This window comes from Vibrio sp. J2-4, assembly GCF_021728155.1.
GTDB lineage: Bacteria > Pseudomonadota > Gammaproteobacteria > Enterobacterales > Vibrionaceae > Vibrio > Vibrio diabolicus.
Window position 1 is genome coordinate 430,892 of record NZ_JAKKCN010000001.1, and the last position, 57,671, is coordinate 488,562.

At 44.5% G+C, this 57,671-nt stretch carries 47 protein-coding genes, 2 tRNA genes and 1 other RNA gene (1 of these 50 cut by a window edge); 29 read left to right on the forward strand and 21 right to left on the reverse strand.

The window, feature by feature from the left end:
- Nucleotides 1-40: 40 nt before the first annotated feature.
- Together L3V32_RS01985 and L3V32_RS01990 are read right to left on the reverse strand one after the other, a co-directional pair.
- Nucleotides 41-125, reverse strand: a tRNA-Tyr gene (locus L3V32_RS01985).
- 84 nt (nucleotides 126-209) lie between these two features.
- Nucleotides 210-294, reverse strand: a tRNA-Tyr gene (locus L3V32_RS01990).
- 284 nt (nucleotides 295-578) lie between these two features.
- On the opposite strand from L3V32_RS01990, the gene L3V32_RS01995 reads away from it, so the two are divergent.
- The 3 genes from L3V32_RS01995 (at nucleotide 579) to L3V32_RS02005 (ending at nucleotide 5,222) form a co-directional block, all read left to right on the forward strand.
- The gene (locus tag L3V32_RS01995; RefSeq protein WP_134646979.1) at nucleotides 579-1,688 is read left to right on the forward strand and encodes an efflux RND transporter periplasmic adaptor subunit; all 1,110 of its coding nucleotides are present in this window, start codon (nucleotides 579-581) and stop codon (nucleotides 1,686-1,688) included.
- The gene (gene vmeF / locus L3V32_RS02000; protein ID WP_046874696.1) at nucleotides 1,688-4,801 is read left to right on the forward strand and encodes a multidrug efflux RND transporter permease subunit VmeF; all 3,114 of its coding nucleotides are present in this window, start codon (nucleotides 1,688-1,690) and stop codon (nucleotides 4,799-4,801) included. Before L3V32_RS01995 ends, vmeF begins: the two co-directional genes overlap by 1 nt.
- A 223-nt stretch (nucleotides 4,802-5,024) precedes the next feature.
- The gene (locus tag L3V32_RS02005; protein WP_237283727.1) at nucleotides 5,025-5,222 is read left to right on the forward strand and encodes a type II secretion system protein; all 198 of its coding nucleotides are present in this window, start codon (nucleotides 5,025-5,027) and stop codon (nucleotides 5,220-5,222) included.
- A 90-nt stretch (nucleotides 5,223-5,312) separates the two neighbouring features.
- Here the strand turns inward: L3V32_RS02005 and L3V32_RS02010 are convergent, their stop codons facing one another.
- Nucleotides 5,313-5,888, reverse strand: coding sequence for a porin family protein (locus L3V32_RS02010; protein ID WP_237283728.1), 576 nt, complete (start codon nucleotides 5,886-5,888; stop codon nucleotides 5,313-5,315).
- A 213-nt stretch (nucleotides 5,889-6,101) separates the two neighbouring features.
- On the opposite strand from L3V32_RS02010, the gene L3V32_RS02015 reads away from it, so the two are divergent.
- The gene (locus L3V32_RS02015) at nucleotides 6,102-6,419 is read left to right on the forward strand and encodes a DUF1244 domain-containing protein (protein WP_005390574.1); all 318 of its coding nucleotides are present in this window, start codon (nucleotides 6,102-6,104) and stop codon (nucleotides 6,417-6,419) included.
- 64 nt (nucleotides 6,420-6,483) lie between these two features.
- On the opposite strand, the gene L3V32_RS02020 is transcribed toward L3V32_RS02015, so the two are convergent.
- The gene (locus tag L3V32_RS02020) at nucleotides 6,484-7,578 is read right to left on the reverse strand and encodes a PLP-dependent cysteine synthase family protein (RefSeq protein WP_053807137.1); all 1,095 of its coding nucleotides are present in this window, start codon (nucleotides 7,576-7,578) and stop codon (nucleotides 6,484-6,486) included.
- A 138-nt stretch (nucleotides 7,579-7,716) separates the two neighbouring features.
- Here L3V32_RS02020 and L3V32_RS02025 point away from each other — a divergent pair, with 138 nt between their 5' ends.
- Together L3V32_RS02025 and L3V32_RS02030 are read left to right on the forward strand one after the other, a co-directional pair.
- Nucleotides 7,717-8,181 carry an Lrp/AsnC family transcriptional regulator gene (locus L3V32_RS02025; protein WP_053807138.1) on the forward strand — a complete coding sequence of 155 codons (465 nt, stop codon included), beginning with the start codon at nucleotides 7,717-7,719 and terminating at the stop codon, nucleotides 8,179-8,181.
- Nucleotides 8,182-8,642: 461 nt separating this feature from the next.
- Nucleotides 8,643-11,684 (forward strand): cadherin repeat domain-containing protein, encoded by a 3,042-nt coding sequence (locus L3V32_RS02030; RefSeq protein WP_237283729.1) that lies wholly within the window; start codon nucleotides 8,643-8,645, stop codon nucleotides 11,682-11,684.
- A gap of 64 nt (nucleotides 11,685-11,748) precedes the next feature.
- On the opposite strand, the gene tesB is transcribed toward L3V32_RS02030, so the two are convergent.
- Nucleotides 11,749-12,609, reverse strand: coding sequence for an acyl-CoA thioesterase II (tesB, locus tag L3V32_RS02035; RefSeq protein WP_170902307.1), 861 nt, complete (start codon nucleotides 12,607-12,609; stop codon nucleotides 11,749-11,751).
- A 240-nt stretch (nucleotides 12,610-12,849) separates the two neighbouring features.
- Here tesB and L3V32_RS02040 point away from each other — a divergent pair, with 240 nt between their 5' ends.
- On the forward strand, nucleotides 12,850-13,284 hold the full coding sequence (locus tag L3V32_RS02040) for a YbaY family lipoprotein (RefSeq protein ID WP_012842007.1): 435 nt from the start codon (nucleotides 12,850-12,852) through the stop codon (nucleotides 13,282-13,284).
- A 30-nt stretch (nucleotides 13,285-13,314) separates the two neighbouring features.
- Here L3V32_RS02040 and L3V32_RS02045 read toward each other — a convergent pair whose 3' ends face one another.
- Nucleotides 13,315-13,617 carry a DNA base-flipping protein gene (locus L3V32_RS02045; protein ID WP_005390592.1) on the reverse strand — a complete coding sequence of 101 codons (303 nt, stop codon included), beginning with the start codon at nucleotides 13,615-13,617 and terminating at the stop codon, nucleotides 13,315-13,317.
- A 257-nt stretch (nucleotides 13,618-13,874) separates the two neighbouring features.
- Here L3V32_RS02045 and L3V32_RS02050 point away from each other — a divergent pair, with 257 nt between their 5' ends.
- The 7 genes from L3V32_RS02050 to udp all read left to right on the forward strand — a co-directional run bounded on the left by L3V32_RS02050 (nucleotide 13,875) and on the right by udp (nucleotide 22,169).
- A complete protein-coding gene (locus L3V32_RS02050; protein ID WP_046874702.1) occupies nucleotides 13,875-14,618 on the forward strand; it encodes a hypothetical protein in 744 nt (247 codons plus the stop codon).
- Between the two features lie 152 nt (nucleotides 14,619-14,770).
- Nucleotides 14,771-16,774 (forward strand): GGDEF domain-containing protein, encoded by a 2,004-nt coding sequence (locus L3V32_RS02055; protein WP_237283730.1) that lies wholly within the window; start codon nucleotides 14,771-14,773, stop codon nucleotides 16,772-16,774.
- Nucleotides 16,775-16,911: 137 nt separating this feature from the next.
- Nucleotides 16,912-17,008: signal recognition particle sRNA small type (gene ffs / locus L3V32_RS02060), an RNA gene on the forward strand.
- Between the two features lie 208 nt (nucleotides 17,009-17,216).
- Entirely contained in the window at nucleotides 17,217-17,951 is a 735-nt protein-coding gene (locus L3V32_RS02065; protein ID WP_048626169.1) for an RNA methyltransferase, read from the forward strand.
- Nucleotides 17,952-18,199: 248 nt separating this feature from the next.
- A complete protein-coding gene (locus L3V32_RS02070) occupies nucleotides 18,200-18,619 on the forward strand; it encodes a CBS domain-containing protein (RefSeq protein ID WP_005390603.1) in 420 nt (139 codons plus the stop codon).
- A gap of 178 nt (nucleotides 18,620-18,797) precedes the next feature.
- On the forward strand, nucleotides 18,798-21,104 hold the full coding sequence (locus L3V32_RS02075) for a zinc/cadmium/mercury/lead-transporting ATPase (RefSeq protein ID WP_237283731.1): 2,307 nt from the start codon (nucleotides 18,798-18,800) through the stop codon (nucleotides 21,102-21,104).
- A gap of 306 nt (nucleotides 21,105-21,410) precedes the next feature.
- Nucleotides 21,411-22,169 (forward strand): uridine phosphorylase, encoded by a 759-nt coding sequence (udp, locus tag L3V32_RS02080; RefSeq protein ID WP_012842006.1) that lies wholly within the window; start codon nucleotides 21,411-21,413, stop codon nucleotides 22,167-22,169.
- 156 nt (nucleotides 22,170-22,325) lie between these two features.
- Here the strand turns inward: udp and L3V32_RS02085 are convergent, their stop codons facing one another.
- Nucleotides 22,326-23,486 carry a DUF1887 family protein gene (locus tag L3V32_RS02085; protein WP_005390608.1) on the reverse strand — a complete coding sequence of 387 codons (1,161 nt, stop codon included), beginning with the start codon at nucleotides 23,484-23,486 and terminating at the stop codon, nucleotides 22,326-22,328.
- Nucleotides 23,487-23,649: 163 nt separating this feature from the next.
- Entirely contained in the window at nucleotides 23,650-25,641 is a 1,992-nt protein-coding gene (locus L3V32_RS02090; RefSeq protein WP_109168573.1) for a methyl-accepting chemotaxis protein, read from the reverse strand.
- A gap of 267 nt (nucleotides 25,642-25,908) precedes the next feature.
- On the opposite strand from L3V32_RS02090, the gene hinT reads away from it, so the two are divergent.
- The 7 genes from hinT (at nucleotide 25,909) to L3V32_RS02125 (ending at nucleotide 32,126) form a co-directional block, all read left to right on the forward strand.
- The gene (gene hinT, locus L3V32_RS02095) at nucleotides 25,909-26,259 is read left to right on the forward strand and encodes a purine nucleoside phosphoramidase (protein ID WP_005390611.1); all 351 of its coding nucleotides are present in this window, start codon (nucleotides 25,909-25,911) and stop codon (nucleotides 26,257-26,259) included.
- A gap of 71 nt (nucleotides 26,260-26,330) precedes the next feature.
- Entirely contained in the window at nucleotides 26,331-27,728 is a 1,398-nt protein-coding gene (locus L3V32_RS02100; protein WP_237283732.1) for a hypothetical protein, read from the forward strand.
- Nucleotides 27,728-28,120 (forward strand): YcfL family protein, encoded by a 393-nt coding sequence (locus tag L3V32_RS02105; RefSeq protein ID WP_005390620.1) that lies wholly within the window; start codon nucleotides 27,728-27,730, stop codon nucleotides 28,118-28,120. The genes L3V32_RS02100 and L3V32_RS02105 overlap by 1 nt, the downstream gene beginning before the upstream one ends.
- A 66-nt stretch (nucleotides 28,121-28,186) precedes the next feature.
- Nucleotides 28,187-28,777 carry a penicillin-binding protein activator LpoB gene (gene lpoB, locus L3V32_RS02110; RefSeq protein WP_005378467.1) on the forward strand — a complete coding sequence of 197 codons (591 nt, stop codon included), beginning with the start codon at nucleotides 28,187-28,189 and terminating at the stop codon, nucleotides 28,775-28,777.
- Nucleotides 28,778-28,801: 24 nt separating this feature from the next.
- Nucleotides 28,802-29,683 carry a thiamine kinase gene (gene thiK / locus L3V32_RS02115; RefSeq protein ID WP_237283733.1) on the forward strand — a complete coding sequence of 294 codons (882 nt, stop codon included), beginning with the start codon at nucleotides 28,802-28,804 and terminating at the stop codon, nucleotides 29,681-29,683.
- A gap of 75 nt (nucleotides 29,684-29,758) precedes the next feature.
- Complete coding sequence (gene ycfP, locus L3V32_RS02120; protein ID WP_237283734.1) at nucleotides 29,759-30,298, forward strand: alpha/beta hydrolase YcfP; 540 nt, start codon at nucleotides 29,759-29,761, stop codon at nucleotides 30,296-30,298.
- Nucleotides 30,299-30,836: 538 nt separating this feature from the next.
- Nucleotides 30,837-32,126 (forward strand): NAD(P)/FAD-dependent oxidoreductase, encoded by a 1,290-nt coding sequence (locus tag L3V32_RS02125; RefSeq protein WP_005390626.1) that lies wholly within the window; start codon nucleotides 30,837-30,839, stop codon nucleotides 32,124-32,126.
- A gap of 84 nt (nucleotides 32,127-32,210) precedes the next feature.
- Here L3V32_RS02125 and L3V32_RS02130 read toward each other — a convergent pair whose 3' ends face one another.
- The 4 genes from L3V32_RS02130 to L3V32_RS02145 form a co-directional block, all read right to left on the reverse strand.
- Nucleotides 32,211-32,759, reverse strand: a complete 549-nt coding sequence (locus tag L3V32_RS02130; RefSeq protein WP_048626173.1) for a GNAT family N-acetyltransferase — start codon at nucleotides 32,757-32,759, stop codon at nucleotides 32,211-32,213.
- 163 nt (nucleotides 32,760-32,922) lie between these two features.
- Nucleotides 32,923-33,693: a peptidoglycan binding protein CsiV gene (locus tag L3V32_RS02135; protein ID WP_237283735.1), complete on the reverse strand. Its 771-nt coding sequence runs from the start codon at nucleotides 33,691-33,693 to the stop codon at nucleotides 32,923-32,925.
- Nucleotides 33,694-33,700: 7 nt separating this feature from the next.
- Complete coding sequence (gene mfd / locus L3V32_RS02140; RefSeq protein ID WP_237283736.1) at nucleotides 33,701-37,162, reverse strand: transcription-repair coupling factor; 3,462 nt, start codon at nucleotides 37,160-37,162, stop codon at nucleotides 33,701-33,703.
- A 5-nt stretch (nucleotides 37,163-37,167) separates the two neighbouring features.
- Nucleotides 37,168-37,737: a PilZ domain-containing protein gene (locus tag L3V32_RS02145; protein ID WP_237283737.1), complete on the reverse strand. Its 570-nt coding sequence runs from the start codon at nucleotides 37,735-37,737 to the stop codon at nucleotides 37,168-37,170.
- A 249-nt stretch (nucleotides 37,738-37,986) separates the two neighbouring features.
- Between L3V32_RS02145 and lolC the strand changes: the two genes are divergently transcribed.
- Genes lolC through lolE form a run of 3 tightly spaced genes read left to right on the forward strand, consistent with a single transcriptional unit; the run spans nucleotide 37,987 to nucleotide 41,142 of the window.
- Nucleotides 37,987-39,195: a lipoprotein-releasing ABC transporter permease subunit LolC gene (gene lolC, locus L3V32_RS02150; protein ID WP_065645406.1), complete on the forward strand. Its 1,209-nt coding sequence runs from the start codon at nucleotides 37,987-37,989 to the stop codon at nucleotides 39,193-39,195.
- Nucleotides 39,188-39,895 (forward strand): lipoprotein-releasing ABC transporter ATP-binding protein LolD, encoded by a 708-nt coding sequence (gene lolD / locus L3V32_RS02155; RefSeq protein ID WP_237283738.1) that lies wholly within the window; start codon nucleotides 39,188-39,190, stop codon nucleotides 39,893-39,895. Before lolC ends, lolD begins: the two co-directional genes overlap by 8 nt.
- A gap of 2 nt (nucleotides 39,896-39,897) precedes the next feature.
- The gene (lolE, locus tag L3V32_RS02160; RefSeq protein WP_048626175.1) at nucleotides 39,898-41,142 is read left to right on the forward strand and encodes a lipoprotein-releasing ABC transporter permease subunit LolE; all 1,245 of its coding nucleotides are present in this window, start codon (nucleotides 39,898-39,900) and stop codon (nucleotides 41,140-41,142) included.
- A 148-nt stretch (nucleotides 41,143-41,290) separates the two neighbouring features.
- On the opposite strand, the gene L3V32_RS02165 is transcribed toward lolE, so the two are convergent.
- A complete protein-coding gene (locus L3V32_RS02165; RefSeq protein ID WP_006742150.1) occupies nucleotides 41,291-41,800 on the reverse strand; it encodes a DUF2062 domain-containing protein in 510 nt (169 codons plus the stop codon).
- Between the two features lie 8 nt (nucleotides 41,801-41,808).
- Between L3V32_RS02165 and L3V32_RS02170 the strand changes: the two genes are divergently transcribed.
- From L3V32_RS02170 to kdsB, 5 genes are read left to right on the forward strand one after another with little or no spacing between them, the layout of a single operon-like run.
- Complete coding sequence (locus tag L3V32_RS02170) at nucleotides 41,809-44,067, forward strand: DNA internalization-related competence protein ComEC/Rec2 (RefSeq protein ID WP_237283739.1); 2,259 nt, start codon at nucleotides 41,809-41,811, stop codon at nucleotides 44,065-44,067.
- A gap of 31 nt (nucleotides 44,068-44,098) precedes the next feature.
- On the forward strand, nucleotides 44,099-45,847 hold the full coding sequence (gene msbA / locus L3V32_RS02175) for a lipid A ABC transporter ATP-binding protein/permease MsbA (protein WP_006742148.1): 1,749 nt from the start codon (nucleotides 44,099-44,101) through the stop codon (nucleotides 45,845-45,847).
- Nucleotides 45,848-45,852: 5 nt separating this feature from the next.
- Nucleotides 45,853-46,860 (forward strand): tetraacyldisaccharide 4'-kinase, encoded by a 1,008-nt coding sequence (lpxK, locus tag L3V32_RS02180; RefSeq protein ID WP_006742147.1) that lies wholly within the window; start codon nucleotides 45,853-45,855, stop codon nucleotides 46,858-46,860.
- Nucleotides 46,841-47,020, forward strand: coding sequence for a Trm112 family protein (locus tag L3V32_RS02185; RefSeq protein ID WP_005390649.1), 180 nt, complete (start codon nucleotides 46,841-46,843; stop codon nucleotides 47,018-47,020). The genes lpxK and L3V32_RS02185 overlap by 20 nt, the downstream gene beginning before the upstream one ends.
- Nucleotides 47,020-47,775, forward strand: a complete 756-nt coding sequence (kdsB, locus tag L3V32_RS02190) for a 3-deoxy-manno-octulosonate cytidylyltransferase (RefSeq protein ID WP_237283740.1) — start codon at nucleotides 47,020-47,022, stop codon at nucleotides 47,773-47,775. Before L3V32_RS02185 ends, kdsB begins: the two co-directional genes overlap by 1 nt.
- A gap of 77 nt (nucleotides 47,776-47,852) precedes the next feature.
- On the opposite strand, the gene L3V32_RS02195 is transcribed toward kdsB, so the two are convergent.
- The 8 genes from L3V32_RS02195 to pflB all read right to left on the reverse strand — a co-directional run.
- Complete coding sequence (locus L3V32_RS02195; RefSeq protein ID WP_006742146.1) at nucleotides 47,853-49,412, reverse strand: SpoVR family protein; 1,560 nt, start codon at nucleotides 49,410-49,412, stop codon at nucleotides 47,853-47,855.
- Between the two features lie 11 nt (nucleotides 49,413-49,423).
- Entirely contained in the window at nucleotides 49,424-50,695 is a 1,272-nt protein-coding gene (locus L3V32_RS02200) for a YeaH/YhbH family protein (protein WP_005390656.1), read from the reverse strand.
- Nucleotides 50,696-50,742: 47 nt separating this feature from the next.
- Nucleotides 50,743-52,677: a PrkA family serine protein kinase gene (locus L3V32_RS02205; protein ID WP_005390658.1), complete on the reverse strand. Its 1,935-nt coding sequence runs from the start codon at nucleotides 52,675-52,677 to the stop codon at nucleotides 50,743-50,745.
- A 486-nt stretch (nucleotides 52,678-53,163) separates the two neighbouring features.
- On the reverse strand, nucleotides 53,164-53,664 hold the full coding sequence (locus tag L3V32_RS02210; RefSeq protein WP_005390659.1) for a YfbU family protein: 501 nt from the start codon (nucleotides 53,662-53,664) through the stop codon (nucleotides 53,164-53,166).
- 136 nt (nucleotides 53,665-53,800) lie between these two features.
- Nucleotides 53,801-54,466, reverse strand: coding sequence for an energy-coupling factor ABC transporter permease (locus tag L3V32_RS02215; protein ID WP_006742143.1), 666 nt, complete (start codon nucleotides 54,464-54,466; stop codon nucleotides 53,801-53,803).
- A gap of 154 nt (nucleotides 54,467-54,620) precedes the next feature.
- On the reverse strand, nucleotides 54,621-55,361 hold the full coding sequence (gene pflA, locus L3V32_RS02220) for a pyruvate formate lyase 1-activating protein (RefSeq protein WP_226422017.1): 741 nt from the start codon (nucleotides 55,359-55,361) through the stop codon (nucleotides 54,621-54,623).
- A gap of 212 nt (nucleotides 55,362-55,573) precedes the next feature.
- Nucleotides 55,574-56,551, reverse strand: a complete 978-nt coding sequence (locus L3V32_RS02225) for a lipid A deacylase LpxR family protein (RefSeq protein WP_237283741.1) — start codon at nucleotides 56,549-56,551, stop codon at nucleotides 55,574-55,576.
- A 152-nt stretch (nucleotides 56,552-56,703) separates the two neighbouring features.
- Nucleotides 56,704-57,671: the 3' portion of a formate C-acetyltransferase gene (pflB, locus tag L3V32_RS02230; protein WP_005390666.1), read on the reverse strand. It continues 1,309 nt past the right edge of the window; the window shows 968 of its 2,277 coding nt (coding positions 1,310-2,277); the start codon falls outside the window, past its right edge; the stop codon is at nucleotides 56,704-56,706.

The following is a 57,671-nucleotide window of genomic DNA, read 5'->3' on the forward strand; positions in this document are numbered from 1 at the left end:
AGTTGTTCTTATGTTTAAAGGAAAAACACAAGAAAGAATATGGTGGAGGGGGACGGATTCGAACCATCGAAGGCAGTGCCGGCAGATTTACAGTCTGCTCCCTTTGGCCACTCGGGAACCCCTCCAGGGTGTTTTATACTTAAAAGATAGTTTCCCAACCTAGCTTCCAAGTTGTTCTTATGTTTAAAGGAAAAACACAAGAAAGAATATGGTGGAGGGGGACGGATTCGAACCATCGAAGGCAGTGCCGGCAGATTTACAGTCTGCTCCCTTTGGCCACTCGGGAACCCCTCCAGAGGATTTTTATACTTAGTAAGATGTTTTCCCAACTCATCTCCCAAGTGCGGAGCGAATCATAGCAAACTCGCTCAGGCTGTAAAGCGTTTTTCTTGCGTTTTTACGTTGAATGCTGTCTTTTTGGGCAAAGATGGTAGAAAGTCAGCGTTTTGTGTGTCCTTTGAACAGAAGAGAAACGCTCTTTTTACTTGAATTTACACTACTTGACGTTAAACCACGTATCTACTGATAAAATGTAAGCAGTTTAATGACATAAGTTTATTCGTTTAGAAGTCAATATCATGAGCATGAAAGCCACGTTATCGTTATCTGTTTTAACGCTTTCTATATTAATGAGTTCTCCATCAGCTTTCGCAGCTATGCGAGGCTCAGCAGTTACCGTCGTAACTGAGCAAGTAGAAACGCACGAGATCAATCAATCCTTATCGCTTATCGGTAAATTAGAAGCGGCGGAGTCTGTGGTTGTTGCATCGGAAGTCGCCGGCAAAGTGAATCAAATCGCTGTTAAAGCGAATCAAAATGTCCAACAAGGTCAGCTGTTAATCAAGTTGGATGATGATAAGGCTCAAGCCGCTTTGATTGAGGCAAAGGCGTACCTTAAAGATGAACAACGTAAGCTAAAAGAGTTTCAACGTTTGGTTAAGCGAAATGCTATCACCCAAACTGAGATCGACGCACAAAAAGCAAGTGTTGAAATCGCACAAGCAAGGCTGGACGCCGCTCAAGCAAATTTGGCCGATCTTCATATTACGGCTCCATTCTCTGGCACTGTTGGTTTCATTGACTTTAGTCGCGGTAAAATGGTTAGCGCGGGTACAGAGCTGTTGACCTTGGATGACCTTTCCGTCATGGAGCTGGATTTACAAGTACCGGAGCGCTATTTATCGATGCTTTCTATTGGTATGGAAGTCATTGCCAAAACCAGTGCATGGGGTGAACAGACGTTTACTGGTCAAGTCACAGGCATTGATACGCGGATTAGCTCAGAAACGCTGAACCTGCGTGTGCGTATTGAGTTTGAGAACCCTGAAAACCGCTTAAAGCCGGGCATGTTAATGAATGCATCATTGGCCTTCCCTGCGATTGAAGCGCCAATTATCCCGGTTCAAGCACTAGAATACTCTGGCACCAAGCGTTACGTATACGTCATCGATGACAACAATAAAGCGACTCGACAAGAAGTCATTCTCGGTGCTCGTGTCGATAACGAAGTCGTTATTGAATCAGGCGTTGAAGTTGGCGACAAAATTGTTGTACAGGGCATCGTTAATATGCGAGATGGTGTTGAAGTTAAGGAAATTGTCGCACCAGGAAAGTCAAAAACAGCTAACGCAACTGGTAATCAAGGTGTTCAAAGCACGCAAGACGAAGCGGCTAAGGAAGCAAACTAATGTTACTTTCTGACGTTTCTGTAAAACGCCCAGTCGCAGCGTTGGTATTGAGTATGCTGCTGTGTGTATTTGGCTTTGTATCCTTTACGAAACTAGCGGTGCGAGAAATGCCGGACATTGAAAGTCCGGTCGTTTCCATTAGTACGCGTTACGAGGGCGCTTCCGCGACGATCATCGAGAGTCAAATTACGTCTGTATTAGAAGATCAGCTTTCAGGCATCAGCGGAATCGATGAGATCAGTTCGACGACGCGAAACAGCAGTTCGCGTATTACGATCACTTTTGAGCTAGGCTACGATCTCAATACGGGTGTTAGTGATGTTCGCGATGCGGTGGCTCGCGCTCAACGTTCGCTACCTGATGAAGCGGACGATCCAATTGTCTACAAGAATAACGGTTCAGGTCAGGCCTCCCTCTATATTAACCTCAGCTCTGCAGAGATGGACCGCACTCAATTGACGGATTATGCAGAACGTGTACTGATGGATCGCTTTAGCTTGATCTCTGGGGTGAGCTCCATTGATCTCTCTGGTGGTTTGTACAAGGTGATGTACGTGAAGCTTAAGCCAGAGCTGATGGCGGGGCGCTCAGTCACGGCTTCGGACATTACATCGGCACTGCGAAGTGAAAACTTAGAAAGTCCGGGTGGTGAAGTTCGTAATGACTCGACAGTCATGTCGGTACGGACAGCGCGTAGCTATAACACGCCGGAAGATTTTCAGTACCTCGTGATTAAAAGGGCAAGCGACAACACGCCTATCTATTTGAAAGATGTCGCTGATGTTTTTATCGGTGCAGAAAACGAAAACTCGACCTTTAAAAGCGATGGCGTTGTCAATGTTAGTTTGGGGGTTGTTCCTCAGTCTGATGCGAACCCGTTAGAAGTAGCAAAATTAGTTCGAGCTGAAGTTGATAACATCCAGAAGTTCTTGCCGGAAGGAACGCGGCTTGCTATCGACTACGATGCGACGGTGTTTATCGAGCGCTCGATAGAAGAGGTATATAGCACGCTATTTATTACGGGCGGTTTGGTTATTTTGGTGTTGTACATCTTCATTGGTCAAGCTCGTGCAACCTTGATCCCAGCGGTTACGGTTCCGGTATCGCTGATTTCCTCATTCATTGCCGCTTATTACTTTGGCTTTTCTATCAACTTAATTACCTTGATGGCATTGATCCTGTCTATTGGCTTGGTAGTGGATGACGCGATTGTGGTTGTTGAAAACATCTTCCACCATATCGAACGTGGTGAATCGCCTTTGCTTGCGGCCTATAAAGGCACGCGGGAAGTAGGCTTTGCCGTTATCGCGACAACGCTAGTGCTGGTGATGGTATTCCTGCCGATTTCTTTTATGGATGGCATGGTAGGTCTGCTATTTACTGAGTTTTCTGTCTTGTTGGCGATGTCAGTAATTTTCTCGTCTTTGATCGCCCTAACATTAACTCCTGTATTGGGTAGTCAGATTTTGAAGGCGAATGTAAAACCAAATCGATTTAATCAAGTGGTCGATCGCCTATTTAGTAAACTTGAGAGTGGTTACCGCTCATTATTGAAAGGCGCATTGAAAATGCGTTGGGCTGCACCGCTGGTGATTTTGGCGTGTTTGGGCGGCAGTTACTTCTTGATGAACCAAGTGCCAGCCCAGTTGACCCCTCAAGAAGATCGCGGCGTGATGTTTGCGTTTGTACGCGGGGCTGATGCCACGTCATACAATCGTATGTCAGCCAATATGGACATTGTTGAAGACCGATTGATGCCATTACTCGGGCAAGGGTATCTGAAGTCGTTTAGTATCCAAACGCCTGCATTTGGTGGACAGGCAGGCGACCAAACCGGCTTTGTTATCATGATTCTAGAAGACTGGAATGAGCGAGATGTAACAGCTCAGGAAGCGCTTAACAAAGTGCGTGGCGCACTGGCTGGCATACCTGATGTTCGAGTGTTCCCATTCATGCCTGGTTTCCAAGGTGGTTCGAGTGAGCCTGTTCAGTTTGTATTAGGTGGCTCTGATTACGATGAACTTCTCGTCTGGGCTGAAATGTTGAAAAACAAAGCAGAAGAATCGCCAATGATGGAAGGCGCAGAGATCGATTACTCAGAGAAAACGCCAGAGCTATTGGTTACGGTCGACAGACAGCGCGCCGCAGAACTAGGGGTCAGTGTCAAAGACATTTCTGATACGCTAGAAATCATGCTTGGTGGTAAAAGTGAGACGACTTATGTTGAGCGTGGCGAAGAGTATGATGTGTATCTTCGTGGTGATGAAAACAGCTTTAATAATGCTGCGGATTTAAGCCAGATTTATCTGCGAACCAATAGTGGGCAGTTAGTGACGTTAGACGCGGTCACTAAAATTGAAGAAGTGGCAGCTTCTATTCGTCTATCTCACTACAACAAACAGAAATCCATCACTATTACGGCTAATCTGTCAGAAGGCTACACATTAGGAGACGCGCTGAATTACCTTGATCAACAAGCGATAGACAACTTACCAGGTGACATCTCGGTGAGTTATTCTGGCGAGTCAAAAGACTTTAAAGAGAACCAAGCGAGTGTTGCTGTCGTGTTTGCGTTGGCATTGCTTGTGGCGTATCTCGTGTTGGCGGCTCAGTTTGAAAGCTTCGTGAACCCGTTAGTGGTGATGTTTACGGTGCCGATGGGCGTATTTGGTGGCTTCCTTGGCTTGGTTGTGATGGGGCAAGGCATGAACATTTACAGCCAGATTGGCATGATCATGTTGATCGGCATGGTGACGAAAAACGGCATTTTGATTGTCGAATTTGCCAACCAGTTGCGAGACCGTGGTGTTGAATTCGAAAAAGCGGTTATTGATGCAGCTGCGCGACGTCTACGCCCGATCTTGATGACAGCATTTACCACGCTTGCTGGTGCCATCCCACTGATCGTTTCGACAGGGGCAGGTTATGAGAGTCGTATTGCTGTGGGTACCGTGATCTTTTTCGGGATGGGATTTGCAACATTGGTGACCTTATTTGTCATCCCGGCTATGTACCGATTGATTTCGGCGAAAACACAGGCGCCAGGTCATGTAGAAGCAGAATTGAACAAAGCACTCAGCCACGATACAAAAGGCCGTATTGCTCATCCTTAGCCGCTGTACGTAAAGCTTTGATTGAAAACACCGAACAACTTTTGTTCGGTGTTTTTTTATATTGAGAGTGATTACTTATAGATCTAATGATTATTTTTGTTTATTATTTCGCCACTTCTTCGAGGGGCACAGGACTCGCTCATCGTATTTGACTGAATGTCGGGTCTTGTTAGGTGTCATGCCGGGAAAGCAGCATATACCTATTATTATTTGAGGTGTTCTCTTGAAAAAAGTACGTGGTAGTTACATGGTAGAAATGGTTTTAGTTGCGGGTGTTTTGGCGTTGTTAGCGACCACTGCACTTCCGACGTTAACGAATGCACTAAAAGATCGTCAAGATGGCATTTTACACTCTCTCGATACCGGTCAACCAAGTAGCCATGTGAATCAAGAGACAACAGAAAAGTTCTCCGCTCAGTAACTGATGACACTCCGTAGATTGTAAAACAAGCCGAGGTAAAAACCTCGGCTTGTTTGTATTTCAATTCTGCTAACTTGGTGCTACCTAATGTTAGAAGCGTTTCCCTAAGCTAACTTGCACACCTTCGTAGCTGTCGTAAAAATCTTCAAAGCCCATATCTGCGACATTATAGATGTACTCTGCGCGCAACCAGATGTCTTTGCTCATATCCCAATGGACACCAGCACCGATGTTGAATAGTGCTCCTGAATCATCGGTGACTTTTTGTTGGTTTGGAACGTACATTTCTGCCTGAGTCCCTAACGCGGTCACGCGGCCAAACAAAGAAAGTGGCGTATCGCCAAGGTTATCACTGGTCAATACAGCTGACATACCCGCTTGGTAATAGTGCAAATCCAAATCTGTTTTCAGTTTGTCGTTCTTAAGTTCGTTTTGGGAATAGCGAAGCACACCTTCAAACGCAAGGTATTGATTAACATGATAGCCCCAACCAACAGTGATATGTGGTGTGGACCACTCATTGTCTCTGTCTGAGCCAAAATAGGGTGTATCAAAACTGACGTTACCAGTACCCAGATAAAAATAAGATTGATGAGTTTGTTCTTGAGCAGCAAAAGTCGGCACACTGATGGTCAAGGCAGACAATAATAGAATGGCGTTTTTCATAACTTGACGATAACCTTTGTAAAAGACCGTTGTAATGAGTTGTGTTAATATTAATTTAATCAATAAGATAGATGGCGTTTATCATATCAGCTTTTACGCAAAGGTAGTCATTTAGACTGGGAATTGTTGCGCTAAAGCAGACTTCCTAGGCTGGAGAACTTACTATTCGGTATGGTGACTAACGTCAATCAAATAAGAGAGAAGGAAAGGAAAGTGGCTGAATTCAAATATAAAAACCTGACTCAAGAAGAACAAGATAAGTTAGACGCGGCGACATTTCGTCGTTTATTGGCGCATTTAGACGCGAATAAAGACGTGCAGAACATCGACCTCATGATTCTTGCGGGCTTCTGTCGCAACTGCTTTAGCAAATGGTACAAAGCTGAAGCGGAAAATCTCGGTGTGGATTTAGATATTGATGACGCTCGCGAACGTGTTTACGGCATGACTTACGATGAATGGAAACAAAATCATCAGCCAGCGGCAACGCCAGAACAATTGGCGGCGTTTGAAGCGCGTCAGAAAAAGTAATACTCATTTCCAAAAAAACAGCCCGCACATCAGCGGGCTGTTTTTTTACATTCGAATTTACATATTAAGCGGTAATTGGACCGCAACATGCCGGCTCAACACAGCCTTTCGCTTGAATGACTTCAAGTTGCGCGAGGTAAGGTTGAATATCTCCGATGTTCTCTTTTACCCATGCTAAGTCGTAATACGTATCTAAGTAACGCTCACCAGAGTCACATAAAAGTGTCACGATAGAGCCTGTTTCACCGCGTTGTTTCATTTCGCAGGCCAGTTGAAGCACACCGTAGAGGTTCGTCCCCGTTGATGCGCCTACTTTACGCCCAATCAGCTGAGAAACCCAATGTGCAGTTGCCACACTGGCAGCGTCTGGAATTTTGCGCATCTCGTCAATAACACCTGCAATAAAGCTTGGTTCGACACGTGGTCGACCGATGCCTTCAATTTTGCTGCCGGCTTCACCTTTTAATGAGTGATTACCTGACTGGAAAGCGTCGTAAAACACCGAGTTTTCAGGGTCTACGACACAAAGTTTGGTGTCGTATTTTTGGTAACGAATAAAACGGCCAATGGTTGCGGATGTACCACCAGTTCCTGGGCTCATTACTACCCAATTAGGAATTGGGTGATCTTCTAGTTCCATTTGGCTAAAGATAGAGTTCGCAATGTTGTTGTTGCCGCGCCAGTCAGTCGCACGTTCAGCATAAGTAAACTGATCCATGTAGTGACCATTTAACTCTTGAGCCAAGCGTCGAGACTCGTCATAAATCTGATCTGAGCGCTCTACAAGATGCGCTTTACCACCGTAAAACTCAATTTGTTCAATCTTTTTACGTGCGGTGGTTTTCGGCATCACAGCAATGAACGGTAAGCCAAGCAAGCGAGCAAAATACGCTTCTGAAACGGCAGTGCTGCCTGAGGACGCTTCAATCACTGTGGTTTCAGGACCAATCCATCCGTTACAAATCGCATAAAGAAACAACGAGCGTGCCAATCGGTGTTTCAGAGAGCCTGTTGGGTGCGTGCTCTCATCTTTTAGGTAGATATCGATACCATCAAGAGAAGGCAGTTCGAGTTTAAATAAATGAGTATCAGCAGAACGTTGAAAGTCTGCTTCAATTTTACGCACTGCATTGTTGATCCAGTTGTGGTCAGTACACATGGCGTCTCTCCTTGGAAATCGATAGATAAGCATTAGATGGGAATAATTTACCTATAATATGAGAGAAAAACTTTGCTATAGTTGCTGTTAATTAATGTTTTGATAGAAAAATTTTCTACACTTTGTAGGTTTTATAGGATGATTTTGGATCGAGTCGATAAGCAGCTGCTTGCGTTGTTACAAACCGACAGCACCTTGTCATTAAATGAGTTAGCAGAGCAGGTTAATCTGACAACAACGCCATGTTGGAAGCGTTTGAAAAGGTTGGAAGAAGAAGGCTACATCGAAAAGCGCGTGGCGTTACTGAGTGCAGAAAAACTCGACCTGTCTTTTATCGCTTTTGTTCAGCTAAAAACCATCGATCACTCCGAAGATTGGTATCACCATTTTGTCACAACAGTGAGTGATTTCCCCGAGGTAATGGAGTTTTATCGTATGGCCGGCGAGTATGACTACATGATGAAAGTGCTGGTGAAAGATATGAAGTGTTTTGACGAGTTTTATAAGCGCTTAGTTAATAGTGTAAAGGGACTGTCTAATGTGACTTCAACATTTGCTATGGAATCCATTAAATATACGACTGAGTTACCACTTCTCAACTAAATAGCTTTATACGAATTTTATTTAATGGTTACTCTATCTGTTAGCATTTTAAATGTTAACAGGTAGCAGTGTTATTCTAACTAAGTTACTTTTTACTGGGTTGGAATAAATATAAACGATATTTATTCTCTCTTCTATTTCCGCATTAACTGTTTGTTTTTTATCCTCCACCAAGCGCTAATACAGCAAAATGCATGAAAAAATAACGCAATTTTTTCTCTTTATTTTTCGTGTTTTATTTTTGTTGAATATTCATTCTTACTAAATTAATTAATTGGTTTAATTTAAACGTTTGCTTTGTGTTGTTTTGTGTATTTTAGTCACCACTTCTGAACATTTATTTTTATGCGTAATACAGTAGCAAATACTTAAGTAATAAAGTACTCAAAAATGGATATAGTGATTAATAAAACATCGTATTATTATCGCTAGCACTTATTTGTGACAAAGTGTTTCTAAAAATGAACAGAAAATATTATTTGCTTTTTCTTGCGGCTTTACTCGCTGGTTGTGGTGGTGGAGGTGACTCTAAAACGAACAATACAAAGACACCAACTACGATAACAAAGCAGAGTCGTCCACAGTTAAAAGCTGAAGACACGGTATTGAAGTTTGAGGGCGTGGGAACCGTTACAGAGGCAAAATTGAGCAATGTACATGGCTCGGTGTCTTATCAAGTCATTGACTCTAATCCGCTAAATGTTGTGAAAATTAATGACTCTGGAATGCTACAAATTTTGCGTCCAGGAACGGCAACAATTCTGGCTACGGATAACAGTTCTGCTTATGAATCCTCTGAAGCACGATTTTCTATCACTGTGGAACGAGGTATTAACACAGACCTTTCGGTTAGTGATCTAAACTTCAATGCAATCGAATCTGAAGGGAAAGCGCTGACCGTTCGTGGCCAAAAAGGTGAATTGAGTTATGAAGTAGAAAGTGGTCATAACTTGATTCGGGTTGATCAGAACGGTTTGGTATATTCATTAGGCTCAATTGGTCAGGCGTCGGTACTGATTACTGACTCAGGTAACGAGCTTTATCTGCCGAAGCAAGTTCGCGCGACGGTGAAGCTTCATGGAGTAGCATCCGGGCAACTTCAATTCGCCTTGCTGGAAGACGAATATAGAGAAGGGCTGACGTTAGAACCTGCACGTTTAGATAAAGCTCAAACGCAAAGCATCACATACAAAATCATTCGCAGCGAACCAGACAACAAAGTTGCCGAGTTACTCAACCCTGAGTCAGGTGTGCTCCTTGTTCATAATGTCGGGCAGCTAACCGTTGAAGCGACAGCAACTTACAGCGATGCTTTTCTAGATAAGCAGCAAACGGCGCAATTCGTTGTGGATGTAAAACAAGGTCAACGCGAAGCAATCAGCGTAGCGGATGTTGTGAAAACTTATGAGGAAGGTGGCCGAATTTTCCCTAAGGTGACGAATGCTCGCGGCGACTATTCACTGCGAATTATTAGCGGCACAGATGTTATCGCTAAATCTATGAGCAGTGAAGCACTGCTGATCAAAGGTGTAGGTACGGCTGAAGTTGAAATCTACGAGCATGAAATGCGTAATTATCCTGCAAGTAAAGCTCGCTTTAATGTTGAAGTCAATCGCGCGCCTCATCCAGTGATGAACGACATTGAAATGTCGCTTATTTATCAGCCTAGCCTCTCAATTCCTTTGGCATTTTCAGGACAAAAAGGCAACGTGAGCCTAGTCGGTAGTTTACCGGATGGTTTAAGAATGACCGATGGCAAGTTAGAAGTAGAGACGGCTGGTGAATATCGTCTTAAGTTTGAAGATGATGGTGGGGATTTATATCAACCAATTCAGTTTAATGTAGTCATCAAAGTAGCGAAAGCTGCGGGACAAGCCATGGTGACACAAGATTATGAAATGGTGTATAGCAAAGACTATAGCTTTGATCTTCGTCGTGACTTTGGTTTAAGTACAAGTAACGATCATGTAGAACTCGTTGATAACACTGCTACAGATGTTATAGAGGTTACTGCGGATGGACGTGCCTATGTTTACAAAGCGGGTAAAGCGACGTTAACAGTTCGCAGACAGGAGAGCGCGAATTACACTGCGGGTCCAGATCAGAAAGTGTACGTTAATATTCTTAGTGCGCCGAGTCGGATTGATGTGCAATCCGGTGTGGAAGATACTTGGAAAACCAGCCAGCCTTATGTTCAAAAACCGACCATCTCTGGTACGGTTGGCGAAGTTTCGTATCGATTTGCAGAAAATGCAGCAACGGATGTGGTTTCCCTAGACAGCAAAACGGGCGAGATGCGCATCCTCAATGCTGGCAGCACAAGAGTTGTTGTATCGGATGCAGGGGACGATAAATTTACTCCGGGTGAAAGCAGTTTCTCTGTCACGATCAAACAGGGCACAAACCCTGTATCGATTGCTTATCCAACGGTAGACTTTTCAGCGGGTACTATTATCTCACCAGTGATGAGTGGAGGAGAGGCGAAAGCCAGCTATCGTCTTATTAACCAAAAAGATCCTGTGGTTGAGTTAGTCTCTTCTGAAACGGGGCGTTTGAAGATTTTGCACGCAGGCGAGTACCAATTAGAAGTGACGCTAACTGCACGTAACTATACAACTAAAACCGTATTGGTTAACGGCACCATTAATAAAGCGGATCATCCCGGTCTTACCACGAAACTTCAAACCGTTGAGTTTACGCCTTTCAAGGCAATTGACTTAGATTTCGGTAGAACGGTCGGTACTCGCACTTACTCATTTGGCGATACTGTGAGCAAAGATCTTGCTACGTTAGACAATGCGAATGCTGAGTTGACGCTAACCAATTATTCTCAATACCATTCTATTGCGCTAGATATCTCTGAGAGTGAATCGGGAGATTACAAAGCGTTACCAAGAACAAAAGTCACGGTTAGTGTCGATTTGGCAGAGTCGGGTGTTGCAGATAAATACACACAACTTAATAGCGAACAAACCGTCATTGTGAGCACGCTTAGTGCCCCACAGTTTGCCAATTTAGAAGAGAGTGAATTTGGTATCTTGGGTTCGCGTTCGGTACGTGAACCCACGGATGACGAGCTGCAAAAACACGGTAAAGGTAAGGTTGTGCTATTTATGTTTAAGCCAGTTGGTAGCGATGACCGAAGACAAGAAAAGGCAGCATGGGTGCATGTTGCTCGATTCGATGGATGTACATCAGAGCTATTTGCTGATGACCTTAAGCCTTTTAATGCAATTGGTTATGATGATCCAGGGTATTGCACCAGCGGTAGCACTATCCGTATGACTCGGTTCTTAGTGATTGATGATTCTAATTTGGAAGACATAGAATATGAGTTGGCTGCACCAATCATTACTTACCGTCGTGGGGTGCGTGAATTTTTAGCAACGGATAAAGGTGGATTCTATGCTGACCCGAATGTCGTTTACGGGAAAAGCGAATACGGTTACCCGAAATCACTTTACGAATGGTCGGTCATTACTATGAAGTATCAACCAAATTAATTATCGTTTGATACCCACAAAAAAGGAGTGCTGAGCACTCCTTTTGTCGTTTAAGGTTTAGCGGTTACTTGGTATAGCGCATTACACCTTCTTGCACTGCGGTTGCCACTAAATGACCTTGCTGGTTATAGATTTCGCCACGCACTAACCCACGAGTATTACTCGCTGTTGGGCTTTCTATTGCGTACAACAGCCATTCATCCATTTTGAACGGACGGTGGAACCAGATTGAATGGTCAATGGTGGCAACTTGGAAGTTTGGCGTCATTAATGACACTTCATGTGGGTGCATTGCTGTCACGAGGAATCCCCAATCTGATGCATAGGCCAACAGGTACTGATGTATAAGCAGGTTCTCTGGCATTTCACCATTGGCACGAATCCAAAGATACTGTTTAGGCTCTGCTTTTTTGGGTTTTAGAGGGTTGATGACCGTAACAGGACGGGTTTCAATTGGCTTTTCACCACAAAATGTTTTGCGTAGTCGCTCTGGCAGGAATTCGGCTATATGGCTAGCAAGCTCACTCTCAGAGGCGAAGTTTTCTGGGCCAGGAATGTCTGGCATTTCCTTTTGATGATCAAACCCAGGTTGATCGCCATGGTAAGACGCCGTTAGGTAGAAAATAGGGCGTCCATTTTGAATCGCCTTAACGCGTCTGGTGCTGAAGCTACGGCCATCCCTTAGGTTTTCTACATCATAAATGATGGGCTTTTCTGGATCACCAGGGTACAAAAAATAGCTATGGAAGGAGTGCACCGCGCGTGCTTCTTCAACGGTGTAGCGCGCAGCAGAAAGCGCTTGCCCAATCACTTGGCCACCATACACTTGAGGCAAACCTAGGTTTTCACTTTGGCCACGAAACAAGCCTTCTTCTAATTTTTCGAGTTGTAGTAGGCTGAGCAATTCTCGTAATGGTTTACTCATTGTGTCTCCTCACCGTTGTCTTTCACTCCAACTTACCTCAACAGTCTCACTCTTGTGAAGTGCCATAGTTAAGAACTATTGAGTAACTTAGAAATAGTATTGTTCCGATTATGAAACAAAATCAATTGTTTGATAAATTCTAACTCAGTCAAACTATTGTCAAATAAACTGACAGGAAGCAGACAGTTTTATATTCCACACCTATAATTGCTCCGGTTTAATACTCTTTTCGAGGAAGATATGAAAAAAACACTACTGCTTGTTACTTCTTTACTCTTTGGGGCTGCGTTAGTGGGTTGCCAAACTTCTCAAAATACAGAAATGGAATCTGCAGAGGCGTCAATGAAGACGATTACAGGTACAGTGGCTTACCGTGAGCGTATTGCTCTGCCGCCAAACGCAGTGGTTACCGTCGCGTTAGAAGATGTGTCTTTGGCTGACGCGCCAGCAAAAGTACTAGCAAAGCAGACATTCGAAACGGAAGGTAAACAAGTTCCTCTTTCTTTTGAACTGAACTACGATAACAATGAAATCAAACCAAACCATCGTTACAGCGTCCGTGCGCGTATTGAAGTGGATGGTAAATTGCGTTTTATCAGCGATACGCATAACGGTGTAATCACAGATGAAGCACAAACTCACCAGTTGGATATTCGTCTAGTTGGTACGCGTTAATATCAAACTCAGCGAACAAAAAATGGCAGCCTAAGGCTGCCATTTGTATTTTCTTAGCGAAATTTTTCCAATCTCAGATACTTCAATTCCTTCGGCTTCTAATTTCTTTGTTTGTCGTTCTAAATTACTGCCTTTTAAGGATATTTTTCCTTGACTATTTATCACTCTAAACCACGGGAGTTTGCTGTCCTCTGGCAAATTACCAAGCGCCTTACCAACATGTCTTGCGTAGCCCGGGTAACCTGCCATTTTTGCGATTTCCCCGTAGGTGGAGACTTTTCCTTTTGGAATTTGGTGAATTACAGCAAAGATTTGCGCTAAAAATTGGTCCATACTCAAAAGTGTCTATTGTGGATTACTAAGGAATGGTAAACCATCGGACTTGTATATTGCTAACGGTTCTTAACGTTTATATTGCCCGCGATTGACCTTTGTTGATCACATTTTCTCTTCAGTCGTGCCGTATGTTAATGAGCGTTAAAAAGCATAAAACAAACACAAGCTAAGCTTGAATCTAGACCCTCTCAACGACTTTTAATCCCAGTTTTTGCCGTTGAGTTACCAAGTAGGTGGGGAAGCCAGGAGGCGCTATGATTTTATCGACACTTCAATTTTTCATTACGACTTTACTCGCAGTGGTGTGCGTTCGAGCGATGAGTTTGAGCGAGGGAGATATTCCCGTTCTTGCACTCATGATCCCGGCGTTGTGGATCTTGCCACAAGGCGGGTTTGCAGGCTTGGTGTTGCTGGGCGCAATGATGGCTTTTGGCGCTACGCTCTCAATGCAACCAATCGCGCTATCGATTGGTATTTTGATCCTTTTCCCACTTTTAATGGTAGTGTTCTCTCGTAGAAGTTCGTTGGGCGTCCTGCTCACCGCAGGCTTAATCGTACTTACTCTACAAGTCGGTATTATGGTCACGCAACAAGGTGGGAAGCTGGATGGATCCGCTTGGGTTACAGTGGTTCAAACTGTCGCGGTCATGGCGATGTGGTGGTCTGCTGTACATTGGACCCCATCCAATAAGCACAGCTGGTGGCCGATGCTGTTGTTGTTCCCATTATGGATTGCTGGCTTGCCATATGCCGTTCTTGTGGCATTGAGCGTGACAGGAATGCTGGCTTCAATGGAAACCCTCGCGAAGCTTAAACACTCCATTCGTTGGAGTAAACTATTGTGCTGGACATTACCGACCGTTGGCTTTGCTGCCTTAGTGGTAAGTCCGACTACAGATGTACCAAACCCTGTTTTTGTTGTTTGGATCTGTTTGTTAGGAACGGCTTGGATGACGGACTATATCTTACGTAGCAGCGATGAACAGGCAGAATTATGAGTATTTCGTCAGGTAAAAAGTGACACGTGCGGCAGACTATCGAATTGGTTGTGGAACAAAATGAAGATTAGTATATGTTCTTCATTTCATATTTACTAAACTTCCAATAATAATAACCACATTATAAGTGGTTGATTTAAGATAAGTTTGTCATGACTACCTTTGCTCGAACACTGTTGCTTTTTACTTGCTGCCTACTGAGTTTGAATGTAAAAGCTGAATCACCTTTAATTGCTCATTATAAAGTTGCGACAGAAGCGGATGATGTCGTCACCCGTGTTCTTTTTAATGCTGCATCGAAAGAGTTCGGCTTTACCGTTCAATATGTGAACTATTCCAGCTTTGATGCCATTCTAAATTCCGTCGCGAATGGAGAAGCGGACTTTGCTGCTAATATCACTTACACAGAAGAGCGTGCTCAACGCTTTAGTTACTCCCGTCCAACTAATATCGAATATACCTACCTTTTTGGTTTAAAAGACTCGACGTTGAGTGACATTTCACGAGTTGGCGTCCCTAAAGATACGGTTTATGCCGAATTACTCAAACAATACTACCCGGAGCTAAAACAGGTCTCTTATCAAGGTCATGAGCAAGCGGTAACGTTACTGAGATCAGGCGTTGTTGAAGGCGTAGTCGATGCCATCAATCAGCTTAAGCCGATGCTGCTGGAGGGCTTTGACGCTAAGATGTTGAATGATCAGATTTCGATAAAGCCAGTATCGATCATCAGTAAAAAAGATCATCACCTCGAAGAGTTGGATACGTTCGCTACGTTTATTCATGGGGAAGGAGTGCAAAAGCAACTTCGTGAAGAGATCTCCCAGTATCAATTTGAATTAAGGCGAGCGGCATTGCGAGAATCTATTCGCTTATTACCTCTCGATTTTAGTGAGCCTATACGGATCAAGCTCGAATCTATCTTTCCATATGTTGTTTACAACGAAGACGGCAGTATCGAAGGGATGACGGCAGATGTCGTCCTGAGAAGCTGTGAGATCTTGGCATTAAACTGCGTGATCATTAGTGAGCCAAATGAAAGCTGGGGTTCCATGTACCATGAGTTTATGCAGGGGAGTTTTGAAATTTTAGCGCCGTTAACGGTCAGTCGCGAGCGGCATGAATTTAGTTACTTTCCCAAGCCCCATTACTCACCAGCATCCGTTATGGTCAAGCGTTTAGGTTACAAGCCGAACACTTACTCTCATGTGTCACAGTTGATCTCTGAGCGGATTGGTGTGGTTGAGGACGACTTTTTCGACCAAATGATGACGCAACTTTTACCGCTAAAAGAGCTGAAACGTTATCGTACCCAACAAGAACTCATTCAGGGTTTATTGAATGAAGAAGTCGATTACATTCCGATGGATACCGCGATGCTCAACCACTTTTTACGTCTGAGCGAGTTGGTTCCGATAGAGCAGGACACGGCGATTGGCGAGTTTTACCAGTCACAACTTTCTGTTGGATTGGTGGCGAACGAGAAAGGTGCCATGCTTGCTCCTTTTTTCAGTCGAGCGATAGCGATGTTGGAAGTTGATAAGATCATTGCCCAGTACGACCTGCGCCCAGATTGGCGTACCGCGCTTGAATATGAGGTTCGGCTGGCAACGCAAACGCAGGCTGTGTTTGTCTTTGTATTGTTTTTTGCGATTTGCGTTTCGCTTTATCTTTACCGTCAATCGAATACCGACAATTTAACGGGGTTAAGAAATCGCCGCGCGTTGCAAGTAAAACATCGAAAAGGCGTAAACAAAGAGCTATCCATACTTTACTTGGATATTAACCACTTCAAACGAATCAATGATACGTACGGTCATCGTGCTGGTGATGAGGTGTTACAATTATTGGCGCTAAAAATTCATTATGTATGGTCAGGGAAAAGTTACCGGATAGGGGGAGATGAGTTCATCTTGTTGGGCTACCCGACTCAAGCAGAATTAAATAGGGCAATGAAAGAGCTCAGCAGAATTGATGTAAAAGGCAAACTGTGTAGTGAGTTAGAGTCTGTGGGTATCTCTATCGGTGTCTCTGCAAAGAGAGAACAGCACATGAGCTTAGAGCAAGCCATGCATTTAGCTGATGAAGATATGTATTCAAGTAAGCAGTCAACACGCCGCTATCCTTCTTCGCATCGTTACGTGGCTCAATCATAGAGGAATGAATTGATCGAGTTTTGTCCAAACGGTAATGAAATGACGAAATTCAAGGCTTTTGCTCTTGCATTATGAGGGCTGATACTGAATAATCGCCCCATCGATTGAGGCAAGTCCTCTCGAAAAGAATTATGGGGCTCTGGTCCTCTCGCAACAATAGCTCGTGAACTCGGTCAGGTCCGGAAGGAAGCAGCCGCAGCGGGTGACTTGTGTGCCGGGATGTGGCTGGGGTCCCACCCTTTAAAAGCCCTGCGTATATCGCAGGGCTTTTTTCGTTTTTGAACCCTCTTTTACTGCGTTTGCTCTTCAAAGTCTTCTGATGAATCAAGTTTCTTGAGGTTATTTAGGTATAATTTATAATCTCACGCGCTTGATACCGAACTGTCGTGAAGATTGTTTAGAGTACATTCGCCGAATAACCATTTTCACCTGGGATACTTTAATGATTTCAAAAAACCAATTAAAACTGCTTCGTGCTTTAGGTCAAAAGAAACAGCGTAAAGCGCATGGCTTATTCCTAGTTCAGGGTGAAAAGAACGTTTTAGAGCTGGCAAGTAGTTCATTAAAGGTGAAGCATGTCTTCGCAACCGAGGCATTTCTCGAACAAAACGCTAGTGCGCTAAGTGGTTTTGATTGCATTGAAGCATCGCTTGACGACCTGACCAAAGCGAGCACTCTCGTGAGCAATAACGCGGCCATTGCAGTGGTTGAAATCCCGAGTGTAAAAGTGCCTCAAGCAAAAGGCTTGATGATTGCGCTAGATGGTGTATCTGACCCAGGTAATCTAGGAACAATTATTCGTGTCGCAGACTGGTATGGCATCAAGCACATTATTGCGAGTACAGATTGTGCTGATCCGTATAACCCTAAGACGATCAGCGCGACCATGGGCAGTTTTGGCCGCGTACAAGTGAGTCTGGTGGATTTGCCAAGTTACTTAGAAGAAGCCAACTTGCCAGTTTATGGCGCGTTTCTGGAAGGGGAGAGCGTTCATAAAACGGAATTCGCTGCTGAAGGTATTTTGTTGATGGGCAGCGAGTCCCACGGCGTACGTGAAGACGCTGCGAAGCTCGTGACAAATAAGATCACGATTCCGGCATTTGGTGGTGCTGAGTCGCTGAATGTCGCAATGGCAACTGGTATTATTTTAGACAACATGCGTCGACATCATTGTTAATGTAACTATGCGCCAATAATGAAGCCAGTCAATTTGACTGGCTTTGTTGTATTTACCACCTGTTAAAAATCAGCCCATTTGCAAGTTGTGCTCAATTAAACAACAGTGAATGCCGATGATGACTTAATTTTGATTCAGATCAATAGGCTGCACCTATAAATAAAATTACTCATTTCCATTTAGTAAATTCAGGAAATTAGGCGACACTTATCTAAAGGCCGCAATAAAATGCCCTTAAGGAGATAAGAATGCATTCATTAAAAGTAAAAGATTACATGACGTTGCAAGCGGTGACCTTCACTAAAGATATGTCACTTTCGGCTGCTTTGAATAAAGTCATGCAAAGCGTCACATTAGGTGGCCCCGTCATTGATGAGAATGAAAAGGTAGTTGGATTCTTATCAGAGCAAGACTTGTTAGATAAATTGGTGAAAGCGAGTTATCACTGCCAAGACACGCATACCGTTCAAGAGTGTATGCATGACGATGTTTTATCTGTTTCTCCAGACATGTCAGTGATTGAGTTGGCTGACATGATGAAGATTGGTAAGCCAAAAATGTATCCAGTGGTTGACGGTAAAGGTAAATTGGTTGGCGTTATCACTAGGCGAGATGTGCTGCGCGCCATCGGGATGACTTTAAATGAGTGTTTTAAGCATCCAGTTTAACCTTTTTGATCAAATATCATAGGTGCTTGATTTTAAATAAGTCATTTGGAAAGACGCTTCGGCGTCTTTTTTATTTTCAATCGACGAGTTTTTAAAAAATCACCTTGACCTTGGAGCTAGCTCTAAGGTTTATCCTTAGTCATAGGCAAAGAGCCTACACCAATAAGGAAAATAAATTATGTGTACGAAACATCAAGGTTGCCAATCTAGCAAAATCAAAACTGCGGTGCCGCTTGGCGCGAGCGAGTCGTGCTGCGCACCAGTAAAATCTTCACTCAACATTTCTCAAGCTGGCGTAGAAGTGTCCGAAAGTTCATGTTGCAGCGGAGGGAGTTGTAGCGCCGACCCTGGTGAGGAAGAAGAGCCCTCAAGGGAGAATGATTCCTCAATTCGAAACTCGTGGCTTGTGTCAGGTATGGATTGCCCTTCATGTGCACAAAAGCTTGAGAAGGCTATTACGTCTTTGGAAGGTGTTAGCCAAGCAAAAGTCTTATTTGCAACAGAAAAACTGGTTGTCGATTTTGACGATCGCGAGCTGACCTCTACGATAGAGCATACAGCCCAACAAACAGGTTTTCCGCTTTCTTCACTCGATGCTCCAAAACCAAATACTGCAACGAAGGGCTGGCGTGGGGTAGTAAAAGACAACATTCAAATTCTCTCTATTGCTAGTGCGATGGTTGTCGCGGCAATAATTTCTAAGATCGACCCTCAAATAAGTACTTGGTTATTCACGTTGACCTGTTTACTGGGTTTATACCCAATTGCGCTTAAAGCGTTCAAGTTGGCGCGTAGCGGTACGCCTTTTGCGATTGAAACGTTAATGAGTGTGGCAGCGCTCGGCGCTTTATATTTAGGTGAAACCGCTGAAGCGGCAATGGTGTTATTGCTTTTCCTTATTGGTGAAAAGTTAGAAGCATATGCATCATCCCGCGCTCGAAGTGGTGTCCAAGCGCTAATGGACTTAGTCCCAGAAAATTCAATTTTAATTGTTGATGGTGAGCGTAAAGAGGTGCCTGCAGCTCAGCTTAAGCTGGGGGATATTATAGAAGTTGCCCCCGGTGGTCGTTTGCCAGCGGATGGTGTGTTGCAAGATGCGCTTGCAAGTTTTGACGAAAGCGCGTTAACGGGAGAATCCGTTCCCGTTGAGCACCAAACGGGTGGCAAAGTGATGGCCGGGGCTGTAGTTGTCGATAAAGTCGTTCGTTTACAGGTGACTTCTCGCCAAGGCGAGAATGCGATTGACCGAATTCTCCATTTGATTGAAGAAGCAGAATCTCGTAAGGCACCATTAGAACGTTTTCTGGATAAGTTCAGCCGTTGGTATACGCCGCTGATGATGTTGGTGTCCCTGATGGTTATCGTCACGCCACCACTGTTGTTTGCTCAACCATGGGAAACGTGGATTTATCGAGGACTTGCCCTGTTACTGATCGCCTGTCCTTGTGCGTTGGTTATTTCAACGCCTGCAGCGATTACTTCTGGCTTGGCGGCTGCGGCGAAGCGGGGGGCATTAATCAAAGGTGGTGCGGCGCTTGAGTTGCTTGGTAAGGTTGAGTCCGTCGCATTTGATAAAACCGGTACATTAACGCAAGGTAAGCCGCAGGTGACCGACGTCTTTGCTTTTGGTGTAGATGAAGACAAGTTACTTAGCCTGACAGCCTCAATCGAAGTTGGCTCAAGCCATCCTCTAGCGGTTTCTTTAGTTAATAAAGTGCAACAGCAGGGGCTTCCTATTCCTGAAGCGCTAGATAAAACCGCGCAAGTGGGCTCTGGTGTCACTGGTTACGTCGATGGGAAAATAGTCCAAGTAGTCACGCCTTCTAAGGCCGATTTCCCACTTTCTCAAGAAACCGAAGAGCGAGTGGTGACGTTGGAACAACAAGGTAAAACGGTTGTTATTGTGCGTTACGATTACGAGGTCATTGGCGTGATTGCATGGCAAGATACATTGCGCCCAGATGCCCAAGAAGCTATCGCTACGTTGAAGGAGCTTGGGATAACGTCGGTGATGCTAACCGGTGACAACCCGAGAAGTGCTGAAGCAATGGCGACCAGAATAGGCTTGGATTATAAAGCAAGCTTATTACCAGCAGATAAAGTGCATTACGTCGAGAAACTATCACAGCAACACACCGTTGCAATGGTGGGAGATGGTATTAATGATGCGCCAGCGATGAGAGCCTCGAGTATCGGTATTGCGATGGGAGGCGGTACGGATGTTGCGCTGGAAACGGCCGACGCGGCATTAACGCACAATCGTCTGATTGAGTTACCTGCCATGATAGAACTATCGCGTGCGACGTTAAGCAATATTCGTCAGAATGTTGCGTTAGCGCTTGGTTTGAAAGGCGTTTTCTTGGTGACAAGTTTACTGGGCATTACGGGTCTATGGGTGGCAGTATTAGCCGACAGCGGCGCAACTGCACTGGTTACGTTAAATGCGTTGAGATTGCTCCGTTTTGAGTCCAAGCAGGCCAAGTGACCTACCTAACTAGCTAATAAAAAGCCCGAGGCATTCGTGTCTCGGGCATTTTTAACCGTATCGACGAAATCTAATAAGATGTTTTAGTTTGTTTTTGAAATCACGCATCGCTATACAACAAAATGAGCCAAACTCCCAAAAAGTGTGATCATTACTTGTTTTGGGTGAAATTATAGTTTCATTACATTTTCTCATTGTGATTGTGATCACTCTATGTTGGTAAAAGGTTCGCTACAGTGCATTTGTACCCAATAACTGATTAATGAGCTTATTGTTCATAAAATAAGCCACAATAAGGAGCGACTTATGTCTCAAGCTGTATTTCATTTAGGTGTTACTGAAGCTGATCTTAATGGTGCGACTCTAGCCATCATTCCTGGTGATCCAGCGCGCGTTCAAAAAATCGCAGAACAAATGGAAAACCCAGTATTTCTAGCAAGTCACCGTGAATACACGCTATACCGTGCCGAATTAGACGGTAAACCTGTTGTGGTTTGTTCTACAGGTATTGGTGGCCCTTCTACCTCTATCGCAGTTGAGGAACTCGCGCAGCTTGGTGTTCGTACTTTCCTACGTGTTGGTACAACTGGCGCAATTCAACCGCATGTAAACGTAGGTGACATGATCGTAACGACGGGGTCAGTTCGCCTTGACGGTGCGAGCCTGCACTTTGCGCCAATGGAATTCCCAGCAGTTGCTGACTTTGAAGTAGCAACTGCAATGAAAGCGGCAGTAGAAGAGTCTGGCGCTGCGGTTCACATGGGTGTGACGGCTTCAAGTGATACTTTCTACCCAGGTCAAGAGCGCTACGACACGTTCTCTGGTCGCGTTGTTAAGCGTTTCCAAGGTTCTATGCAAGAATGGCAAGACATGGGCGTACTTAACTTTGAGATGGAGTCTGCAACATTGCTAACAATGTGTGCGAGCTCTGGTCTAAAAGCAGGTTGTGTGGCGGGTGTAATCATCAACCGTACACAAAAAGAGATTCCAGATCATTCAACTCTGAAAGAGACGGAAGCTCGTTCAATTAAGGTGGTAGTAGAAGCAGCGCGTAAAATGCTGTAAGCCGCGATAATTGGCATTTTAAACAAACGGAAAAACCAGAGGCACGCCTCTGGTTTTTTTCTACCTATCTAAACCCACACTTAAAAATTAGGTATGAAAAAAGCAGCCTGTAACGCTGCTTTTGATCATTTTGAATTCTAGTTCTTATCACTGATACTAGATCTCGTCCGAGCCGCCTGCGTCTTTAAACCAAGCCGTTAGGTGCGTTCTTAAATCTTTAAGCTCATCAGGGCCAATCAGAGCTAGCCCCAAATCTTCTGCACGAGTAATGTCATTATGACGAAGCGGTCGGAAGCTCACCAGCATTGCACGTGCTTGTAAACCACCTAGTAGATCTCTGAGGGATTCTAGCTTGTACAAGGTGTCATCGCCGTCATCTCGCATGCCTTTGGTTTTACACTCAATGATGTGGAGCTTGTTGTTTACTACTGTTGCAACATCCAACTCATTGCGTACTTCACTTTCACCAAGTTTGCGATAAACCTGAACATTCAAAGAGCGATCTTGAATCGTCGGCATCGTATCTTGAATTTGCTTGACCGTGCTGTGTACCAGAGTCTCTAACCATTCACCGTTTGAAAAGCGGCGTGCATCTTCATCTGCAAACGTTAGAACACCATTCTCATAAGTGGCGATTTGCGCTTCCACTAAGTCCGAAAGCAGCATGTTGAGCTCACGGTAGCCTTGTTGCTTTTCAGAAAGCTCCACATCAAGTTTTTGCTCTTTGCGGCATGTGGTTGCAAGGTAGTTAAGAGTCGCTAAGCCTGGACCAAGTTCAAGCGCATTTGAGGCCCAGCGTTCACCAAGTTCATACAGTTTTTTATCAAGAAGAGGAGGCAAATCAACGTGGTGGAACTCGCCGCGTGCGCCGAAGATAGTGAGGTAGTCAGCAATCGTAATGTGGTCTTCGACCTGAGTATCTTCTTTGCCATCTGGGTATAACCAGCAAAGCTTATCGCTACTTGGCTCAACCACAAAAATTGGCCAGCGATAGGTACGGAAAACCTCGTACACAGACAATAAGCGATGACGAAGACCGCAACTGGCGTTCAATTTCACATCTTCGCCGCGCTCATGGAGATCTTTTGCCAGTTTTTGAATCGCTTGTTTGATCAGCGAAGTATTGACGGCGGATGGGATTTCAAAAAATTCGGAAGTAATGTCTCGTTGCTCTAAAACGGCACTCAGTCGGTCAAATATATCTAACTGGCTCTTGTCTCCGATGAAGACGATATGTGTGCTTAGCGTACGATTATCTAATAGAGGAGTGACCAATCTCACTGGGTCTTGGTCGATAATACCAACATGAACAGCCATAGATTTTCCTTTTTATGAGGCCGCTCGAAAAGAGATGTGCAAGGGGATGAGCTGGCCATATTAATCATATGTAGACATGGCCGATAAAAAACAAGGGCGACTTAACAAAAAGTCGCCCTTATACAGTTGATTGCACTAATTAATGCTTAAATTTATAAATTATTTATAACTTAAAGCGGTGAACCAATTCATTCTGTTGATGAGCCAAGTGAGTCAGGGATTCACTGGTCTGTGCGATGCTCGACATAGCTTGGAAGCTTTCATCGGCGATACTATTGATATCTTCAATACTGCGTGCAATGTCTGCTGAGGTTTCACTTTGCTCTGCTGCCGCTTGCGAAATATGCGTACTCATTTGGCTGATTTCGATGATTAGCGCTTGAATCTCTTCCATTGAGCTGTTCGCTTTTGATGCTTGCTCAACAGACATCTCCATATCGCTCATGCAGCTTTGTATCACTTGATTTGCTGACTGAGAGCTGGATTGCAGATTACTGATCATCGATTCAATTTCAGTGGTGGACTGAGTGGTTCTGGATGCAAGCACACGCACCTCATCGGCCACTACCGCAAAGCCGCGACCTTGTTCGCCAGCGCGAGCCGCTTCAATTGCTGCATTCAATGCCAGTAGGTTAGTTTGTTCAGCAATGTTGCGAATCACATCGAGGATAGAACCAATTTGACCACTCATTTTTTGAAGTTCAGAGACAGCGGAAACGGATTCGTTCAAACGCGTTTCCAGTTGATTTATGGTCGAGATATTGCTGCTCATGACATTTCTGCCTTCTTCAGAGGCAGATTCGACACGCTGCACCATTTCTAGTGAACCTTGTGCACTTTGAGCGACTTCTTGCACTGAGTGAGACATTTCCGTCATTGCGGTCGCAACGTTTGCTGTTTGCTCACGTTGTGAGCTTAATTTGCTTTGCGCTTGCGAAGACGTGCTTTCGTTTGTTGCTGCGGTCGAAGATAGGTTCTCTGACGCTTCGTTGAGTTTCACTAAGATCTCGTGAAGACTGTCGGCTAGTGAGTTAATGTGTCCACTCACTCGGCTGAACTCGTTGTTATAGCGAATATCGATACGTTGTGTCATGTCACCTTCAGTCAGGCTTTCAAGCACTTTTAGAATACGAGTCAATGGTTCGCGAACGCTATGCGCGATGTGGTAGCCAATCGCTGTGGCAAGTAGCACGACGACAACGCCAATGATGATGGCTTTCGTCACACCCGCAGAATAAATGTTACCAGCGTCTGCTAACGATTCATTAAGTTTATCCGTTGCGGTTGACGTAAATTGCTCAAGAATCGCCATGGTTGAATCAACTTTATTCGCTAGGTTGGCGATGTTGTTGTATAGCGCTGCACGAGCATTGAGGTAATTATTGTGCTGGTCTAAGACACCTCCACGCATTCCCACATCGCGTGTGAATTGTTCTACCGACTCACCAAACGCTGTTTTTAGTTCAGGTAATTGAGTAACTAAACCACGGAAAGCATAGTTCAAATGAGTCACTGCTTTGCGGTTTTTGGTCACGGCTTGCGTAACAAACTCAGGATCAGAACTGGCGAGGGCATCAGAGGTTATAACTTCCGCATCTTTTAGCTTAATGAAGTAACTCTTCGCCATGACTTTGACAGAAATGCTAGTTTGATCTGCCACATATTCTTTAAGGCCGACCGACAACTCGGTATTCAGCTTTTGGAAGCGACGTGACGATTTTTGCACTTTTTCTTGCGCAGCGAACATCGCTTCGTAGTTGTCCATGGCTTCAAGAGCTTCAGTAAAATAGCTCTGCTCTAACGCTTTTAATTGTGAAAACGGTTCGGCAAGAGAAGGATAGATTTGGCTCGCAGTTTCCAGTTGACCCAAAGTGGATTCGAAACGTTGTTGAGATCTAGCAAATTCCTGACGCATTTCATCCATGCGTTGTTTATTCTCTGTCGTCAGAAAATCTTTAAACGATTTGTCGGCAGAAAGCAGTTCAACACTGGTTTGGTTAGATAACGATACCAGTGGTAGGGATGATTTAGACACGGTGCCAAACTTCCCGTGAATATCACTCATTCCTCCCATCATAATGGCAATTGTGACGGCAAATAGGATGATGATCAGAGCAAAGCCCGCATACATCCTTTTAATAACTGAACCTCGCATAAGTGAGCTTCCTCTCCCAAAATAGACAAGCTACCCAAGAATTTTGAGCTTACTTGGGTATAAAAATAATAATTGTCTTAAAAAAGTAACAAAATTCATTGGATTGTATTGAGTTTGTGACGCGCATTTTATGACGCACACGACAAAAAAAGCTTCGTTAATTAGCGTTTGATTAATAATGTTAAGTGAACACTGTTTTTATTGAGCTCCGCTTTTGGTTGGCGCATACTAATTGGGGTCTAATTACCTTTATAAAATGGAGTCCTCATGGCGGAAGAAACGATCTTTAGTAAAATTATTCGTAAGGAAATCCCTGCCGATATTCTTTATCAAGATGAGTTGGTGACTGCGTTTCGCGATATTAACCCGCGCACACCGAGCCATATTCTCATTATTCCGAATAAATTGATCCCAACAACGAATGATGTTGAAGCTGAAGATGAAGCAATGATGGGGCGTTTGTTCACTGTTGCTAAAAAACTGGCGAAAGAGGAAGGCATTGCGGAAGACGGCTATCGCCTGATCGTTAATTGTAACCCGCACGGTGGCCAAGAGGTTTACCATATTCACATGCACCTATTAGGCGGTCGTCCTCTAGGTCCAATGGTATTGAGCTAAGCTTTAAAAAGTGGGTGGCGCAGTTCACCCACTTCTTTTTCCTGTCGAATGACACATTTGTGGAGATAAATGTGAAACTAGGTGTAAAGCTGTTAGGGCTGATGAGCTGGGCTTTAATGGCCTCTGGCTGCGCGAATTTGTCTGCGGGCAATCTGTTTAGTCACTACAGCAACCAGAATCAAGAAGTTTATCAAGCCGTTGTTGCAGGGGAATATGCGAAAGCGAAACAACTTCAATCGAGCGAAGTGGGTGGCGAGATACTTGGCAACTTTGAAAAGGGCCGTATTTCTTTTCTTGCTGAAGATTACCCGACAAGTTTGAAAGCGCTGGAAAATGGTGATCGTGCCGTTCGTGTTCAGCAAGATCGCGCGACTATTTCTGTGTCAGAAACGGCAACGAGCGTCGGCTCTCTCGCAGTGAACGACAATCTCCAAGATTATCACCCCGCCGATTATGAACTTGGCTTTCTGCACCTTTATCTCGGGCTAAACTATTTACAGAAAAACGATTTGGAAGGGGCGCTTGTTGAAGTGCGTCGAGCCAATCAAGTTCAGGAAGCGGCAAGAAAGGCGCGTGAAAAAGAACTAAAAGCAGCAGAAAAAGACCTGAAAAAGCAAGGCATGTCTGCCAATTTAGGCAGTGTGTTGGCGAGCTACCCTGATGCTGGTAAAAAACTAAGCGCAGTACAAAACGGCTATTTGTTCTATCTTTCTGGCTTGTTATATGAAGCGTCACGAGATTTAAACAGTGCTTATGTTGATTACCGACGAGCACTCGCTGTGATGCCAGACAACAAACAAGTTGTTGAAAGCACGTTGTACGCCGCTAAGAAACTAGGCATGCGTGAAGACTTACGCATGCTAGAGAAACGGTATGGTAAAGCACCTTCTGGGTTAGCTCAGTCTCAAGGTCGAGTCATCATTATTGATGAACAAGGCGTAGTGGAGGCTTTGAAAGGTTGGCGTATTGATCTACCGATTTACGACAGTCGCGATAATGGGGCCATTTATTCGTTGGCGCTTCCTTATTATCCGAATCGGGGTGCTCAACGTTTTAGCGATGTGGTTTTAAATGGTCAGGTATTGCCTTCTAGCACGCTGACTGATGTTAATGCGATGGCACAAAACGATCTTAATGAACGTCTGACTACAATGGTGATCCGTCAAGCGCTTCGCGTTTGGGCAAAAGATCGAATCCGAAAAGAGGCGGCGAAAAAAGGCGATGATGTGGGTAACATACTTTTCAATGTATGGAACACATTGACCGAGCAGCCGGATACGAGAAGTTGGCAAACATTACCAGCGCAAGTGAAAACGGCATCAAAAGTCGTGAAACCGGGAACACAAAGTTTAAACTTGGGTGATCAAACCTATCAGTTTGAAGTACCTGCACAGCAGACTACATTGGTATGGGTATCTCGTCAGGGAACACACTCAACCGTGTGGCATAAACAGCTAGGGAGACTGTAATGAAAGCATGGCTTATTTGTTTAGCAATGGCTATTGGTTTAGTTGGATGCGCCGAAAACACGGCTGGTATTCGAATTGATGGTCAAACGCAAAAAGTATTTTTTAATGATAACGTTTTGGGTAGTCGCTTATTAGTTGACAACATCACCACCACTTACGTTGATGATCGTCCACGTGGAGTAGTGCAACTAAGCAGTAACTATAAAGGTGACCAGCACATTCTTTACCGCTTCTATTGGTATGACAATAATGGTTTAGAAGTGAATACCAAGCCTGGCCCATGGCGCAAAATGATTGTGCGAGGGTTTGAGCAAGTCACGTTATCTGAAGTTACTGTGAATCCAAATGGCACCAAATTCCGTGTTCAAATTAGAGAAGCACAAGACAATTAATCTTAACGGCTTTGCCGAAGCTGCCGCGCTAACGATGCGCTGGTATTGAAAAACTAAGGAACTCTCATGAAAAAAAGTATTATTGCTCTTTTAGGTCTTGCCGTCATTTTGGGTGGCTGTTCTAACAAAGTCTCTTACGGCGATGCGCAAGCAACAGAAACCACGACTATCGATTTTGGCTCAACAGATTTACAAAAAATCGCGGCTGAAATGGTTGATAGCATGATGATGTCGGGTTCTGTAGCAGCAATTACTCGTGATCAACGTCCTATCGTTTTTGTTGAGCGAATTAAGAACAAGACCAGTGAACACATTGACACTGAATCCATTACCGACACTATTTCTACTAAGATGCTGAACTCTGGTAAGTTCCGCTTTGTTGATATGGATCGTGTTGAGTCTGTGCGTGAACAGCTTAACTTCCAAAACACGGATGAGCTGGTTAACCAAAGCACAGCGATCCAATTTGGTAAAATGGTGGGTGCGCAATACATGCTTTACGGTAACCTATCTAGCATCGTCAAAAATGCAGGTAGCGATAAAGATGTATACTACAAGATGACCATGCGCCTAATGGACCTAGAAACAGGTTTGATTGAGTGGGCGGATGAAACGGAAATTCGTAAAGCGCAATCGAAGAGCTTATTCGGTCTTTAATCGATACTGATGGAGAAGTCATCAATGGCATGGTTTTCTTGGCAACAAGCAAAACAGTTAGATCCGAGTCTTAATGCTCTCGATGGCTTCTTTACTGAGCCTCCGGTAAAAGTTCAAACCGTTACCGGGGGGTTAACCAACCGTTGTTGGCGGTTGGAATCCTCTCAAGGCCTTGTATACATCTGGCGACCGACCAGTAATGTTTGCAAGGCTTTTTCAATTTCTCGCCACAATGAATATCAAGTTCTGAATGCTATCTCTTCATTAGAAATTGGCCCCAAGCCAGTGTTTATCCACGAGCAAGGTTTACTGGTGGAATGGATCGAAGGGCAAGCACTTTCGGATGTAGGTCTACCAGTAAGAGATTTATTATCCATTGCGGCGACCATTCATCAGCACCCGATCAGTGCGCTCCCTTTGGTTCCATTTTCTTATATTTCTCGCATCGATCATTATTGGCTTGAGCTTGATGGTCAGTATGCGGATACGGAATTTGAGGCTCTATACATGAAGTGGCGCACGGAACCGAGTGTAGCGCCGGTTCCACTAGCTCTTTGTCACTTTGACCTGGGGTGTTACAACCTCGTTCGGGGAGATAGTGGGGTGAAAGTCATTGATTGGGAGTATGCTGGTATTGCTGACCCTAGGCTTGATTTGACCTTGACTATTCAAGTCGCGGATGCGCCTGTGGAAGAGGCAGTGAAACAGTATTGCCAAATTCGAGGTATCGACGATACGTCTCTTTGGTTAAGTGGTGTACAGGCGTGGCAGTCAAGAACCCTAGTGATGGCGATGCTTTGGTATCTACTGGCCTATAAATTGTGGGGAGATGAACAATACTTAAACAGTGCGCATGAGTTGAAAGGCTCATTGTGTATGGAAGATCACTGTTTTGAGAACTCGTGATATTTTCCCCTTTAACAGTAAGGAAATAGTGGTAGTTTTAATAAAAGTACCAGATACACACAGGGAGAGGTACACATGATTATTTACTTACACGGCTTTGACAGTACAAGCCCGGGTAACCACGAAAAAGTTCTTCAACTGCAATTCATCGACGACGACGTTCGTTTTATCAATTACAGCACCCTTCACCCAAAGCACGACATGCAACACTTGTTAAAAGAGGTGTCTAAAGTTATCGATCAATCGGATGATCCAAACCCGTTGATCTGTGGGGTTGGTTTAGGTGGTTATTGGTCTGAACGAATTGGTTTTCTATGCGGTATCAAGCAAGTGATGTTTAACCCGAACTTGCACCCAGAAAAAACGATGGCTGGTCGAATCGATCGCCCAGAAGAGTACGAAGATATCGCAACAAAATGTGTTGATCAGTTTCGAGCGAAAAATCAGGCGCACTGCTTGGTGATTTTATCCAAAGATGATGAAGTGCATGACAATGCGAAAACTGCAGCTGAGTTAGAAAAATACTATCAAATCATTTGGGACGAAACGCAGTCCCACAAGTTCAAAAAGATCTCTCACCATTTACAAGCGATTAAGGCATTTAAAAATACTTAAGAGTGTTTGAGTGTGAACAGTAAAGCGGCATTTTTTATCGGCTGCTTTGCTGCGACCCCCTCTTGTGAGTATGCCGAGTCACTTTCTCTTTAAAGGCCTCATTTTCTTGGTTTAGCGCTCAGAATATTGTGTTCTCCTTACCGTTTTCTTACTTCCATCCTATGTGGCACGAATACCTTGTTGTAGAGTAGTCGAAAAGTAGTCAATCCGTACTCGTCACACGGATTTTGGTTGCCTTCAAAGTACGTCTCTATATAATGAACCAGACTAAAATAATTTGATAAATATCAAAAAAAATTGAGAGCGAGTAATAAACTTGCCCAAAAATCTCTGGCGTCGTATGCGTACCAGACAAATATGCTGATTCCTAACAAGTCATTGATAGATAAAGAATAAAATTAGGCAGCAGTTTTTAATCCAAATAAATTGAGACACCTCTAAGAACCAAGAATTCATCGGTTGGATGGATGCCACAAATGTTTGTGAGTCATGCATCGAGCTGAACCCCATATATTCATTTTTGTAGAGGAAAATCATTGTGACACGCATTATCGTTGTAGGCGGCGGTGCTGGTGGTCTTGAGTTGGCAACTAAGCTTGGCCGAACTCTAGGTCGCAAGAACCGTGCGCAAATTACGCTAGTAGATCGTAAAGCGAGCCACTTGTGGAAGCCATTATTGCATGAAGTTGCAACTGGCTCTTTGGACGAAGGGGTGGATGCTCTGAGTTATCGAGCTCATGCAAAAAACCACAGCTTCGACTTCCAAATGGGTAGCCTTCAAGACATCGACCGCGAACGTAAAGTGATCATCTTAAGTGAGCTTAAAGATGAGCATGGTGAGCTTCTGATGCCAAGCCGCGAGCTAGAATACGACATTCTGGTCATGGCGATTGGTTCAACATCAAACGATTTCAACACTCCTGGCGTTCGTGAGAATTGTATTTTCCTAGACAGTCCAGAACAAGCGCACCGTTTCCGCACAGAAATGAACAATGAGTTCCTAAAACTGCACGCGAAAAACGGTAACGGTACGGTGGATATCGCGATTGTTGGTGCTGGTGCAACTGGCGTTGAACTATCAGCTGAGTTACATAATGCTGTTAAAGAGCTGCGCACTTACGGCTTTGGCGATCTTGACTCTAGCAAGTTGAACGTCAATCTGATTGAAGCAGGTGAGCGTATTTTACCAGCGTTACCTCCACGTATTTCTTCTGCTGCTCATCAGGAGCTGGTGAAGTTGGGCGTAAATGTACGCACGGCAACCATGGTGACTAAAGCTGAAAAAGATGGCCTCACCACGAAAGATGGTGAGAAGATCCCGGCACAAATCATGGTTTGGGCTGCGGGTATTAAAGCACCAGATTTTATTAAAGATATCGCTGGTTTAGAAACGAACCGTATCAACCAGCTGGTAGTGAAAAATACACTACAAACGACGCGTGATGATGACATTTTCGTTATTGGTGACTTAGCACAATGTACTCAGGCTGATGGTTCGTTTGTTCCACCACGTGCGCAAGCTGCGCACCAAATGGCAAGCCAAGCATTCAGCAACATCGTTGCGAAGATCAACGGACGCGAGCTGAAAGACTATGTGTATAAAGATCACGGCTCATTGGTGTCTCTAAGCCGTTTCTCTACCGTTGGTAGCTTGATGGGCAACCTAACCAAAGGGTCGATGATGGTAGAAGGCCGTATTGCACGTGTCGTTTATATCTCGTTATATCGAATGCACCTGATGGCGTTGCACGGCGTATTTAAAACCGGACTGATGATGCTCGTGGGTCGTATCAACCGAGTACTGCGTCCAAACCTTAAGCTTCACTAAGACGCCAAATTCACATCTACGCGGATTGCGCGGATGCTGTATCTTCGAAATATAAAAAGCCACCGCAAGTCGGTGGCTTTTTATTTATGTTAGATCTGCCGGTAAAAGTGAGTACACAACGCCATCCTTAGGCTTACCATGAAAAATAAACCGGTTTCTGGCGATGGTTTCTTTTTGTGCACCGACTGACTCAATTAAGGTTTGGCTTGCTTCGTTGTCGGGGTCACAGACAATTTCCAGTCGAGTTAAACTCAGCTTTGCAAAGCAGAATTCAGCCAAGGCTCTAACGGCTTCTTGAGCATAGCCCTGTCGTTGATAGCGGTCAGCAACCCAGTAGCCAATACTTGCCATATTAAACGTGTGATATAACTCGTTTACGGCGGCCATTCCTACTAGAGTGTTACTTTGTCGCTCATAGATACCGAAACCGAAAGCTTCTGTTTTTACCCAGTTAAGTCGGGTTGCCAACAGGAAGTCCTGTGCATCTTTCAACGTAACGTTTTGATTACACCAATCTAGCCACTGGTGTAGGGAAGGGGACTCTGCAAGCAAACGTTGTAGTAAGTGAGCTTCTTCAGAAGGGATGAGCTTGAGCGCTAAGCGGGGCGCAATGATTTCAAAATCTGGACTCATGAACTGATACGACTTCCATGTTGAGTGTAAGTAATTTGAAAACTGTCTATTTCATACTGTAACGCAGTTATTTTCCTTGCTCTGCGTTGGTTAGGAATAACTGAGGACATAACAGATAAAAACAAAGCGCAGCAAATGCTGCGCTTTGTTGAATCACTCGTGCTTATCGAACGCGACGAACTTGAATGATCATGCCCATCAATGGGTTGTCTAGGTAATGAGTCTCACTACTACGCATACGGCGTTTTTGATCCATTCGGTAGCTCATGAGGAACTTTTCTTCTGTTATTGTAGGGGAGATTTCCGCCAAGTTACCCACTTGAACATTACCATCGACCTCACCTAAATCATCCGCCAATTGCTCGGTTGAAGTTGGTTCAAAACGCACTTCTCTAACACTTGGCTCGCGCAGGTCTAGTGTCGTTTCAGCGAATAGATAATGCTGCACGTAAATTTGGAATCGACCGTCTAGTTCATACAAAGGACCGTTGACTGTCTCTTCACTGTAACCGTCAGTGGAAAATGTCTGAGTACTGCCATTGATTGGACTACCATCTGCGTGATAAGAATCAGAGAAATCTCGTCCACCAACAATACGGAAAATTGGGGCGCTAGATTTGCCTCGGTCACCTTGACGCCATGCTACGTGTTTAAGCACTTTAAACCCAGCGTGGTTGTTTAATGCTGCTTCTTGCGCATTCAGGCGGAAAGATGAGCGTGGCAGTAGTGTTACGCCTTTAGAGCGACGGTATGATTCACTCTCTAAGCTGCCGACATTTTCCATATCGATTTTTGGCAGTTGATTCGGCCAAGATTCAGTGGTGCTTTCAGCGTCGACTGCTCGCTTGAAAATGATCACTTCAATATCAAATTGACGCTGTGCCCAAGAAGGCATTGAGACACATAGAAGCAATAACGGGATCAGTATTCTCATTCGACTATTAGCTCGTTGGTAATAAATTCTGTTTAAAATCATTCAGTAAGTCTTGAACAAGCTGAATGCGTTTACGTCGGTCCGCCAATGGTACGCTAAACTTGAACTTAGTTGGACCTTCCATTGCAAATTTTTGCGGCTGTGATTGCAGCAGTTTAACCAAATACGCTGGATTTATGTCAGCATCAGGGTAAAACTCGATAAATCCACCTTTATCATGGGCTTCTATCTTTTTCGCTTTTAGGCTACCAGCCGAAATTTTCAATTCTGAGACAGCAAGTAAGTTCTTCGTCGCGTCTGGAAGCAGTCCAAATCGATCGATAAGTTCCACTTTGAGCTCTGAGAGTTCTTCACCACTCGTAACGCTCGCAATACGTTTGTACATCGACAGTCGTGTATTCACATCCGGGATGTAATCGTCTGGCAAGAGCGCTGGGATTCGCATTTCAACTTCAGTTTGTTCACGAAGCAGCTCGTCCAAAGAAGGTTCTTTACCTTCTTTCAATGCTTGGACTGCTTGTTCCAGCATTTCCATGTACAGTGTAAAACCAACCGATTGAATTTGCCCACTTTGCTCGTCACCAAGCAGCTCACCAGCCCCACGGATTTCCAAGTCGTGAGTTGCTAGAGTAAAGCCTGCGCCTAAGTCTTCCAGTGAAGCAATCGCATCAAGACGCTTGATAGCATCTTTGGTCATGGCTTTTGGATGTGGCGTTAATAAGTAAGCATAGGCTTGATGATGAGAGCGTCCAACACGGCCACGCAATTGGTGCAGTTGCGCTAAACCAAGGTTGTCTGCACGATCCATAATAATGGTATTCGCCGTTGGTACGTCGATACCGGTTTCGATGATCGTTGTACACACCAACACATTAAAGCGCTGATGGTAGAAATCATTCATGATGCGCTCCAGTTCGCGCTCACGCATTTGACCATGTGCCACGGTAATTCGTGCTTCAGGAATAAGCTTTTGCAAGTCTTCCGCGGCTTTCTCGATAGTCTCTACCTGATTGTGCAGGAAGTAAACCTGACCACCACGCATGATTTCACGCAGTACCGCCTCACGGACCACAGATTCTTCTCTTTGACGAACAAAGGTTTTGATGGCTAAACGACGCGCTGGAGGTGTCGCGATGATCGACAGATCGCGCATGCCACTCATGGCCATATTCAGTGTACGTGGAATTGGTGTTGCGGTGAGGGTAAGAATATCCACATCCGCACGCATTGCTTTGACTTTTTCTTTTTGACGAACCCCGAAGCGGTGTTCCTCGTCAACGATCAACAAACCTAAATCTTTGAATTTAATGTCGCTTGAAAGCAGCTTATGCGTACCGACGACAATATCGACTTTACCATCTGCAACGTCTTGCAAAATGACTTTTTGTTCTTTGGCAGACTTAAAGCGAGACAGTACTTCAACTCGGATTGGTAAGTTGGCAAAACGGTCACGGAAGTTTTCGAAATGCTGCTGAGCAAGTAAGGTTGTTGGTACGAGTACGGCGACCTGTTTACTGTTATCCGTTGCGACAAATGCTGCGCGCATAGCGACTTCCGTTTTACCAAAGCCCACGTCACCACACACTAAGCGATCCATCGCTTTTGCTTGGCACATGTCTGACAAGACGGCATTGATGGCCATCGCTTGGTCATCCGTTTCTTCAAATGGGAACGTTGCTTTAAACGTTGCGTATTGCCCACGATCTAGCTCAAATTTGAAGCCCGGTTTTAATTCTCGTTTAGCGTAAACATCCAGCAACTCAGCCGCGACATCACGCACTTTTTCTGCCGCTTTACGACGTGCTTTTGCCCAAGCCTCGCCACCCAATTTATGCAGTGGTGCACTTTCTTCAGCACCGCCTGAATAACGGCTAATAAGGTTTAGTGATGAAACTGGTACGTAGAGCTTGGCATCGTTTTGATACTCAAGGGTGACGTATTCCGTTTTCATGCCACCAGCTTCAAGTGTTTGCAAACCGATGTAGCGGCCAATGCCGTGATCAATATGAACCACGGGTTGACCGGGTTTCAATTCCGCAAGGTGGCGAATAACGGTGTCACTGTTGACTGCTTTCTTATCTTTGCGGCGTCGCTGGATAACGCGGTCACCGAGAAGATCACTTTCACAGATCAGAGCGAAGTTCAGCTCTTCGTGAATGAAACCATGCTCTGCAGCGCCTAAGATCAAACTGAAGCGATCACCCGAATCTAGAGCTTGGTAAAGTGAACCATGTACGACTGGGCGAACTTTGATGCCTTGCAACAGTTCTGTTAGTGCTTCACGACGACCTTCCGACTCTACCGAGAAAACAATTTTGCCGCTGAATTGCTCACTGAATTGACGAAGACGCGAAAGCGGTTCTTTATTTTGTTGCTGAACGCCAAGCTCGGCTAACGATTGTACTGGTAGGTTTTGACGACCAGCACGCTTAACCACTTTCTCTAGGCTCAATTGAGCCATAGGGAGCTGTTTTAGTTGGCTGAAGAGTTCGTCTTTTTTCAGCCAAAGTTGTTCAGGAGTCAAAAGAGGACGTAGTGGATCAACTTTTTTCTGGTCGTACCGATATTCGACATCGGTTAAGAAAGTATCGACCGCAGATTCAATATCACCATATGTGATGACTTGAGAGTCTTCTGGCAAATATTCAAATAAAGTCTCGGTATGGTCAAAAAACAGCGGTTGCCAATACTCAATACCCGCGGGCCAAGTGCCTTTGGTCACTTGCATGTAGATCGACTCTGGCTCTCGGCGTGCTTCAAATTGGGTGCGCCAACGTGTACGAAAATCCTCAATCGCTTCTTTAGTGGTTGGGAACTCATGCGCGGGCAGCAATTGGATTTGCTGAATATCGTCGATAGAGCGTTGGTTCTCTGGATCAAAGGTGCGAATGGTATCTATCTCATCATCAAAGAAGTCGATGCGATACGGGTCATCGCTGCCCATAGGAAAGAGATCCAGAATCGACCCACGGCTCGCGTATTCACCTGGCCCAAATACTTGGTCTACGTGGCGGTAGCCCGAATTTTCAAGTTGTACACGTAGCTTCTCAAGCGAGAGTCGATCACCAGTTTTCACCATTAAAGTGTGTTGCAACAGAAAATCACGTGGCGATTGGCGTTGCAATACTGTACTGACCGGGACGATGGTTATGCCATCACGTTGGCTTGGCAGTTGGTATAGGCGCGCGATACGTTCAGAGATGATTTCTTGATGCGGAGAAAAGTTATCGTAAGGCAGCGTTTCCCAATCAGGGAACAGGCTTACTGTTTGGTCGGTGAATTGTTCAATCTCCGCTTGAAGTTTTAAAGCGATTTGCGGGTCAGGCACGACGAGTAGCGAGTGACTCGAATGCTGCTTGGCTAGCTCAGCAATAGCTAGAGGTAGAGCCGCGCCCGGTAAATTACCTAGCTGTTTTTTGTCGCCACGCTCAGAAGGATTGGTGACGGAAAGAATCGTTGCTTTTGTCATAGGAGTTATTTTTTATCTCGCTCCATCGAGCGCTGACGTAAAAGTTTTTGTTGTTGATATAGTGCCGCTTTTATCAGCAAATCTTGGTCAGATTCACGTAGCATCTTATATCTAAGAGTAATAATGAAATCTTGCTCTGAAGCCTCACATTCTTCTACTTGAGCGTAACCGTAAATCGCTGCAGCAGGATGGTCGAGAAACAGTTTAACACGAACGAGTTGTTGGGCAGATAGCGCTGTATCTGAACGGTAACTGAGTTGGCTGGCGCCAAACTTTGTGGTTTGGTATCGAATGGAGGCGTCATCTTGTTGTGAAAGCATAAAGCTCAACAAGAGGTTAAGTTTCGCGTTTTGCGTATCAAGCAAGTTAATCACATGCTTTAAATCTTTGTTTTTTAGCTCTAGACGTGCATTGTCTGCCAAGATATCTAGATGGCTAAATTCGCTGGCAACAATAAACGGTGCTGGAATTTCGGAGACAAAGGTTTCTTCATCTGGCAAAGCAAAATCCGCACTCAACGTTTCGACGTTGATAGTGAGATTATGATGGACGGTAAAGTATTCTTGCTCTGTCATATAGTCGGTCCTTTTGCCAGCGAGCGCTCCCTGTTCACTCAACAAACAAAGAGAAGTAGGGCACTGATTATCGCTAACTGAATGAAGTTATCAAGTTTACCTGATTTGTCCTTGAACTTTTTGCCCTAAATACAGACTTATTGCATGTCGTTGACAAATTTAGCGATTCTCTTGTCTTCTTAATGAGAAGAGTAAGGTAAGATAATCTGCTAAAGCTTTATATCAAAACAACCAGTTGGTTTGTCTTATATGTATCATCCTATCTCATTATTTATTGGTTTGAGATATCTTCGGGGACGCTCTGGAGATAGGTTCAGCCGATTTGTTTCTTATATGTCGACGGCGGGTATTACGATCGGTGTAATGGCGTTGGTGACGGTTCTTTCTGTGATGAATGGGTTCGAATCGCAGTTAAAAGAGCGCATTTTAGGTGTGCTGCCTCACGCTGTTGTTTCACAACACGATGGAAAAACGCCGTTGACCGAGTCTGCCCCTTCATTTGTTCAAGCGATGTCGAGTGAATCTGAACCGGAGCCTATCGTGCGTGGAGAGGCTGTAATTCAGAGTTCTGCGCAACTGACGGCAGGTTACCTCATTGGCATTGAACCAAAGAAAGGCGACCCGATTAGCAACCATTTGATTGCTGGGCGATTATCGTCACTTCAAGCGGGCGATTACAATGTCTTTTTAGGTCATAGTTTGGCGCGCTCTCTAAAGGTATCAATGGGGGATAAAGTGCGCTTAATGGTGACCAACGCGACGCAGTTTACCCCACTTGGCCGTATTCCTAGCCAGCGCAATTTTACTGTCGCTGGTATTTTCAATACGGGATCGGACGTTGATGGTCAATTAATGATTGTTAACATGACGGATGCATCTAAGCTGATGCGTTTTCCGAAAGACACGGTTTCTGGTTGGCGTGTCTTTTTCTCTGATCCATTTATGGTGACGGATTTTGCTGATCAACCCATGCCTGACGGGTGGCAATGGAGTGATTGGCGCGAACAGCGTGGTGAGCTTTTCCAAGCGGTGAAAATGGAAAAGAACATGATGGGACTCATGCTAGGTCTGATAGTGGGCGTTGCTGCATTCAATATTATCTCCGCCTTAATCATGGTGGTGATGGAGAAGCAATCAGAAGTCGCAATATTGAAAACTCAAGGCATGACTCAATCTCAAGTGATGACCATTTTCATGGTGCAAGGTGCAAGCAGTGGTGTAATTGGCGCGATTGTTGGTGGTGCTGCGGGCGTGATCTTGTCACTTAACCTGAACGCTATTCTTGAATCTGCTGGTGTGGCGCTATTCAGTTTTGGTGGTCATCTACCCATCTTGATTGATTCACTGCAAATTCTTTTAGTGGTGGTGTTGGCGATTGCTCTTAGCCTTGCTGCTACGCTTTATCCTTCTTATCGAGCATCTTCTGTTAAACCTGCTGAGGCACTTCGCTATGAATAAGCTATTAGAATGTCGTGATATTCGTAAAGTCTACCGAGAGGGTTCGTTAGATACGGAAGTGTTGAAAGGCGTAAGTTTCGATATCGACAAAGGGGAGTTGGTTTCTATTGTTGGCTCTTCTGGTTCGGGAAAAAGTACCTTATTGCATATTTTAGGGGCGTTAGATGACGCAACTCATGGTGAAGTTGATTTTCTAGGGCAAAACCTATCGGCTTTAAGTTCGAATAAACAGGCGGCTTTACGCAACAAGCACCTTGGTTTTGTATACCAGTTCCATCACTTGTTAGCTGATTTTACTGCGCTTGAAAACGTGGCGATGCCACTGATGATTGGCGGCGCTAAAGTAGCGGATGCAAAACAGGCGGCTAAAGTGTTGTTAGATAAAGTTGGTTTGAGTCATCGGATGCAACACAGGCCTTCTGAGTTATCGGGCGGTGAGCGTCAACGTGTTGCGATTGCGCGTGCATTGGTGAATAAGCCTGATCTGGTTTTGGCCGATGAACCTACGGGGAACTTAGATCACAATACGGCACTGTCTATCTATGATTTGATGCGCGAGCTCAATAAAGAGTCAAACATTGCATTTTTGGTTGTCACGCATGACAAAGAGCTGGCAGCGAAAATGGATCGTCAAATGCACATGCAAGATGGTTTGCTCGTAGATCGTTTTGTGACTGATACTGCGTCTGCGGAGGGCTAATTTTGTTTTCATCTTTAGCATTGATGATTGGTGGTCGCTTCAGTCGAGCGAAAAAGCGCAACAAGATGGTGTCTTTCATTTCGCTTTCTTCAACGATTGGTATTGCGGTTGGTGTAGCCGTGATCATTATCGGTCTTTCTGCAATGAATGGCTTTGAGCGCGAGCTGCAATCGCGTGTGTTGTCAGTTATTCCACACGGTGAGTTGGAAGGCGTTAATGGTCCGCTTCATAACTACACCAAAACGATGAATCAAGCCCTAAACCATGAAGATGTTGTTGCGGCAGCGCCGTACGTTCGTTTTACGGGGTTAGCAGAAAAAGGCAGTAAGCTAAAAGCGATAGAAGTTCGTGGCGTAGAGCCTACTTTCGAGCAAGCGGTGTCGAGCTTATCGAATTTTATTGACCAAGAAGCTTGGCAAAACTTTTATGCCGGTCAGAAGCAAGTGATCTTAGGCCGAGGTGTTGCAAACGAGCTAAATGTCGCAGTGGGGGATTACATTACGTTGATGATTCCGCAAACAGGCGGCGCAAACAAAGTGCAGGCTCCCAAGCGTGTGCGCGTGAAGGTGTCTGGGTTCTTAACGTTGAATGGCCAAATAGACCATTCTTTAGCGTTAGTGCCATTAGCGGATGCTCAGCAATACGCGAGGTTAGGGGAAGGGGTCACTGGCATTTCACTAAAAACGGATGATGTTCTCAATGCGCCTTCTATTGTTCGTGAGGTAGGTAGCATGGTGGATGTTTACGTGTATTTGAAAAGCTGGCAGCAAAAGTTTGGTTTTTTGTATCGCGACATTCAGCTCGTACGCACCATTATGTACTTGGTGATGGTACTCGTGATTGGTGTGGCATGTTTTAACATTGTGTCTACGCTGATGATGGCAGTGAAAGATCGAGCCGCAGAAATTGCAATTTTGCGAACAATGGGAGCAAAAGATAGCCTAATCAAACGTATCTTTGTTTGGCAAGGCGTGTTCTCTGGTGTATTTGGCAGTCTCGTCGGCAGTGTTATTGGTGTCTTAGTGGCGTTAAACCTGACTCCGTTAATTAAAGGGTTAGAGAGCTTAATCGGTCATCAGTTTTTATCGGGTGATATTTACTTCGTCGACTTCTTACCATCACAGTTACACTGGCCAGACGTAGCATTGGTGTCGGTGACGGCGATCGTTTTGAGTTTGCTTGCAACGTGGTATCCCGCTTCTCGCGCCGCGAAGTTAAATCCGGCAGCGGTGCTGAGTTCTAAATAACCAACCGTTTTACAATACGAGAAAAGCAAAAAGGACCGAATTCGGTCCTTTTTTGTATTTATCCAACTTGAGCGACATCGTGTTTCATTCTAACTGTTAGGTGCCCCTCAACTGATAGCGCAAATGCTGATTTTTATGCAGTAACGTCTTATCTTATTTTGCGTTTTTGCCAGCTCCGAACCACTGAGTAGCGCCAAAGTCCTCTAATGCCGAAGTAGCCAATAATCGCGGATATGACACCACAGATAGCACAGCCTAATAAGAATGGAGGGCCAATAGTGCTCATCTGTTGCATGATGAATTCCCACGAAAGTTCAAAGTGGAAAGGTTGCGGAGGAACATGCATCACTAAAGCGCCAAGCTTATACGCAAAATAAAATAACACAGGCATGGTGATGGGGTTGCTTATCCATACCAAAGCGACGGAGAGAGGTAAATTGACGCCAAGCATGATTGCCAAACCTGCAGCCATGATCATTTGGCTTGGTAGCGGAACAAATGCCATAAATAACCCGACAGCAAAAGCCCCAGACGCCGAGCGCCGATTTAAACACCACAAGTTCGGGTTGTACAACACATTGCCGAAGACCTTCAATGCTTTTTGGCGTTTGATCAATTCATGATCTGGCATGAAGCGTTTTATCAGCTTTCTAGGCATAGGACAGCATGACTCTCTCAGAAAAAAGTTGGACCTTGGCGTTATTTGTAGCGAGCGTAATTTCGTCAGCTTGGTGGCCGACAATACCAGATTGGCGTTGGCTGCTGCTGGGAATAATAACCACTGGCTCAATAATCAAATTACGTCGTGGCTTAATTAGCATAGGCGCAATTGCGGGCTTTATGGTTGTCATCGTCCACGGCAATGTATTGGAGTCTCAGAGACAAGCCCTTTTTCAAGCAGGGGAGAATATTACCATAATTGGTAAAGTTGACAGCCCTTTTACGCAAATAAGTCACGGATATGAAGGCATTGTGGCTCTAAAAAAGGTAAATTCTCAAACTCTGTTACCTTTTCTTAAACCTAAAATCCGTCTTATTACGCCTTTTCCACTCGATGTTAACAGTGAGTTTACGACATCCGTCTCGTTAAAGCCGATTACAGGCCTACGCAACGAAGCTGGTTTTGACGCCGAAAAGCACGCAATGGGTAAAAGTATTATCGCACGCGGTGTTGTTAACAAGGATGTTACCTGGATTATTCGTTCTACTACATCTTTGCGCCAAGCCATTATCGCTGATGTTTCGGAGGATGTGTCCTCCCTTCATCATTTCTCGTTAATAAATGCGTTAGTTTTTGCCGATCGCTCTTGGTTATCTAAGGAGGATTGGCAAGCACTCAGAGACAGTGGTTTACTGCACTTGGTCTCGATTTCGGGCTTACATATTGGTATGGCGTTCACTTTTGGGCTAGTGGTGGGCGGTGCCATTCGTTATGCGTTACCTCAATACCAGCTATTGCCTAGCTTATGTGGGCTGATGTTTGCCGTTGCCTATGCTTGGTTAGCGGACTTCTCATTACCGACTACCCGCGCGGTGTCGGTATGTGTTATTTACGTCGTTCTCAAATATACCTTAGTGCACTGGGCTTCCTGGCGGGTACTTTTGCTCGCGGTAGCGCTACAACTGCTTGTTCAACCTTTTGCATCGTATAGCATGAGTTTTTGGTTATCGTATTTGTCAGTTTGCGCAGTGTTGTTCGCAATCAATTTGATTCGGCATCAAAACGGGGGCTGGAAGGCGAAGTTAAAAGTGTTATTGCTTACTCAATTGATGTTGAGTGTGTTAATCGTGCCTATTAGTGGCTATTACTTTTCTGGTTTCAGTTTGTCATCAATTGCATACAACTTGGCGTTTATTCCTTGGTTCGGATTTATCGTTGTGCCTTTGATGTTTCTGGCCCTGTTCTCATCTTTATTTCTTGAAATGATAGCAAAGCCTCTGTGGCAGTTGGTGGACTGGTCATTGCAGCCATTGAGCACGTCAATACAGTACGCGATAGGCTCCTGGCAACCCATTAGTATAGAAATGACAGGGTTGATTCTGACGGGAATTGCTTGCTTGGTGTTTCAACGATTCATGTTTCAGTACGCGTGGTGTTTGTTACTTGGCATTGTAATTAGTATTAAGCTCACATCGGAATATGGTCAGCAACATTGGCGCATTGATGTACTAGATGTGGGCCATGGCCTTGCGGTGATTGTAGAAAAAGGCGATAAAGTGTTGCTCTATGACACAGGTAAAGCATGGCAAAATGGCAGTATTGCGGAGCAGGTCGTCACTCCGGTCTTGCATCAACGAGGTTATGAAAGCATCGATACGATGATCCTCAGCCATTCCGACAATGACCATGCAGGAGGGCGCTTGTTCATTGAAGATGCCTTTTCGCCACAGCGCAAACTCAGTAGCCAAAACTTTATCGGATATGAGTCTTGTACTCGCGGCGATCATTGGAAATGGCAAGGGTTAAATATAGAAGTACTTTGGCCTCCTGCTCTTGTTCAACGTGCATATAATCCGCACTCCTGTGTACTACGTCTTACCGACCCTATTTCTACGTTCAGTATGCTTTTTACTGGTGATATTGAGACCATTAGCGAGTGGATCTTGCTCAGGGAGCCTGAAAAGTTAAAAAGTGATGTGATGTTGGTCCCTCATCATGGTAGTAAAAGTTCGTCGAATCCTCGCTTTATTGAAGCGGTAAACCCGAGTGTGGCCGTTGCTTCTTTGGCAAAAAATAATCAATGGGGAATGCCGGCAGAACATGTTGTTACAGCATATCGCAAGCTTGACATTACTTGGCTTGATACTGGGGAATATGGTCAGGTAAGCTTCTCTATTCACCGTGATAATTGGCGCTCAGAAACCAAACGTAGCGATACATTTGAGCCTTGGTATAGGCAGATGCTGCGTAAGGGAGTAGAATGAGAGTCTTAATGTAAGAAAATAAAGCACTTCTATGTCGATAAATACTGATGAAACGACTTGGCAGACGTTTAAGCGTCTATGGCAATTTATTCGCCTTTACAAGTCAGGTCTTGTCGTTGCAGTCATTGCATTAGTTATTAATGCTATATCAGATACCTATATGATTTCCCTATTAAAACCATTACTAGATGAAGGTTTTGGGAACGCTGAATCTGATTTTCTACGCACGCTTCCATTGATTATTTTTGCCATGATGTTTGTCCGTGGCATAAGTGGATTTGTCTCCACATACTGTTTGAGCTGGGTATCCGGCAATGTGGTTATGCAAGTCCGCCGTATGGTATTCAATCACTTTATGCATATGCCTGTGTCTTACTTCGATAAGGAAAAGACGGGCAATTTATTGTCACGTATTACCTACGATTCAGAGCAAGTATCTGCGGCAACCAGCCAAGCGTTAGTGAGCATCGTTCGTGAAGGTGCAAGTATCATTGGCCTGTTAGTCCTGATGTTTTACAACAGCTGGCAGTTGTCGTTAGTGCTGTTTGCTGTTGCTCCCGTTGTCGCGTGGGGTATTGGTGTCGTTTCTAAACGTTTTAGAAAAATATCCAAAAATATGCAGACAATGATGGGCAACGTGACTGCGTCAGCAGAGCAGATGCTTAAAGGCCATAAAGTCGTGCTGAGCTACGGCGGCCAGGATATCGAGCGTCAACGATTTGAGAAGGTCAGCAACCAAATGCGTCAACAAAGCATGAAGTTGGTGACAGCTCAAGCGGCGGCTAACCCTATCATCCAAATGATTGCGTCACTTGCTATTGTTGCCGTTCTTTACTTAGCAAGTATTGACTCGATTAAAGAGCAACTGACTCCAGGTACATTTACCGTTGTCTTCTCTGCGATGTTTGGTTTGATGCGTCCGCTTAAAGCGCTTACTAACGTTACCTCTCAGTTCCAACGTGGTATGGCTGCGAGCCAAACACTCTTTGCGTTGATTGACCTTGAGCCCGAGAAAAACGAAGGTAAGTTGACAGTTGAACGCGCAAATGGCGATGTTTCAGTTAAAAACGTAAGCTTTACTTATACTGGCGCAGAAAAGCCAGCATTGGAAAATGTCAGCTTCGATATTCCAAGAGGGAAGACCGTTGCGCTGGTTGGTCGTTCCGGTTCCGGTAAAAGTACCATCGCGAACTTGTTCAATCGTTTCTATGATGTTGATAGTGGCTCCATCACATTAGACGGACATGATATTCGTGAATACGAGCTAAAGAACTTGCGTCAGCAGTTTGCGCTAGTATCACAAAATGTTCATTTATTTAATGACACGATTGCAAACAATATTGCTTACGCAACGGATGGAAAATACGAGCGCAGTGATATCGAGAAAGCGGCAAAACTCGCGCATGCTATGGAATTCATCAGCAAAATGGATGATGGGCTTGATACCATGATTGGTGAAAATGGCGCGAGTCTATCTGGCGGTCAACGTCAACGTGTCGCTATTGCACGTGCTCTATTGCGTGATGCACCGGTATTGATTCTTGATGAGGCGACCTCTGCTTTGGATACAGAATCCGAACGCGCTATCCAAGCTGCATTAGATGAGCTGCAGAAAGACAAAACGGTACTCGTGATTGCGCACCGCTTATCCACAATCGAGAAAGCCGATGAAATTCTTGTGGTTGATGATGGCGCCATCATTGAGCGTGGCAACCACGCCGATCTTATTGCAAAAAATGGTGCGTATGCACAATTGCACCGTATTCAGTTTGGTGAATAGACGCGGTGGTTGAAAAAATCTGGTTTGAAAACCATCCAATAAAATACCTCTTGTGGCCGCTTTTGTGGCCACTGAGTGTATTATTTGGAGCAATAAGTAAGTCTAAGCGAAAGCAATATCAAACAGGCCGTAAGCAAGCCTACAACGCGCCTATCCCTGTTATTGTTGTCGGCAATATCACAGCTGGTGGTAATGGCAAAACACCAGTTGTGGTTTGGCTTGTTGAGCAACTGCAACAGCTTGGGCTTAAGCCAGGGGTCGTTTCTCGTGGCTATGGAGCAAAAGCTCCTGCCTATCCGTTAGTGCTAAAAGAAGATACGCCTGCGAAACATTGTGGTGATGAGCCTAAGTTGATTCATCGCCGCACAGGAGCGCCTGTTGCGGTAGACCCGGTGCGTTCAAATGCAGTGAAAGCACTGCTTGAGTCAGGTGTGGATATCATTATTACGGACGATGGGTTACAACATTATGCGTTAGGCCGTGATATTGAGTTAGTGATTGTGGATGGGAATCGCCGATTTGGGAATGAAAGCCTTATTCCGCTTGGCCCACTTCGTGAAGGGGTCGAGCGTCTTGCTGAAGTCGACTTTATCATCACCAATGGCGGTCAAGCACATACGGGCGAAATCGCAATGACTTTAGCGCCATCTAAAGCCATTAACCTCAAGACTAAGCAACTTGTGGAAGTTTCTGAGTTAAAAGAGCTAGTGGCATTTGCAGGGATTGGGCATCCACCACGATTTTTTCATACACTAAACTCGATGAACGCAGATGTTAAAGTCACAAAAGGTTTTGCTGACCATCAAGACTTTGACCAACAAGAATTAGAAGCATTGGCTCAACAAGGGGCCAATGTGATTATGACCGAGAAAGATGCTGTCAAGTGCAGCCATTATGCGCAAGATAATTGGTGGTATCTGCCTGTATCTGCCCAGTTTGAACCAAACGATGCAGAGCAAATTTTAAATAGAATAAAAGAGGTTAAAGCGGCTTATGGATCACCGTCTGCTTGAGATTGTAGCTTGCCCTGTTTGCAAAGGTAAGCTGACGTACGATAAAGAGAATCAAGAGTTGATCTGCAAATTGGATCGCCTCGCTTACCCGATCAAAGAGGGTATTCCCGTTCTGCTCGAGCCTGAGGCTCGTACTATGAGTATGGATGAGGGACGCTAATGTCTTTTACGGTTGTCATTCCTTCGCGTTACGCATCGAGCCGCTTGCCTGGTAAACCGTTAGCGGATATTGGCGGTAAGCCTATGGTTCAGTGGGTTTACGAGCAAGCGCTACAAGCGGGTGCGGAAGATGTTATCGTGGCAACTGATGACGAGCGTGTTGCTGATGCTGTCTCGTCGTTTGGTGGTAAAGTCTGTATGACCTCTCCTAACCACGAATCAGGTACTGAACGCCTTGCTGAAGTTGTTGAAAAGATGGCTATTCCTGCAGACCACATTATTGTTAATGTGCAAGGGGACGAGCCTTTGATTCCACCGTCTATCATTCGTCAGGTTGCTGATAACTTATCGGGGTGTGATGCTCCGATGGCGACATTAGCCGTAGAAATAGACTCGGAAGAAGAAGTGTTCAATCCGAATGCAGTTAAAGTTGTGGCTAATGAGCAAGGCTATGCGATGTACTTTAGCCGAGCAACTATCCCTTGGGATCGCGATAACTTTGCCAAACAAGACAAAATCATTGCCAATCCATTAATGCGTCATATTGGTATTTATGCTTATCGAGCTGGTTTCATTAATACGTATGTAAACTGGGCTCCGAGCGCATTGGAGCAGATCGAGTGCCTTGAGCAACTACGAGTGCTTTGGTACGGTGAAAAAATTCATGTAGCGGTAGCGAAAGAAGCGCCAGCAACCGGCGTTGATACGCCAGAAGATCTAGAGGCGGTGCGCGCTATTGTGGCGAAGCAAGCATAACTAAAGGTCACATTGAATTAAGAACGAGAAAGGCTCCTGAATTAGGAGCCTTTTTATTGCTTATATCCAAGTATTAGTTAGATGTTTGTGTCATATTGGTTCCGTTTAGGGCAGGTCGCTAAGACTTCTCGGTGACCTGTGTCTTTTACTTCTTGCAGAATGACATCAAATCCCCACAATCGGTATACGTGTTTCAGAACTTCTTCGTAACTGTCATCAAGCGGGATTCGGTTATGAGGTACGTATTGCAACGTGAGTGAGCGGTCCCCACGAACATCGACATTAAATACCTGAATGTTTGGCTCAAGGTTAGATAAGTTGTACTGAGCGGCTAAGGTTTCTCTAATGCGTTTATAACCCATCTCATCATGTATCGCGGCGACTTCAATAAAGTTTTTGTGGTCATCATCGTTGATCGCAAACAGCTTGAAATCACGCATTAATTTCGGAGAAAGGTATTGGCTAATGAAGCTTTCATCTTTGAAATTATGCATCGCGAAATGTACCGCATCTAACCAATCGGTTCCTGCCAAATCCGGAAACCACTCCTTGTCCTCATCAGTTGGTTCTTCACAGATACGTTTAATATCCCGGAACATTGCAAAGCCCAAGGCGTATGGATTAATACCATTAAAGTAAGGGCTATTATAAGGCGGTTGAGCTACCACACTGGTATGGCTATGTAAGAACTCTAGTATGAACTTTTCGGATACCAAACCCTCATCGTAAAGATGGTTGAGAATGGTGTAATGCCAGAATGTTGCCCAGCCTTCGTTCATGACCTGCGTTTGTTTTTGCGGATAAAAATACTGACTGATTTTGCGTACAATCCGCACGACTTCACGTTGCCACGGCTCTAGTAGCGGGGCATGCTTTTCGAAAAAGTAGAGCAAGTTTTCCTGAGGCTCGCTTGGGAAACGCTCTTTAAGATCTTCCTCTTTGGTTTTGGCTCTTGGTACTGTGCGCCACAATTCATTCACTTGAGACTGTAAGTATGCCTCGCGTTCTTCTTGTCGCGCTTTCTCTTCGGTAATGGAGATTTTCTCTGGTCGCTTGTAACGATCTACACCAAAGTTCATTAAGGCGTGGCAGGAGTCGAGCAGTTTTTCCACTTCCTGTACCCCATACCGCTCCTCACATTCAGCTAAATACTTTTTGGCAAACAGCAAATAATCGATGATGGAGCTAGCGTCCGTCCAGGTTTGGAACAGATAATTACCTTTGAAGAAAGAATTGTGCCCGTAACAAGCGTGAGCAATCACCAGCGCTTGCATTGTCACGGTGTTTTCTTCCATCAAATAGGCGATACACGGATTGGAGTTAATGACAATCTCGTAAGCTAACCCCATTTGACCATGCTTATAGTTCTGTTCCGTTTGGATGAACTTTTTACCAAACGACCAGTGATTGTAATTGATGGGCATACCAATACTTGAGTAGGCATCCATCATTTGTTCGGAAGTAATCACTTCTATCTGGTTAGGGTAAGTGTCTAGGCGATAGTGTTGTGCGACACGCTTAATCTCTTTGTGGTAGCGTTCCAACAGCTCAAATGTCCAATCCGGTCCATCTGGCAGCATTTTACTATTACGCTTCTTAGGCGCCTCTCCTGAGAGGTTTTTCGTTGCGGTACTCATCGCTAGCCTCCTTACGCCGTTTCTTTTTGGAATAGTTCACGGAAAACTGGGAAAATATCCTCCACAGAGCGAATGTTTTTCATTGCGAAGTTCGGAAATTCATCGGTGAGTTTTTCGTACTCATGCCATAGAGTTTGGTGCGAGCGTCGTGTGATCTCTATGTAGGAGTAGTACTGACAGTTTGGCAGTAGTTTGTTCACTAACAGATCGCGGCATCTTGGCGAGTCATCTGCCCAGTTATCGCCATCGGATGCTTGCGCAGCATAAATGTTCCATTGTCCAATTGGATAGCGCTCTTTTACGATTTCGTCCATCAGTTTCAATGCGCTGGATACAATGGTGCCCCCGGTCTCTTGCGAGTAGAAGAACTCGTGCTCGTCCACTTCTTTCGCTTGGGTGTGGTGGCGAATAAAGACAACGTCTACATTCTCGTAAGTACGAGTTAAGAACAGGTATAACAGAACGTAAAAACGTTTTGCGATGTCTTTCGTTGCTTGATCCATCGAGCCCGATACGTCCATCAAACAAAACATCACAGCTTGACTAGATGGTACAGGGCGTTTTTCATAGTTTTTAAAGCGTAAGTCGAAGGTGTCAATAAATGGAACCCCCTCAATTTTCTTACGCAGCTCTTCAATTTCAGCCTTCAAGCGGTTCTCTTCAAACTGCTGAGCGGGTTCAATGTTTTTGATACGAGCAAGTTCATCTTCTAGCTCTTTGAGAAGGCGTTTCTTACCTGCGGTCATTGCCGTACGTCGTGCAAGAGATTGTTGTAGCGAACGTACTACTGCAATGTTTGAAGGGATACCAGCAGTTTGAAAGCCTGCGCGGTGCGTTTTCCATTCAGTAATTTTGGCAATTTGGTTTTTTTCTAGATTAGGCAGCTCGAGATCTTCGAACAAAATATCGAGGTACTCATCTTTTGATATTTGGAATACAAATTCGTCTTGGCCTTCTCCATCTGGACTGGCATTGCCTTCTCCCGAGCCACTACCTTGACCGCCACCTTTGGGACGCTCAATTTTATCACCAGTAATGAATTGGTCATTGCCGGGATGAACTCGTTCGCGAACACCACCTTTGCCTTGATGAAAGATCGGCTCATTGATGTCTTTGTGAGGGATAGAGACGTCTTCGCCCGTTTCCGTATTCGTAATCGAGCGTCGATTCACTGCGTCTGCTACCGACTCTTTTATTTGCTCTTTGTGGCGCTTCAAGAAGCGCTGTCGATTAACAGCGCTCTTGTTCTTGCCATTGAGCCTTCGGTCTATAAATTGCGCCATGAAATAGCCCTCTTCATGTTTCACAAGCGACCTAACTCAATACTGGGTTAGGATGACTTACGTACTCGTAGGTACCACTCAGAAAGTAGGCGAACCTGTTTCTCGGTATAGCCTTTTTCCATCATGCGAGCGACAAAGTCGTCATGCTTCTTCTGATCTTCAGAAGAGGTTTTCGCATTAAATGAGATAACCGGAAGTAGCTCTTCGGTATTGGAGAACATTTTCTTCTCGATTACTGTGCGCAGTTTTTCGTAGCTGGTCCAAACCGGGTTTTGACCATTGTTATTCGCTTTCGCACGAAGCACAAAGTTAACGATTTCGTTTCGGAAATCTTTCGGGTTAGAAATACCAGCGGTTTTCTCGATCTTCTCTAGTTCAGCGTTGAGTGAAGATCGATCAAATAGCTGACCAGTTTCTGGATCTCGGTACTCTTGGTCTTGAATCCAGAAGTCTGCGTAGGTGACATAGCGGTCGAAGATGTTCTGACCGTATTCAGAGTAAGACTCGAGATAAGCGGTCTGAATCTCTTTACCAATAAATTCAACGTAGCGAGGCACTAGGTAGCCTTTCAAGAACTCGAGATATTTCTCTGCAGTTTCAGCAGGGAACTGTTCACGTTCAACCTGTTGTTCAATCACATAGAACAGGTGTACAGGGTTGGCTGCCACCTCAGTTTGGTCGAAGTTAAATACGCGTGACAAAATCTTAAAGGCGAAACGTGTAGAGAGACCATTCATGCCTTCATCAACACCCGCATAATCACGATACTCTTGATAGCTTTTTGCCTTCGGATCGGTGTCTTTGAGTGTTTCACCATCGTAGACGCGCATTTTTGAGAAAATGGATGAGTTTTCAGGCTCTTTCAGGCGTGAAAGAATACTGAATTGCGCTAGAGTTTCGAGCGTGCTTGGAGAGCAAGGGGCCTGAGACAGCTCACTGTTTTCAAGCAGTTTTTGGTAGATTTTCACTTCTTCGGATACGCGGAGACAGTAAGGTACTTTTACAATGTACACACGGTCGAGGAAGGCTTCGTTATTTTTGTTGTTACGGAAAGTCTGCCACTCAGATTCGTTCGAGTGAGCCAGAATCATACCGTCGAATGGAATCGCAGATAGACCTTCAGTACCGTTGAAGTTACCTTCTTGCGTTGCCGTCAAAAGTGGGTGAAGTACTTTGATCGGCGCTTTGAACATCTCAACGAATTCCATTAAACCTTGATTTGCTTTACACAGCGCACCGGAGTAGCTGTAGGCATCAGGGTCGTCTTGCGAATAATGTTCGAGTTTACGGATATCGACTTTACCAACCAGTGATGAAATATCTTGGTTGTTTTCATCCCCTGGTTCTGTTTTAGCAATACCGATCTGATCGAGAATTGAAGGGCGAACTTTCACTACTTTAAACTTAGTGATATCACCGCCAAATTCATGAAGGCGTTTAGCGGCCCATGGCGACATAATTGAGCGAAGATAACGTTGCTCGATGCCATATTCTTTTTTCAAAATATCGCCGTCTTCCGTGGCTTTGAATAGACAGAATGGATGGTCATTCACTGGGCTACGTTCGCCATTAGCAGTAAGAACATAGATAGGCATCTGTTCCATCAGAGCCTTAAGTTTTTCAGCAAGTGAGGACTTACCACCGCCGACAGGACCGAGTAGGTAAAGGATCTGCTTACGTTCCTCTAAACCTTGCGCCGCGTGTTTTAGGTAAGACACAATTTGCTCTATGGCATCTTCCATACCATAAAAATCTTTAAAGGTTTCATAACGAGAGATAACTCGATTCGAGAAGATGCGGCTCAATCTCGGGTCTTTTGCCGTATCGATTATCTCTGGTTCACCGATCGCCATCAGTAGGCGTTCTGCTGCATTAGCATAAGCGCTTTTGTCATCCTTACACAGGGCTAGAAACTCCTGTAACGACATCTCTTCATCTTTTGCAGCTTCATATCTTGATTGATAGTGGTCGAAAATACTCATGTCGCTTTCCCCTTTAATAGTCAGTCTACCGACGAACGTTGATTCAGGCTTTCCCACCTATTGTTATGCTCCTTGTTGTTTGAATATACGTCCTGTTATCACATTTGGTTCGTACAGAATGTAAGATTGGCGACACCAAAGACTTTGCTTTATGGACAGTTTTTTCATTACAACGGTGAGCGGTGGGTATGAATCTTTCAATCACAGCCTTTCTCTACTTAAGCCTAGTCGGGGATTTGCAATTTTGCTTAACAATTATGAATTTATTGCAAAAGTGACATTTGAATCACTCTTTCACTGAAGATGAATTTATGTCGTGAATAGGTGCAATAGAAATCAGATATTTGGCAAAGACAGAAGAGTCTCAGTGATTCATTGCTCTACATCGCACAAGGGAAGCGTAAGAAGGTGAAAAAGCAGCGGTAAGGTTGTGACAGGGCAAATAAAAAAGGAAAGCGAGTGCTTTCCTTTTCGTAGACGAATATTTTATGCGCTGAAGATTTGTGCAAGCTCGTTTTCGCATAAATGGTACTGACGAGGGCAGTTGCGCCAAGTTTGTAGCATACGACGGTATTTATCCAGCATTGGCATTTGGCTGTTAAAGTGATGGTCTGCTTTATCAAATTGAGGGTACAGACCTTCAGAATCAATAAGGAAGCGTACGTAATGGACTTGTTGGGCCTCTGAAGCAATATCAAACCCAAGGAACTGCAAGCGGCGCTGATCCACTTTGTTACGATCTTCGGTATCGAGCATGTTGTAAGATTCTTGCATCGCGTGATACATCTCCATAACGTCGATGATCTCACGACACTCCGCTTCTGACAGACAGCCGAAATCTTTATTCAATTCACGCATTTGTAGCTCATAGCCACGTTCAACGATCGTTTGTAAGCGTTTGTATTTGGCCGCATTACTTGGATCAAGTTGAGACATAAGGTTGTATTGGTTTGATAGAATCAAACGTTGAGCGTTTGACATTTCCATGATGACCTCACTAGATATCTAATACATTTTTAATGTGCTTAGGTTAACGCTTAAGACATGAGTGAAACATGATCTCAACACATATTTAATACTAAAAAATGGCAAGAACTGTCACTTTTGACCAGTTTAAAAACACTTATTTATGGTAATGATTGTATATGTAGTCTCGGTCTGAAAATACTCTTAGCCACTCTGGCTTGAATACGGTTAAAACCGCCAGTGACATACCATTTAATAGACCCTCAGGGAAGGCAAGCAACGGTACAAAAATAAAGTAGTTATGTTGAATGGTTTCCCAATCGTAATGACCAACCGATAAATGGTAAAAGGAGTTAATCAGCAGATGCAGGCTTCCTGTTATCGCGCCGTTGAAAAAACCTGCAACGAAGATGAATACAAAAATGTTTCTTGGCAAGTAGTGATAACTCAAAAGAAAGACGAGGTAACTAATGAAGATAGGAAGCAGGGCAGACAATACTAAAGACGTGGGTAACTGCAACAACGACACATCATGTAGCAGGTGGTTGACCAGCATTGCAGGGATACTGATTAGAAAGGCCATACGCCAGCCATACATCATCGTCAGCGTTGTTAGCGCGAGAAAATGAATCTGTAGTCCTTCTTTTACGCCAGCTTGAGTTGCCCATAAGATACTGAAAAAAAAGAGTGTTGCAAAAACGAGGTGCTGAAATGCTTTTTCCTTTTCAAGCTTGGGCCAAACTACTTTTTTCCAATCTGGTAGACAGTAGGCGAGTACTATCCAAAGTATGACAACCAGCGAGCCCAAGTTAAACCAATCCATGTTACTACCTTCCTATGCGATCATGACGCAATCATTTCTATTGTTCTTTTTATACCTAAATCACCTCATAGAGATTCATTGAAGGTACTTAGGTATAGTTAAAAAAATACCAGCAATATGCTGGTATTTTAAAGAGGTTAGTCTTGCTGTTCACTTAGTATTTTACGTTATCGTTGTACTGCGCAAGAATGGATTGAATCTCGTCCATGGTTTCTTTCGGTGGAGGGTTTACCCCTTCGAGTGGGTATTCTAAGCCCAATGCTTCCCATTTATGGGCACCCAATTTGTGATAAGGAAGTAACTCGATCTTTTCGATGTTATCCATATCTTTAATAAACTCACCAAGCATGTGTGCTGCTTCTGGGTCATCTGTGTAACCAGGCACGACTACATAGCGAATCCAAGTTTTCTTTCCGATTTTTTGCAAGTAACGAGCAAAGTCCAATGTACGTCGGTTCGATACGCCGATGAGATCTTGGTGCACTTCATCTTTCATGTGCTTGATATCAAGCATTACTAAGTCTGTTGCATCCAGTACTTCATCGATAACATCAGTGTGTTTACGAACATAACCGTTCGTATCTAGACACGTATGAATACCTTCTGCCTTAGCTGCGCGGAAAAAGTCCCGTACAAATTCAGGCTGAAGCATCGCTTCGCCGCCAGAACAAGTAACGCCACCACCTGATGCATTCATGAAGTGGCGGTAACTTTTCGCTTCGGAAATGATCTCTTCAACCGTAACTTCTTTGCCATCATGCGTATCCCATGTATCGCGATTGTGGCAATACTTACAGCGCATCAAACAACCTTGCAAGAAGACGATAAAACGAATACCAGGTCCGTCTACGGTACCACATGACTCAAATGAGTGAATACGACCAGTTGTTGACATCTTTTGCTCTCATTACTAGTAAATTCTAGCTGTTATTTTATTACAAAAAGCAGGGTTAAAACAGCTTTGTCGGTACTAAAGGCAAGGTTATGTGAAGAAAGAAAATAGATAGACCAATCTAAATAAATGCTTGATCACAGGGTTGGTTAATACCAAACGAGAGAACTTTGCCTTGTATTTAGATTGGTACGGATACAGGGATAAGTCAGCTTTTAAAAAAAGGCGAACACAGAGAAGGAGCCTGTCCCATAAACATCAGTTTGGGATTCTTCATAATCTGGCGTTTTTATCGTAAAGGTTAGGCTTGCACCGTAATTTTGGTTATACCAAGTTGCACCTGCTACGGCGCTTGCTTGCCAATTTTGCAGTGTGACGTCGTATGGCGCTGATGGCTCAGGAATACCAGGGCGATCGCCTTCGATGGTCATGTCATTGAACCGGTAACGACCTTCAAACCCCGTAAATAAGAACCAGCTTGAAGTATCCTGTGCGAGCATACTCGCTGAGAACGGGCTCTCAACACTAATATTGGCGGCTCCGATGCTGCTTGCTAGGTTTGTACCCCAACGAAACATGACGCCTTGAGAGACATCACTACGGAAGTTACCTGCATTGATGTCGTTAATGTTGGTGATTTCCCATTGCGTTTTTTGTTCTTCGCTGCGCATCAATTTATTAAATACGCGGTAGCCAAGGCTAAACGCCACTTTATCGTCGATCTGGTAATCCCAACCTTGTGGGTCAGTCGAGCCTGTTATGCCGTGAACGATTTCTTGCGCTTTTTCTGAAAGCGAACTTTCACCTGTTGCACCGATGGTGAAGTTGTAGCGGACGGCCTTATCATCAGTCAAAGAAAGATAGTTGATCTCAGTATGTAGATAACCCGCATATGGGCGATCATTGACCAGTGGATAATCCGCTTCAATGTCGCTTGGAGTCCACATTTTGTGGCCAAGAACCAACTCTATTTTATCGATATTGGGGTGTTCTGAGTCAGCCAGACTCAGCCATTTCCATTGGCTTTCTTGTTTCAGTTGGCCTGTTGCGTAGGAAAGAAAAATACCATTTGTGTAGTCTTGGTCGACGCCGAAAATACCATCATTGTCGAGTGTAAAAGAGACCGTAGACTTAGTGGATGCCATCGCAACTGGAGAAAGAAGAGTAAGAACAATTAATTTACTGAGTTTCATATACTTTATTTGCTAACTTTTTTCGCATCATACGTAAGAATGTGGGCAAAATCTTTCGTAATATCACAACTTTCATTCAAGAAATAAAAAAAGGCTGATGCTTAGAAGCATCAGCCTTTGTTGTATCACTAAAACGTTATTTCACTAAAGTCTTACAGAGACTCTGTGAATGTACGTGCGATTACGTCAGCTTGTTGCTCTGCAGTTAGAGAGTTAAAGCGAACAGCGTAACCAGATACACGGATTGTTAGCTGAGGGTATTTCTCTGGGTGCTTAACGGCGTCTTCTAGAGTTTCGCGGTTAAGAACGTTCACGTTTAGGTGTTGACCACCTTCGATACCCGCTTCGTGGTGGAAGTAACCATCCATCAGACCGGCAAGGTTAGCGCGTTGTGAACCCTCATCTTTACCTAGTGCATTAGGTACGATAGAGAATGTGTAAGAGATACCATCTTGTGCGTCAGCAAACGGCAGTTTTGCAACTGAAGTTAGTGATGCTACGGCACCTTTCTCATCGCGACCGTGCATTGGGTTAGCACCTGGAGCAAATGGAGCACCAGCACGACGACCGTCAGGTGTGTTACCAGTTTTCTTACCGTAAACCACGTTTGAAGTGATAGTAAGAATTGACTGAGTAGGGATTGCATCACGGTAAGTCTTAAGCTTACGGATTTTGCCCATAAATACAGAAACAAGTTCACATGCGATATCATCAACGCGTGGGTCGTTGTTACCAAATTTAGGGTAATCACCTTCGATTTCGAAGTCGATTGCTAGACCGTCTTCGTCACGGATTGGCTTAACTTTTGCGTATTTGATTGCAGACAGAGAGTCAGCCGCAACAGATAGACCAGCAATACCACAAGCCATAGTACGTTTAACGTCACGGTCATGTAGAGCCATTAGTGCCGCTTCGTAGCTGTACTTGTCGTGCATGAAGTGGATAGCGTTTAGTGCAGTCACGTACTGCTTCGCTAGCCAATCCATGAAGTGGTCCATTTTCTCCCACAACTCATCGTAGTTCAGTACATCGCCTTCGATCTTCGGCATTTGTGGACCAACTTGGATTTTTAGCTTCTCATCCACACCACCGTTGATGGTGTAAAGCATAGTTTTCGCAA

What these genes read in the sequence shown, in the direction of transcription:
- L3V32_RS01995 (WP_134646979.1), top strand. Translation starts at nt 579, where the DNA reads ATGAGCATGAAAGCCACGTTATCGTTATCTGTTTTAACGCTTTCTATA.
- vmeF (WP_046874696.1), top strand. Translation starts at nt 1,688, where the DNA reads ATGTTACTTTCTGACGTTTCTGTAAAACGCCCAGTCGCAGCGTTGGTA.
- L3V32_RS02010 (WP_237283728.1), bottom strand. Translation starts at nt 5,888, where the DNA reads ATGAAAAACGCCATTCTATTATTGTCTGCCTTGACCATCAGTGTGCCG.
- L3V32_RS02020 (WP_053807137.1), bottom strand. Translation starts at nt 7,578, where the DNA reads ATGTGTACTGACCACAACTGGATCAACAATGCAGTGCGTAAAATTGAA.
- L3V32_RS02025 (WP_053807138.1), top strand. Translation starts at nt 7,717, where the DNA reads ATGATTTTGGATCGAGTCGATAAGCAGCTGCTTGCGTTGTTACAAACC.
- L3V32_RS02030 (WP_237283729.1), top strand. Translation starts at nt 8,643, where the DNA reads ATGAACAGAAAATATTATTTGCTTTTTCTTGCGGCTTTACTCGCTGGT.
- tesB (WP_170902307.1), bottom strand. Translation starts at nt 12,609, where the DNA reads ATGAGTAAACCATTACGAGAATTGCTCAGCCTACTACAACTCGAAAAA.
- L3V32_RS02040 (WP_012842007.1), top strand. Translation starts at nt 12,850, where the DNA reads ATGAAAAAAACACTACTGCTTGTTACTTCTTTACTCTTTGGGGCTGCG.
- L3V32_RS02045 (WP_005390592.1), bottom strand. Translation starts at nt 13,617, where the DNA reads ATGGACCAATTTTTAGCGCAAATCTTTGCTGTAATTCACCAAATTCCA.
- L3V32_RS02050 (WP_046874702.1), top strand. Translation starts at nt 13,875, where the DNA reads ATGATTTTATCGACACTTCAATTTTTCATTACGACTTTACTCGCAGTG.
- L3V32_RS02055 (WP_237283730.1), top strand. Translation starts at nt 14,771, where the DNA reads ATGACTACCTTTGCTCGAACACTGTTGCTTTTTACTTGCTGCCTACTG.
- L3V32_RS02065 (WP_048626169.1), top strand. Translation starts at nt 17,217, where the DNA reads ATGATTTCAAAAAACCAATTAAAACTGCTTCGTGCTTTAGGTCAAAAG.
- L3V32_RS02070 (WP_005390603.1), top strand. Translation starts at nt 18,200, where the DNA reads ATGCATTCATTAAAAGTAAAAGATTACATGACGTTGCAAGCGGTGACC.
- L3V32_RS02075 (WP_237283731.1), top strand. Translation starts at nt 18,798, where the DNA reads ATGTGTACGAAACATCAAGGTTGCCAATCTAGCAAAATCAAAACTGCG.
- udp (WP_012842006.1), top strand. Translation starts at nt 21,411, where the DNA reads ATGTCTCAAGCTGTATTTCATTTAGGTGTTACTGAAGCTGATCTTAAT.
- L3V32_RS02085 (WP_005390608.1), bottom strand. Translation starts at nt 23,486, where the DNA reads ATGGCTGTTCATGTTGGTATTATCGACCAAGACCCAGTGAGATTGGTC.
- L3V32_RS02090 (WP_109168573.1), bottom strand. Translation starts at nt 25,641, where the DNA reads ATGCGAGGTTCAGTTATTAAAAGGATGTATGCGGGCTTTGCTCTGATC.
- hinT (WP_005390611.1), top strand. Translation starts at nt 25,909, where the DNA reads ATGGCGGAAGAAACGATCTTTAGTAAAATTATTCGTAAGGAAATCCCT.
- L3V32_RS02105 (WP_005390620.1), top strand. Translation starts at nt 27,728, where the DNA reads ATGAAAGCATGGCTTATTTGTTTAGCAATGGCTATTGGTTTAGTTGGA.
- lpoB (WP_005378467.1), top strand. Translation starts at nt 28,187, where the DNA reads ATGAAAAAAAGTATTATTGCTCTTTTAGGTCTTGCCGTCATTTTGGGT.
- thiK (WP_237283733.1), top strand. Translation starts at nt 28,802, where the DNA reads ATGGCATGGTTTTCTTGGCAACAAGCAAAACAGTTAGATCCGAGTCTT.
- ycfP (WP_237283734.1), top strand. Translation starts at nt 29,759, where the DNA reads ATGATTATTTACTTACACGGCTTTGACAGTACAAGCCCGGGTAACCAC.
- L3V32_RS02130 (WP_048626173.1), bottom strand. Translation starts at nt 32,759, where the DNA reads ATGAGTCCAGATTTTGAAATCATTGCGCCCCGCTTAGCGCTCAAGCTC.
- L3V32_RS02135 (WP_237283735.1), bottom strand. Translation starts at nt 33,693, where the DNA reads ATGAGAATACTGATCCCGTTATTGCTTCTATGTGTCTCAATGCCTTCT.
- mfd (WP_237283736.1), bottom strand. Translation starts at nt 37,162, where the DNA reads ATGACAAAAGCAACGATTCTTTCCGTCACCAATCCTTCTGAGCGTGGC.
- L3V32_RS02145 (WP_237283737.1), bottom strand. Translation starts at nt 37,737, where the DNA reads ATGACAGAGCAAGAATACTTTACCGTCCATCATAATCTCACTATCAAC.
- lolC (WP_065645406.1), top strand. Translation starts at nt 37,987, where the DNA reads ATGTATCATCCTATCTCATTATTTATTGGTTTGAGATATCTTCGGGGA.
- lolD (WP_237283738.1), top strand. Translation starts at nt 39,188, where the DNA reads ATGAATAAGCTATTAGAATGTCGTGATATTCGTAAAGTCTACCGAGAG.
- L3V32_RS02165 (WP_006742150.1), bottom strand. Translation starts at nt 41,800, where the DNA reads ATGCCTAGAAAGCTGATAAAACGCTTCATGCCAGATCATGAATTGATC.
- L3V32_RS02170 (WP_237283739.1), top strand. Translation starts at nt 41,809, where the DNA reads ATGACTCTCTCAGAAAAAAGTTGGACCTTGGCGTTATTTGTAGCGAGC.
- msbA (WP_006742148.1), top strand. Translation starts at nt 44,099, where the DNA reads ATGTCGATAAATACTGATGAAACGACTTGGCAGACGTTTAAGCGTCTA.
- L3V32_RS02185 (WP_005390649.1), top strand. Translation starts at nt 46,841, where the DNA reads ATGGATCACCGTCTGCTTGAGATTGTAGCTTGCCCTGTTTGCAAAGGT.
- kdsB (WP_237283740.1), top strand. Translation starts at nt 47,020, where the DNA reads ATGTCTTTTACGGTTGTCATTCCTTCGCGTTACGCATCGAGCCGCTTG.
- L3V32_RS02195 (WP_006742146.1), bottom strand. Translation starts at nt 49,412, where the DNA reads ATGAGTACCGCAACGAAAAACCTCTCAGGAGAGGCGCCTAAGAAGCGT.
- L3V32_RS02200 (WP_005390656.1), bottom strand. Translation starts at nt 50,695, where the DNA reads ATGGCGCAATTTATAGACCGAAGGCTCAATGGCAAGAACAAGAGCGCT.
- L3V32_RS02205 (WP_005390658.1), bottom strand. Translation starts at nt 52,677, where the DNA reads ATGAGTATTTTCGACCACTATCAATCAAGATATGAAGCTGCAAAAGAT.
- L3V32_RS02210 (WP_005390659.1), bottom strand. Translation starts at nt 53,664, where the DNA reads ATGGAAATGTCAAACGCTCAACGTTTGATTCTATCAAACCAATACAAC.
- L3V32_RS02215 (WP_006742143.1), bottom strand. Translation starts at nt 54,466, where the DNA reads ATGGATTGGTTTAACTTGGGCTCGCTGGTTGTCATACTTTGGATAGTA.
- pflA (WP_226422017.1), bottom strand. Translation starts at nt 55,361, where the DNA reads ATGTCAACAACTGGTCGTATTCACTCATTTGAGTCATGTGGTACCGTA.
- L3V32_RS02225 (WP_237283741.1), bottom strand. Translation starts at nt 56,551, where the DNA reads ATGAAACTCAGTAAATTAATTGTTCTTACTCTTCTTTCTCCAGTTGCG.